The 57,671-nt window shown below is 46.9% G+C and carries 46 protein-coding genes (2 of these 46 only partly in view); 21 read left to right on the top strand and 25 right to left on the bottom strand.

The annotated features are described in order from the left end of the window. On the top strand, positions 1 to 1,725 hold the 3' portion of the coding sequence (locus C943_RS13920; RefSeq protein WP_008628929.1) for a DUF4230 domain-containing protein. The gene continues 435 nt to the left of window position 1, outside the view; only the last 1,725 of its 2,160 coding nucleotides appear in the window; the start codon falls outside the window, past its left edge; the stop codon is at positions 1,723 to 1,725. Positions 1,726 to 1,737: 12 nt separating this feature from the next. Here C943_RS13920 and C943_RS13915 read toward each other — a convergent pair whose 3' ends face one another. Genes C943_RS13915 through C943_RS13880 form a run of 8 tightly spaced genes read right to left on the bottom strand, consistent with a single transcriptional unit; the run spans position 1,738 to position 10,463 of the window. Further along, positions 1,738 to 4,083: a GMC family oxidoreductase N-terminal domain-containing protein gene (locus C943_RS13915; RefSeq protein WP_008628927.1), complete on the bottom strand. Its 2,346-nt coding sequence runs from the start codon at positions 4,081 to 4,083 to the stop codon at positions 1,738 to 1,740. Beyond that, complete coding sequence (locus C943_RS13910) at positions 4,080 to 5,801, bottom strand: metallophosphoesterase (protein ID WP_008628925.1); 1,722 nt, start codon at positions 5,799 to 5,801, stop codon at positions 4,080 to 4,082. The genes C943_RS13915 and C943_RS13910 overlap by 4 nt, the downstream gene beginning before the upstream one ends. Next, the gene (locus C943_RS13905) at positions 5,791 to 7,203 is read right to left on the bottom strand and encodes a patatin-like phospholipase family protein (RefSeq protein WP_008628923.1); all 1,413 of its coding nucleotides are present in this window, start codon (positions 7,201 to 7,203) and stop codon (positions 5,791 to 5,793) included. The genes C943_RS13910 and C943_RS13905 overlap by 11 nt, the downstream gene beginning before the upstream one ends. Continuing rightward, positions 7,193 to 7,618, bottom strand: a complete 426-nt coding sequence (locus C943_RS13900) for a DUF4345 family protein (protein ID WP_008628921.1) — start codon at positions 7,616 to 7,618, stop codon at positions 7,193 to 7,195. Before C943_RS13900 ends, C943_RS13905 begins: the two co-directional genes overlap by 11 nt. After that, positions 7,615 to 8,001, bottom strand: coding sequence for a hypothetical protein (locus C943_RS13895; RefSeq protein WP_008628918.1), 387 nt, complete (start codon positions 7,999 to 8,001; stop codon positions 7,615 to 7,617). The genes C943_RS13900 and C943_RS13895 overlap by 4 nt, the downstream gene beginning before the upstream one ends. A 40-nt stretch (positions 8,002 to 8,041) precedes the next feature. Beyond that, positions 8,042 to 8,521 carry a hypothetical protein gene (locus C943_RS13890; protein WP_008628916.1) on the bottom strand — a complete coding sequence of 160 codons (480 nt, stop codon included), beginning with the start codon at positions 8,519 to 8,521 and terminating at the stop codon, positions 8,042 to 8,044. 25 nt (positions 8,522 to 8,546) lie between these two features. Then, complete coding sequence (locus C943_RS13885; RefSeq protein ID WP_008628914.1) at positions 8,547 to 9,434, bottom strand: acetoacetate decarboxylase family protein; 888 nt, start codon at positions 9,432 to 9,434, stop codon at positions 8,547 to 8,549. Positions 9,435 to 9,446: 12 nt separating this feature from the next. Further along, positions 9,447 to 10,463 (bottom strand): hypothetical protein, encoded by a 1,017-nt coding sequence (locus C943_RS13880; RefSeq protein ID WP_008628912.1) that lies wholly within the window; start codon positions 10,461 to 10,463, stop codon positions 9,447 to 9,449. Between the two features lie 368 nt (positions 10,464 to 10,831). Here C943_RS13880 and C943_RS13875 point away from each other — a divergent pair, with 368 nt between their 5' ends. The 6 genes from C943_RS13875 (at position 10,832) to C943_RS13850 (ending at position 17,910) form a co-directional block, all read left to right on the top strand. Beyond that, complete coding sequence (locus C943_RS13875; RefSeq protein ID WP_008628907.1) at positions 10,832 to 11,311, top strand: hypothetical protein; 480 nt, start codon at positions 10,832 to 10,834, stop codon at positions 11,309 to 11,311. Between the two features lie 224 nt (positions 11,312 to 11,535). After that, entirely contained in the window at positions 11,536 to 12,681 is a 1,146-nt protein-coding gene (locus tag C943_RS13870) for a Gfo/Idh/MocA family protein (RefSeq protein ID WP_008628905.1), read from the top strand. Between the two features lie 52 nt (positions 12,682 to 12,733). Next, complete coding sequence (locus tag C943_RS13865) at positions 12,734 to 13,255, top strand: DUF2911 domain-containing protein (RefSeq protein ID WP_008628903.1); 522 nt, start codon at positions 12,734 to 12,736, stop codon at positions 13,253 to 13,255. Positions 13,256 to 13,350: 95 nt separating this feature from the next. Next, a complete protein-coding gene (gene hrpB / locus C943_RS13860) occupies positions 13,351 to 15,834 on the top strand; it encodes an ATP-dependent helicase HrpB (protein WP_008628901.1) in 2,484 nt (827 codons plus the stop codon). 275 nt (positions 15,835 to 16,109) lie between these two features. After that, positions 16,110 to 17,090: an NAD-dependent epimerase/dehydratase family protein gene (locus C943_RS13855; protein WP_008628900.1), complete on the top strand. Its 981-nt coding sequence runs from the start codon at positions 16,110 to 16,112 to the stop codon at positions 17,088 to 17,090. A 4-nt stretch (positions 17,091 to 17,094) separates the two neighbouring features. Beyond that, complete coding sequence (locus C943_RS13850; protein ID WP_008628898.1) at positions 17,095 to 17,910, top strand: SDR family NAD(P)-dependent oxidoreductase; 816 nt, start codon at positions 17,095 to 17,097, stop codon at positions 17,908 to 17,910. Here C943_RS13850 and C943_RS13845 read toward each other — a convergent pair whose 3' ends face one another. Next, positions 17,911 to 18,531, bottom strand: a complete 621-nt coding sequence (locus C943_RS13845; protein WP_008628896.1) for a hypothetical protein — start codon at positions 18,529 to 18,531, stop codon at positions 17,911 to 17,913. It abuts the gene before it with no gap. 254 nt (positions 18,532 to 18,785) lie between these two features. Here C943_RS13845 and C943_RS13840 point away from each other — a divergent pair, with 254 nt between their 5' ends. Then, positions 18,786 to 19,496 (top strand): hypothetical protein, encoded by a 711-nt coding sequence (locus tag C943_RS13840; RefSeq protein WP_008628892.1) that lies wholly within the window; start codon positions 18,786 to 18,788, stop codon positions 19,494 to 19,496. Between the two features lie 81 nt (positions 19,497 to 19,577). Further along, complete coding sequence (locus tag C943_RS13835) at positions 19,578 to 21,458, top strand: CocE/NonD family hydrolase (protein WP_008628888.1); 1,881 nt, start codon at positions 19,578 to 19,580, stop codon at positions 21,456 to 21,458. Between the two features lie 41 nt (positions 21,459 to 21,499). Here the strand turns inward: C943_RS13835 and C943_RS13830 are convergent, their stop codons facing one another. The 3 genes from C943_RS13830 to C943_RS13820 form a co-directional block, all read right to left on the bottom strand. After that, positions 21,500 to 24,115: a DNA gyrase/topoisomerase IV subunit A gene (locus tag C943_RS13830; RefSeq protein ID WP_008628886.1), complete on the bottom strand. Its 2,616-nt coding sequence runs from the start codon at positions 24,113 to 24,115 to the stop codon at positions 21,500 to 21,502. A gap of 131 nt (positions 24,116 to 24,246) precedes the next feature. Then, positions 24,247 to 26,142: a DNA topoisomerase IV subunit B gene (locus C943_RS13825; protein WP_008628883.1), complete on the bottom strand. Its 1,896-nt coding sequence runs from the start codon at positions 26,140 to 26,142 to the stop codon at positions 24,247 to 24,249. Positions 26,143 to 26,197: 55 nt separating this feature from the next. After that, positions 26,198 to 26,686, bottom strand: a complete 489-nt coding sequence (locus C943_RS13820; RefSeq protein ID WP_008628881.1) for a hypothetical protein — start codon at positions 26,684 to 26,686, stop codon at positions 26,198 to 26,200. Between the two features lie 126 nt (positions 26,687 to 26,812). Between C943_RS13820 and C943_RS13815 the strand changes: the two genes are divergently transcribed. Genes C943_RS13815 through C943_RS13805 form a run of 3 tightly spaced genes read left to right on the top strand, consistent with a single transcriptional unit; the run spans position 26,813 to position 28,749 of the window. After that, the gene (locus tag C943_RS13815; RefSeq protein ID WP_008628879.1) at positions 26,813 to 28,075 is read left to right on the top strand and encodes a sterol desaturase family protein; all 1,263 of its coding nucleotides are present in this window, start codon (positions 26,813 to 26,815) and stop codon (positions 28,073 to 28,075) included. Beyond that, entirely contained in the window at positions 28,056 to 28,466 is a 411-nt protein-coding gene (locus C943_RS13810; protein ID WP_008628878.1) for a hypothetical protein, read from the top strand. The genes C943_RS13815 and C943_RS13810 overlap by 20 nt, the downstream gene beginning before the upstream one ends. Next, positions 28,456 to 28,749 (top strand): hypothetical protein, encoded by a 294-nt coding sequence (locus C943_RS13805; protein WP_008628877.1) that lies wholly within the window; start codon positions 28,456 to 28,458, stop codon positions 28,747 to 28,749. The genes C943_RS13810 and C943_RS13805 overlap by 11 nt, the downstream gene beginning before the upstream one ends. Positions 28,750 to 28,757: 8 nt before the next feature. Here the strand turns inward: C943_RS13805 and C943_RS13800 are convergent, their stop codons facing one another. Further along, positions 28,758 to 29,714, bottom strand: a complete 957-nt coding sequence (locus C943_RS13800) for an aldo/keto reductase (protein WP_008628876.1) — start codon at positions 29,712 to 29,714, stop codon at positions 28,758 to 28,760. Between the two features lie 138 nt (positions 29,715 to 29,852). Between C943_RS13800 and C943_RS13795 the strand changes: the two genes are divergently transcribed. Next, positions 29,853 to 30,086: a DUF3820 family protein gene (locus tag C943_RS13795; protein WP_008628873.1), complete on the top strand. Its 234-nt coding sequence runs from the start codon at positions 29,853 to 29,855 to the stop codon at positions 30,084 to 30,086. Positions 30,087 to 30,124: 38 nt separating this feature from the next. On the opposite strand, the gene C943_RS13790 is transcribed toward C943_RS13795, so the two are convergent. The 3 genes from C943_RS13790 to C943_RS13780 all read right to left on the bottom strand — a co-directional run bounded on the left by C943_RS13790 (position 30,125) and on the right by C943_RS13780 (position 36,174). After that, positions 30,125 to 31,339 (bottom strand): S8 family serine peptidase, encoded by a 1,215-nt coding sequence (locus C943_RS13790; RefSeq protein ID WP_051069609.1) that lies wholly within the window; start codon positions 31,337 to 31,339, stop codon positions 30,125 to 30,127. A gap of 271 nt (positions 31,340 to 31,610) precedes the next feature. Next, positions 31,611 to 33,560, bottom strand: coding sequence for a threonine--tRNA ligase (gene thrS, locus C943_RS13785; protein ID WP_008628871.1), 1,950 nt, complete (start codon positions 33,558 to 33,560; stop codon positions 31,611 to 31,613). A gap of 133 nt (positions 33,561 to 33,693) precedes the next feature. Further along, a complete protein-coding gene (locus C943_RS13780; RefSeq protein WP_008628869.1) occupies positions 33,694 to 36,174 on the bottom strand; it encodes a DUF5686 and carboxypeptidase-like regulatory domain-containing protein in 2,481 nt (826 codons plus the stop codon). A 140-nt stretch (positions 36,175 to 36,314) separates the two neighbouring features. Between C943_RS13780 and lhgO the strand changes: the two genes are divergently transcribed. Continuing rightward, a complete protein-coding gene (lhgO, locus tag C943_RS13775; RefSeq protein ID WP_008628867.1) occupies positions 36,315 to 37,514 on the top strand; it encodes an L-2-hydroxyglutarate oxidase in 1,200 nt (399 codons plus the stop codon). Between the two features lie 361 nt (positions 37,515 to 37,875). On the opposite strand, the gene C943_RS13770 is transcribed toward lhgO, so the two are convergent. The 3 genes from C943_RS13770 to C943_RS13760 all read right to left on the bottom strand — a co-directional run bounded on the left by C943_RS13770 (position 37,876) and on the right by C943_RS13760 (position 41,699). After that, positions 37,876 to 39,750 carry a hydrolase gene (locus C943_RS13770; protein WP_008628866.1) on the bottom strand — a complete coding sequence of 625 codons (1,875 nt, stop codon included), beginning with the start codon at positions 39,748 to 39,750 and terminating at the stop codon, positions 37,876 to 37,878. Between the two features lie 267 nt (positions 39,751 to 40,017). Then, a complete protein-coding gene (locus C943_RS13765; protein ID WP_008628862.1) occupies positions 40,018 to 40,392 on the bottom strand; it encodes a GreA/GreB family elongation factor in 375 nt (124 codons plus the stop codon). 341 nt (positions 40,393 to 40,733) lie between these two features. Further along, positions 40,734 to 41,699: a YheT family hydrolase gene (locus C943_RS13760; RefSeq protein WP_040480693.1), complete on the bottom strand. Its 966-nt coding sequence runs from the start codon at positions 41,697 to 41,699 to the stop codon at positions 40,734 to 40,736. Positions 41,700 to 41,791: 92 nt separating this feature from the next. Between C943_RS13760 and C943_RS13755 the strand changes: the two genes are divergently transcribed. Next, the gene (locus C943_RS13755) at positions 41,792 to 43,135 is read left to right on the top strand and encodes an amidohydrolase (protein ID WP_008628853.1); all 1,344 of its coding nucleotides are present in this window, start codon (positions 41,792 to 41,794) and stop codon (positions 43,133 to 43,135) included. 132 nt (positions 43,136 to 43,267) lie between these two features. On the opposite strand, the gene C943_RS13750 is transcribed toward C943_RS13755, so the two are convergent. Continuing rightward, entirely contained in the window at positions 43,268 to 43,858 is a 591-nt protein-coding gene (locus C943_RS13750) for a DUF6134 family protein (RefSeq protein ID WP_008628852.1), read from the bottom strand. A 56-nt stretch (positions 43,859 to 43,914) separates the two neighbouring features. Beyond that, positions 43,915 to 44,529 (bottom strand): TIGR04282 family arsenosugar biosynthesis glycosyltransferase, encoded by a 615-nt coding sequence (locus C943_RS13745; RefSeq protein ID WP_040480691.1) that lies wholly within the window; start codon positions 44,527 to 44,529, stop codon positions 43,915 to 43,917. Between the two features lie 626 nt (positions 44,530 to 45,155). On the opposite strand from C943_RS13745, the gene C943_RS13735 reads away from it, so the two are divergent. Both C943_RS13735 and C943_RS13730 read left to right on the top strand, forming a co-directional pair. Then, entirely contained in the window at positions 45,156 to 45,791 is a 636-nt protein-coding gene (locus C943_RS13735) for a peroxiredoxin (RefSeq protein WP_008628849.1), read from the top strand. 109 nt (positions 45,792 to 45,900) lie between these two features. Then, positions 45,901 to 46,977 carry a 3-oxoacyl-ACP synthase III family protein gene (locus C943_RS13730; RefSeq protein ID WP_008628847.1) on the top strand — a complete coding sequence of 359 codons (1,077 nt, stop codon included), beginning with the start codon at positions 45,901 to 45,903 and terminating at the stop codon, positions 46,975 to 46,977. A 7-nt stretch (positions 46,978 to 46,984) separates the two neighbouring features. Here C943_RS13730 and C943_RS13725 read toward each other — a convergent pair whose 3' ends face one another. From C943_RS13725 to C943_RS13715, 3 genes are read right to left on the bottom strand one after another with little or no spacing between them, the layout of a single operon-like run. Beyond that, entirely contained in the window at positions 46,985 to 47,773 is a 789-nt protein-coding gene (locus C943_RS13725; protein WP_008628846.1) for a PhzF family phenazine biosynthesis protein, read from the bottom strand. Further along, positions 47,770 to 48,756, bottom strand: a complete 987-nt coding sequence (locus C943_RS13720) for a bile acid:sodium symporter family protein (RefSeq protein ID WP_008628845.1) — start codon at positions 48,754 to 48,756, stop codon at positions 47,770 to 47,772. The genes C943_RS13725 and C943_RS13720 overlap by 4 nt, the downstream gene beginning before the upstream one ends. Positions 48,757 to 48,759: 3 nt before the next feature. Then, a complete protein-coding gene (locus tag C943_RS13715) occupies positions 48,760 to 49,524 on the bottom strand; it encodes an RNA methyltransferase (protein WP_008628844.1) in 765 nt (254 codons plus the stop codon). Positions 49,525 to 49,542: 18 nt separating this feature from the next. Here C943_RS13715 and tamL point away from each other — a divergent pair, with 18 nt between their 5' ends. Then, positions 49,543 to 51,957: a translocation and assembly module lipoprotein TamL gene (tamL, locus tag C943_RS13710; protein ID WP_040480689.1), complete on the top strand. Its 2,415-nt coding sequence runs from the start codon at positions 49,543 to 49,545 to the stop codon at positions 51,955 to 51,957. Between the two features lie 64 nt (positions 51,958 to 52,021). Here the strand turns inward: tamL and C943_RS13705 are convergent, their stop codons facing one another. Next, positions 52,022 to 52,534, bottom strand: a complete 513-nt coding sequence (locus tag C943_RS13705) for a hypothetical protein (RefSeq protein ID WP_008628842.1) — start codon at positions 52,532 to 52,534, stop codon at positions 52,022 to 52,024. 124 nt (positions 52,535 to 52,658) lie between these two features. Here C943_RS13705 and C943_RS13700 point away from each other — a divergent pair, with 124 nt between their 5' ends. From C943_RS13700 to C943_RS13690, 3 genes are all read left to right on the top strand, one after another. Continuing rightward, positions 52,659 to 54,251, top strand: coding sequence for an ATP-dependent DNA ligase (locus C943_RS13700; protein WP_008628841.1), 1,593 nt, complete (start codon positions 52,659 to 52,661; stop codon positions 54,249 to 54,251). Then, positions 54,241 to 56,688, top strand: a complete 2,448-nt coding sequence (locus tag C943_RS13695; protein ID WP_008628838.1) for a ligase-associated DNA damage response DEXH box helicase — start codon at positions 54,241 to 54,243, stop codon at positions 56,686 to 56,688. Before C943_RS13700 ends, C943_RS13695 begins: the two co-directional genes overlap by 11 nt. A 159-nt stretch (positions 56,689 to 56,847) precedes the next feature. Next, positions 56,848 to 57,671, top strand: the start of a protein-coding gene (locus tag C943_RS13690) for a sensor histidine kinase (protein WP_008628835.1). 1,084 nt of this gene lie beyond the right edge of the window; 824 of the gene's 1,908 nt are visible here — the first part of the coding sequence; the start codon lies at positions 56,848 to 56,850; its stop codon lies beyond the right edge, outside the window.

The raw sequence follows: 57,671 nt of genomic DNA, 5'->3' as shown, positions 1-57,671 counted from the left end.
CTCGGTTATTTGGAAGATTTGGAAGCGGAACCGATGTTTTTGGAGGTTTTGGAATATTGGTACCGAAGCGCCACGGAAAAGCTGGACAAGAGAAACTTTGATTTCGATCCGAAAACCCAGGACCAAGCACTAATGGCGATATATGAGGCGAATCTGGCCAAAGGATCAGCGTTGCCGGGCAACTTCATGGCCTTTTACTATGACACCAAGAAGAAGGAATTTACAAAAAAAGAACTGCGGCGGAAGATCGCGATGGTAGGTCGCGGTTGGGTGAAAGCAGGGTTCGACTTCACCGATTTGGATCCTTCGGCTTTGGTCTATTACCCTGATCAACAGGAAATCCACATCATGGGCCTTGCCCCGACGGTTTTGAATGCAGATATCAATCCTTGGTTTATTCCAGAAAAGGGAGTACCTGGCTTTGAGATTCTGGATGTCAACGGCAGGATCGACTTTGAAGATGCCAAAAAGGTCAAAGAGTACTGCGTCAGAAAACTGAAGGACTTCGCCAACCGCGCAAACATCCTTCAAAACGCAGAAAAACAGGGAGAAGAAACCCTCAAAAACCTGTTCACGCTCTTGATTGGGCAGGAAATCAAAAAGGTCGTATTTCACCATGACCCATTTGTCCAACAGGTACACGAGATCGAAAAAGACAGCATTGTCAGCCTGGGAGAGCTTTCGCTATTTGATTCCATTTACCAACAGAAAATCAGGCAGCTCGATAGTCTCAGAAACTTGCCTATCCAAGATTCGCGGACAAAAAACTCAATTACGCTACTCGCCTCCCAACTGAAATTCGGCATCAACAGGCTCAAAAAGCTGACTGTATACGATTTGGGAGAACCGTTCAATTATTTTTCCTATCAGATCTTGAATATCGCCGGGGACGGCACCATTGATCCAAGTGAGCTTACCTTGTTGCAAGAAGTCTGGAGAAGGGAGGCGCCATTGACTGTTAACCATGACCAAAGCGGAAATTGGAAGGAAAAGGAATGGGAAATGCACCTGTGGTTTGAGGATTTTGCGTCCTACAGCCAGCAATTCAACAGCGCAATCAGAAGTCTATCCAAGCGAAACCTGGCGAGTGGCGATATCCATCAATCAAAATATAGCCTGAGCCAAGTAGGTAGTGATCCGCGGATTTTTGACACCCTTACTGTCATCAATATCCATCAATTCAGTGTGGATTCTGTGTTGGTGAATTACGTATTGGATTCAGGGGGTAATGCCGGAGAATTGCTTACGACGGTCTTTTATCCTTTCCAGTTTGATAGGAAGTTGCTTGATTCGGCGGTCGCCAGCAAAGACCTGCGCAGGGTTAAGAAGTCGGAATTCAAAAAAGACAGCCTTGATTATTTTTACATTGTTCCCGATACGGGAGCCTATGCATATGGTTTTCCGGCAAGGTATGAGCGATTGATCTATCCCACATTGGCCGCTTCCTACAAACAATCGGGTGGCTTGAAGATTCAACCACAACAAAGTAGGTCCAACGCTGGATACACGATCATCTTTGATGATGGCAAAAAGGATTCTCTTGAAACGGTTACAATTTCGGCCCAAAGCAGCGAACTCTACCGTTATCTGACCCAAATCGGGGAGCAAAACCAGCAATATCAAAACCGCAATCTCTTCAGAAAATTCACCGGCTATATCAATGGCAAACTCGAGGAGAGGACGAATCCGCCGGATTGGTATAGCCGGTTGAAGAAAAAACTCTAGGGAATTTTATCCTTAATCTTTTCCCCGGTTTTTGAAATAGGTTTCAAACACGTTACCGGCAAAGAACTTGCCGAAGGAGGTAAGCGCTTGTATTTCCTCGACTTTGCTATCGCAGTTGAGCGCCTTCATCGTGGTGATTTGCTTGGCAAAATCAGCCGGCTCGATGATCAGTTTTCCTTTTCCAATGACCGGACCTTTGGCGTTTTCTTTCTGGATAGTGATAAAAAGCGTGGTTGTATCTTTCCAGACATCGATGCCTTTGTTGTTGTCGACATCCTTAAAGCCTTGGAAATAGTAGGTCTTCCCTTCTTGGCTGACAAGCGTCGCATTGTAGTCCATTTTCTTTTTGTCGGGCGAATTCTGATCGGCAATGAAAAGATTGAAAGTGCCTTCCAATGCCGTCATCGGTGCGGCGGAAAGCGCCGGGGCAGTCATACTCCCAAACATACCTGCTTGGTGCGTTGGCACATTGACCAAGCTTGCCACATCTTCGGACCTGATGGTGAGCGTAAACTCAAAAGGTGAGTTTTCCTTTTTTCCCAAATCAAATCCCTTCCCGAAATCCTCCTGTTCGTTCATGGAAAAATATCCCTTCATCGTTTCCGTAAACTGCACGCCGGGTTTGGTCTCAGGAGCCTGATCTTTCTCCTTTCGGGCAGGGAATCCATAATCGAGTACCGCATGATGCTGCTCGGCGATCAGTTTGCAGGCACGTTCCGATAGTGCGGAAATCGTCAACAAAGGATTGGTTCCTACTGGTCTTGGTAGAATTGCGCCGTCCAGCACATAAAGTCCATCGTGCAAATTGGTGCCTGTTTTTCCTGAAAAAACCTGCCCCTTGTGGTCGACCACTCCAGTCTCTGCACTGTCCGCCATCCCACAGCCGCCCAGTGGATGCACGGTAACCAAGTCGTAATCCATCGCCTTGTTCCAAGTCGGATTTGGAATTTTTGTACCGCCGAGCGCCTCCGTCGCGCTGTAGAGTTTTCCAGAAACTTTGTTAAAAATCTCCTGTTTACCGACACCTTTCCACTTGACTTGGAGCGTATCATTGTCGAAGGTCATTTCGCCATTTCCATCATCGTGGGTCATCACGAGGTAGATTTGGGTATGATTCACCGCGCCATAAAATGGGCCCCTGAAAAAACTGGTGATTTCCCGGATTCGCTCACGAAAACGATCTCCCCAGCCCCGATCTGTGTCTTTGCCAACCAATCTGGATGCGGCCGCCAACATGCCTGGCAAAATCCCCCGGATCGGACCCGGCGCGGTGCCCTCTTCCAACGTCATTCCATCTTCCAGGTTGGCGCGCTTGCGCATGTCGATCACGGAGGTAATGCAGGGACCTACATCGGCTACTTCGCTGGTCGCCTTTTTCCCGAGTCCTATGCCATTGATCGGCTCGTTATTGTTGTATCCAAAACCAAGCACATCTCCGTTACCCGTAAACCGCTTCCCTAGCCTATCAGAGAGGGAAAGGCCATTTTTTGCTGAACGGAAAAGAATTTCGGTCGAACCCAAAGATCCCGCGCTCAGAATCACATTGTCGGCAAATACGAACATATCCGCCGCTTTGAATACTTCCCTGCCCGTATTGGCGGGCTGAAAATTGACTTTCCAACCGTGGGCAGTCTTCTCCACATACCTGACATCCACTTCGGTGAAGATCTCAGCACCATGATTGAAGGCGTCAGGAAGGTAGTTCATGGCCGTGGTGTTTTTGGCCCCGACGTTGCAGCCTGTGACGCAATCTCCGCAGTTGGTGCATTTGGGCTGGGCAATCCCGACCTCGTTGTCCAGCTTGTCTTCAAAAGAGACATTGATGTCCAACAGCCTGAACTCTTCGGCCATATGCTTTGCTGATTTGCGCATGGCATTGGTCTTTTTCAGAACAGGATACCCGTTTTTGTTTTCAGGGTAGGGATTTGGACGGAGCATTTTCCAGGCTCGATCTAGCCCTTCATCGAAAGAAGCCAAATCCTGTCGGATGGCGTTCGGCCATTCGGGCATTTCCATCACCCTTGGTTCTGGCTTGATGGACACATTGGCATTTATAAGCGAGGTTCCCCCCAGACCGCAGCCTTTGAACACGTTGATCCCGTCACCAAGCGTGAATTCATATAAACCATTGTTTTTGGATTCCTTTTTCCCTTTGTGAAAGCTCATTTCAGCCGCTGCATCTTTCAGCGTACTGGGAAATTGTCCTGGGAGAAATTCTTTTCCCCGCTCCAAAAGGCACACGGACTTGCCCAAGCGGGCCATTCTGGATGCAGCGATACTGCCCCCATAACCTGAACCCACCACCACAAAATCGTAGCGCTTTTTCAGGTCTGAAAGTGGTTTTGATAGTCTTTTCATGTGTTGGGTATAAATATGGGTTTTTCGATCAGTTCTACTTTTGGCTCGTCGCCCTCAAATCTTGGGTCCTCGTCAGTCCCGGCATTTTTCCAGTTTTTGACGACTTTCCGGATGCCGACCGGATAGATAGTGACTCCGTTGTCCGAAATATTAAAACGGATAAAATTCTTGAAATCTTCCCCTTTGAATGAAGAAGAGGCTTCTGTGATGTGGTTTCCTAGAATTCGGGAACAGAACCATAAATAAATCCCAAAAAGTATCCCGCTGAGCAAACCGCCCAAAATCAGCATTTCTGCGAAAAACAGATAACCGGAGAGCTCCTCTATGCCAAAAAGGCTTTTGTTCCAATCGGGCAGCTTGACCACGAGCAAATTGAATATCAGCACATGGCCTAATCCATGCAGCAGACCGACCAGACTGTTGAGCTTTTTATGGTTTCCCGATTTGACATCCGCAAACTGCCAAATTCCCACAGCAAACAGCAAGTGAAAAATCAGGACCATTGGCGTGGTGATCGACATCCCAATTACGTCCCATAGGTCTGCGAACACAAAACCCGGAGGACTTAATGATCGATTGGTACCCGCTGGGCTTACTTTAAGAAAGTAAAAGGTCAGCGCATGCACCAAGCCCAAAATCAGGACCATCCATGGTCCGTACCAAAAGAATAGCAGGTTCTTTGTGTTTTGGTTGAGTGAATCGGATTTACTTGGAAACGAGGCTTTGAACCTCGCATCAAAGCCTTCCGACTTTTTGATCTCAGGCTTTAGGCTATGGGTCGTATGCATGAATGCCCCTCCACCCCCAGCCGTGATCAGTTGACGTTCGTTGCCATCCGGCAATGTTTCCAAGTACCTCGAATAATGGTGCAAATCCCCCGTGATGATGGTGGTGATTTGGATGTCCTTATTTTTCCCATTGTAAAATCCTGTGGGATCATCTGGATCGTCCTTGGCACCGCGGATGATGCGGTCGACGAAGAATTTCAAGCGCTTGTTGGAGCTGTTTTTTTCATCAAATGACTCATATACCCAGGCTGGTTCAGCAGTAGCCAAGATCACTTTGTCTCCAGGCTGCATATCTGGGTGCGCTGCGACATTCTGGAAATACTTCAGCTGTGGCACATCGATGTCCGAATTGAGCTGAATATCGATACCCAGCAGCCAGTATCGGTGTGGCAACTTGATGGCGAAATAACTTCTCGTCTGCTCTGTTCTCCAATTGCCGAGAGACCTGCCTTGGCAGAAGATTTTCAGGAAATTTGTCAATCCGTCGTACCAATCATGGTTTCCAGGAATAACAAAAAGGCTTGGTGGATCCTTGTCATCGCTTTTCTTGGGAAAAGCTGCATGATATGGCCCCTGCAAGCGGTTCCTGTATTCATCCATTTCGGGAGTAGGGTAAACTTGATCCCCGCCCATGACCAAGATGTTTCCCCTTTTCGTCACATTACCATCCACCACGAGTTTTTCTTGGGCCAGCAAATGGGCCAAAGTGAATGTGGGATTGAATCCGTCACCCAAATCGGAGATGAAATCCAGCCAAAAATCACCCCTATCCGAAAAATCATAATAGGCCTTTCCCGGATCCAAGGCTGCCTGCATCTCCCTGCGATCGGCAAAATTTCCAAAAACGGTGGATACTACAGTCTTGACGCCGGTTGCCGCCAATTGCTTGGGGTCGTACCAGTCCACCATGGGTTTTCTTTCAAATTTCATGGGCTATAAATTTTTCGATCAATTTGATTTTCTTTTTGATACCGATTCTTTGGGGAAAAATGCTCTTTACTTGAGCATAAAACATGGCCCCTATCCTATCCTTCATGCTTTGGGTCAGGATTCCTTGCCCAATCAATTTATCATTTTCCCGCCTTAATTTGAAATTTAAACGCTTGAAATTCAATCCCAAAAGCAATTCTATGGGATTGGTCATGGTTGTTTCTGCATCGAAATCCAGCAGCTCTACTCCTCTAATTACTTTTCCACGAATCACCAACTTGGTTTGGAATGCAGATTTGGTTTTGGAAAAAGTATGTGAAAAACAGGGCTGCTCCTCCCCTTTTTTTCGGTCTTCCAGGCTTGAATAGATTTCCAAAACATGGCTTGCACCAAACTCGCAAAACCTGAAATAGAGGTGGAATCCTACGCCAACGGTTTCGTTTTCCATTTTGATGCTGCCTGAAAAACAACTTCTAAAGCTCAGGATGTAATTTGGCTCTCTGTTTTTTGTCAACGATTCATCCAAAACTTCACCACCCTCGGGTACCGCTTTCAGGTAGTCTTTGGCGTTGGAATAGCCGATATTGATAAGTTCACGTGCATTGATTTTATTGAAAAAGAAATCAGGATCCAGCAGAAGCGGAATCCTTGACTTGATCACAAACAGCCGTATTGGCGTGTCGTCCCCTTCCAGCTTCCGAAGTTTTTTTATCAGCTCGATTTGCTTGTATTCCTCCAAAAGACCGCCATTGGCGCTCATTTCGATCATGTGTACGTATTGGGAAAAGGAACCTCGGAGAAAAGTGGGCGTATTGCCGATTGCCCATACGAGCCAAATGTCAGTTGAGCCCTGTCGCACTGCCTCTAACAGATTGGCGTCCTTGATCCACACGGCATCCGTGTACCAGGTGTCGTCAATCTGCAAGGCAGGCATGAAGATCGGCAGGGAAACTCCAGCTAAAAGATGGTCCTGCTTTACAATCTCTCCCGGGATCGCCTCGACTGACTTTTCCAGGAAATTGCACACATTGAAACTTGCCTGAAAATCAGTGTTGGCGTTTATCTTGGAAATGTTGATACCGAGATGCGGAAACACTTTGTTCTTGATACCATCTGCATCGGCAAATCCATTGATTTTGAAAGGATTGAGATAATTTCGGAAGCGGGTGAAAGAAACAAAACCGGACAACTTGAGTGTCCTCCAGTTGCCAGCCATCTGCTTTGCACGGAGACCGCTTGCCAGCATTGCGGTATTGAAGATGCCACCCGAAGTGCCGTCAACATGGTCAAACCGCAATCCAGCTTCCTCCAAGGCCAAGACTACGCCAGCTTGGTAGGCGACACGCATGCCTCCACCCGCAAGGACGAGGGACTTTTTCGGGCTTGGGATTTCAGTTTCCATCGGATGCCGTTTTTTGAATTTTGTTCAAGCCCGCCTTCCAGATAATCAGCCAACCAATAGCCTCATAAAACAGGAAGAACTTTGTCAAGAGATTGGGATTGCCGTCGAAGCACCAGGAAAACACCCTTGCCAAAACGCCAAGGCCCATGACCATAAGAAAAAGCCTCCAATAGCTTTCCTCCGAAAAAATCCTGCCAACAAATAAGATGGAAACGATTCCAAAACCGAGTTCCAAAGCCCGCAAGAATCGGTATTGGCTCATCAGATTGATGGCAGAGTCCGGTGAAAGCTGTCCCAGATCGATAGAAAACATAACCTTCATGTCCCAAACGGGATTCACAAACGCACCCCAAAACCCAGCCAAAATCACCAGCCCGACATATGTATAGAAGAAAAAATGGGCGAGGCGAATCATGTATCCTTGATCGTCTTGATGAAGAAAAAGAAAATCCCAGCAGAAAACAGGTCAAAAATGGCCACTCCCATTGCCAATACGGAAAAGACCCCGTTGAAAACCCCAAGGCTCACGGCAACAAAGGCTCCCAACTTCTGTATTCCACACCAAAAAACCGTCACTGGACTCGTCTGGACCGCATAGATATTGTGTACCATTAACGCTCCAAACAGGGCCATGAACATCCCAACAATACCGAAGAAATGAGCGGAAGTCGCATTGACCTCCGCACCAATCACGCCGAGCACAAACCCCGGGGCGACTACCTGGGTCAATCCCGACAGAATTGTCACGACGGAAATCAGCAACACAATGAGAGAAAGGTATTTTTTGATGAATTGCATGGGAGTGCTTTTTTGGTCAGTTGAGTTCAAGATACAAGACTCACTTTTTCGCTTTTGCGATAAAGAAGTACATGGTGACTCCCCACATGATCGTCAGAATGATCCAGCGAAGGTCGTTGAGGTACATCCAATCATCCAATAGCACTTGAAGCCTGGCTTCGTCGCTGACACCTGCTGAAAACTCATCATTGATTTTTTCGATAAATGCCTGCTGGATAATTACCGGAGCAAACAAGCCCGGAATCCAAGCCAAAGGAACCCACATGAACTTGGTTTTCCATTCGGATATCAGCATGATTACCAAGCAGACAATCATGATCGGGATGGTAATGAAGAAAAACTTGGTCGCCAGCGTAGTCTGTGGGATAATCGCATCATAGTAGTTGCTGAGGTTCAGCGTGGACGGATAGTTGGGGAACCAGAAGAAATGCAGGGACCAAAACATACCCAAGTAAATCGAAGCGCAAAAGAAGATATACGCATTGCTTATATCGACAACTGTTTGTTTGAAGGAGCTCATATTCAGCGGGGTTTGGTTGAAGAAACTAAATTTTATATTTCTGAAAATCAGTTATTTGTGGATCTGGATACCAATCTTCACTTAAGCCCAAATCAACGACGCTTACGAGTCCTTCGGGCATGGCTGTCGGCGGTTTGTCATAGGTCATAAACCAACATTCAAAGTGATCATCCAAGATTCCGTTGGCCTTGGGCATAAATACCGTGAAAAACGGATCCGGATTGATGTCGATATTTCTCAGCGCCGACACGTTGGGATGGTCACCTATATATAGGTTGGCTTTTGCCTTTCCAAAAAGATTTACCTCGGCCTTGGTATCAAAATAGATGTAGGATGCCATGAGCATGTTCCTGAACCGGCAATAGTTGGTGGCGCCGATCTTCATCCGGAAGCTCGGACTGCCCTTGGGAAGCCGCATTTCCACCCTGAACGCGAATTGGCCGTCCTTTTCATATTGACTGGTGACCCAATCCTCTCCTACCTTGAAATCGAGGCTTGCCTTATGTTTCGGCATTCCCCATATTCCTTTTCCGCCCTTGACCGAAATCTCGCTGCTTACCGGTAGGTCGAGAATGTACTGACCCGTCCCATAGGTCTTAAGCATCATGGCGTTGAGGATCGGTGGCGCTGGTTTTGGTCCATGCGTGCACCCAATGGCAATGCTGTATTCGATGTACTTGCCAATGCTCGTATCTAGGTAATTGATGATGGTAATCAATAGCGCCGCTTTTCCATTTGGCAGCTTCAGCGCATGGACCTCATTGCCGGGGAGGAGTGCATTTGCCTTTTCCCAATCGCAGGTGAATCCAGCCATGAGTGCGGGGGAGTTTTTGGCATTGATTGGCATTTGATACGGAATACCGTCTACCAAGGCATACCGACCTTGGTAACGTTTGATTCTGCTGGGAGGCATAGATGTGGTTTTCTAGGATTTGTTCAGTTCGGCTAGCATCAATGGAAATACATCCCTGTGGGAATTTTTGCCAAAAAAGACATCGAGATGGCTGTAATTCTCCAGTATGTACAATTTGTGGACTCCAGGGTCCACCCGCTCCAAATACTCAAAAGTATTCTGCTGGCTATCTGGCAGAAAGCAAAGGTTTTGCCTTCCTCCAAATAATGCGATTCTCGCTTTGGGTTTGAAATTCCCGTCCAAGTAGGTTTTGCTGGTTTTCCGATAGTTGGGTCGCAAGACACCGATATTGACACAGTCGCGGATATGCTTAAAAAATGAGAGTGGCACCTCCGCAAATTCATGTTGGATCCACTGTTTGGTTTCCTCATTGAGGTTTTCGAGCAACCATAGCGCTGGAAAGCCGGAACCATAGGTGAAGCTCACAAATTTCCCGACCATGGTATCATCTTCTGGATGTGTCCATTTGACCACTTTGCGGAGAAACTTGGTTTTGAGATTCGGCGCCTCCAATCCCCACTGGGGGTTCAAATAGTCAAATAAGGCATTGACAACGGGGACAAGAAAGCGCAGCTTGAAAACCGACCATTTTGGCACGACAGGGTGGAACGATACTGCATTGCTGACGATCGTGGTTACCTGGGGAACAAGACCCTTGGCCACAGAAATCATAAAACTCGTGCTGCCTTGACAGTGAATGATAGCTTTCAGCTCCTTTTTCCCAGTTTCTGCAAGGATTTTCTCCACCGCGGCTGGGTGGTCGTTTTCAGCCACGATGTCTAAGTCCCATTCGTTAGGCTCTAGGTCGATACTTGCCCGCCAATTTTCCAACCAGACATCGTATCCGTCTTCGGCAAGCGCCTGGATGATGTTTTTGTCAGTCGGGGCGTTGAAGATGTTTGCCCTCACCCCTGCGCCGTGCACCAAGAGCACAGGCCCTTTTGTTCGGGAGGAATTTTCATATCTCCAGAGGTTCAGCGGAAAGCCATCTTTGGCTTTGAAGGGAATAATCTGAAAAGAATCGTTCATTTATTTTAAAAATAAGCTTGAATATAAAATTTTTTTTTGAAAAAATAGAATGTTTCCAATTCAAATTTTGATTGGGGAAAATTGGCGCTTTTAAAACAAATTATACCTGTTTTCCTTTTCAGAAGCAAGGACAAGCGGACGTTTTTTCCCAATGTAGGCAGTCAGCCTGAAAGTACGCAGAAGCGCGTTCACCTAATCTTTTAACCTACATTGTTTTTTCACATGCTGAAAAAAATATTTCATCCAATAAATTCTGTAATGTAGATTTTTTTATAAATAATATTTTGCGAATCGGATATTTTTACCTTACTTTCAACTACTTAAATCACCCAATACCCATTTAAGTACGCTTGCTTAATCCATTTGAAATGAAAAATTTGTCCAGAGTTTTCAAAGCAACATTTTGTTTGTTGCTTTTTGTCGGATGCAGTGCATTCGTGAAAGCCAATCCGATTGGTCCCCAAACGGCGAAATATTCTTTCGATGAAAACGGTCAGAAAGCCGAACTTGCTGCATATATGGCAGAAACAGGTTTGACCCAAAAGGCCGAGATTATGCCTCTTCCGTTTTCAAGCAGTTCGTCGTCTTTATTCTCGACCAGTTTCAATAGAAATCATTTCCTTTTAGCGACCGTTTTACTTTCGCTGACCTTGTTGGTATTGGCCCACAAGAATCATTTCGAAACCGACATCTATGAGTTCTACCACCGAAACCAAGATGGGGTTGTGACCTTCGAAAGCTCGGAAGCCCAGAAATCCCACTTTATGCGGGCTGCTTTTGCCAAAATTCTCCGCATCGGGGGGATTCTTTGTGCAGCAGCAGCGGTGATGTCCATCATCTTTGCCTAACTCAAAAAACAATATTCAAATCTTTCAGAGACAGTATTTTTAAACGTCTTTTTGGCTATATTTTTTCAACTTATCATAATTGGTGAAAGGGTCTACTGCACTTGTTGCAGTAGCCTTTTTCCATTTTAGGGGCTACCTGTTTTTCGCCGATAGTTTGATTCGGGAGTTTTTAAATTCCTAACTTGCCTCTATCTTTAAAAATCGAATCAAACCAAAATCAACCTATGAAAAAAATCAAAGTCGCGATCGTGGGTACCGGATTTATCGGCCCAGCGCACCTGGAAGCCTTGCGAAGACTTCCCAATATCGAAGTCACAGGTCTGTGTGAAGTCAACATCGATTTGGCCAGGGAAAAAGCCGCAATGTTAGGTATTCCGAACGCATACACATTTGACGAAATGCTGCAGCAAAAGGACATCGATGCAGTACATATTTGTACGCCAAACTTCCTGCACCATTCTCAATCCAAAGCAGCCCTTCTTGCGGGGAAACACGTGATCTGCGAAAAACCCTTGGCAACCAAAATCGAGGAAGCAGAGGAATTGGTTTCATTGGCAAAGGAAAAGGGTCTTGTGAATGCAGTACATTTCAATCTCCGCTATTACCCTATGGTACGCCAAATGAAAAACATGCGGGAAAACGGCGAGCTAGGGGATGTCTACAGCATCATGGGTTCCTATTTGCAGGACTGGCTTTTCCTCCAAACTGACTACAACTGGAGGCTGGAGCCTGATAAATCCGGCGATTCACGGGCGATTGCAGATATCGGTTCCCACCTTTTGGACTTGACAGAATATGTCACTGGGCTGAAGATCACTGAGGTAATGGCAGATTTCTCTACCGTTCACAAGACGAGGTTGAAGCCGCTGAAGGCCATCGAAACCTACTCTGGTAAAATGCTACAAGCAGAAGATTACCAAGAAGTTCCAATCAATACCGAGGACCATGCCACAGTCATGTTGCGATTTGACAATGGTAATAAAGGATCCGTGACCGTCAGTCAAGTTAATGCTGGCAGGAAAAATAGATTGAATATCGAGATCGCAGGCTCCAAGGCCAATTTCGAATGGTGTTCCGAAAGGCCCAATGAAATGTGGATCGGCAAGCGCGAGACAGCCAACCATCACTTGATGAAGGATCCTTCCCTGTTCTCAAGTGAAGCCGCTGCGCTGATCAGCTTCCCCGGAGGCCACAACGAAGGATTTCCCGACACTTCCAAGCAAATGTTCAAGGAAGTCTATGCCGCCATCAAAGAAGGTAAGCAACCCGAAAAACCAACGTTCCCGACCTTCGAAGATGGATTAAGAGAATTGATTATTTGCGAGCGCATTATCGAGAGCCATAGAAAGCAGGCTTGGGTGAAAATCTAAAGTTCGGTGTAAGTCGATTATTGTAAATACTTAACTATCAATTATTAAACCCATGAAAACAAAAATCAACACCATTTCGAAGGCTGCACTTCTTGTTGTAATATTTGCTTTTGCATCTTTCGTATCTTTTGCCCAGGATGAAAAGCCAAGCCCTCCCAGAACGGCCGAAGGCACCATCAATGGCACAAAGATCACGATCAACTATTCCAGCCCAGCTGTGAAGGGCCGCGTTATCTGGGGAGATTTGGTTCCGATCGGCCAAGTTTGGAGAGCAGGCGCAAATGATGCCACCACCTTTGAAATCTCAAAGGACATCAAAGTGCAAGGACAAACGCTACCAAAAGGAAAATACACTTTCTTCATCATCCCTGGGGAGTATGAGTCCACATTGATTTTCAATAAAGTCGAAAAGCAGTGGGGCGCCTATTCCTACGACGCTTCCAAGGACGCGCTTCGTGTAAATGTCCCTTCCCAACAAACAAGCACGATGGAAGAAAGGCTTGTTTACGAAGTGAAACCTGACGGATTTGAAGTGCGCTGGGAATACGGGAAAGTATTTGCCAAAATCGAGTAGGAAACCAGCGAGAAAAAACAACTAAGCTTAGCCGCTGTCTCCGTTTTTTAACTGGGACAGCGGTATTTTTTTACTTTTACAAAAAATCCTATCCATTGTCCTTTCCCTTCGAAAATATCGATTTGCCCATCCGGGAAGTCATTCCCGCGATTATGCAATCCCTTGAAGATTCCAACACCCTGATCGTCGGCGCTCCTCCGGGTGCTGGCAAAAGTACTCTATTGCCACTTGCGTTGTTGGATTGCAGATTTTTGGCAGGAAAGAAAATCTTGATGCTCGAGCCGCGGCGCTTGGCTGCCAAGTCGATTTCCTGGCGCATGGCTGAGCTCTTGGGAGAAAAAACCGGTGAAACGGTCGGTTACCGCATTCGGTTTGAATCGATGGTTTCGACTAAAACCCGAATCGAGGTCTTGACAGAGGGAATTCTCGCGAAAATGCTCCACGATGAATCCGTGCTCGACAATGTAGGCATGGTGATTTTCGACGAATTCCATGAAAGAAATATCCATGCGGATCTGGCGATGGCGCTTTGCAGGGAAATCCAACAGGTTCTGCGGCCAGACCTGCGCATTCTCGTAATGTCCGCCACGTTGGACATGCCAGAGCTTTCAAAATTACTGGATGCTCCGGTGATTCAAAGCCAAGGGAGGACCTTTCCGGTAGATGTCGAATATGCAGGTGATATCGACTTCGAAATCTTGCCTGAAATGATGGCCAAAACAGTCCGGACCTTGGCGCAAAATACCAACGGCGACATATTGGCATTCTTGCCCGGACAAGGGGAAATCAAAAAAACCGAAGCAATCCTTCGTAAAAACCTACCGGATTTCTCTATTCATCCACTCTTTGGGCAACTGAGCCCTATGGCGCAACAACAGGCGATTTTCCCAAACAAACAGGGGAAACGCAAAGTGGTACTAGCGACTTCGATAGCGGAGACGAGTTTGACGATAGATGGTATATCAATTGTTGTCGACTCAGGTTTTTCACGGACTTCAAAATTCAATCCTAAGACCGGTCTTTCTAAACTGGAGACGATCCGGGTCACTAAGGATGCCGCGGACCAACGGACCGGAAGGGCTGGAAGGCTTGGCCCGGGAAAATGTCTGAGATTGTGGTCAAGAGCCACCCAATTGAAATTAGCCGACTTTAGGGTCCCTGAGATACAGGAAGCGGATTTGGCATCATTGGTTTTGGAATTGGCTCGCTGGGGAATCAACGACATTAAATCGATGACTTGGCTTACTCCACCTCCTGCGGGGCATGTAGCTCAAGCCAAGGAATTGCTTGAGAACATTCAGGCGCTGGAGGGCGGAAAATTGACCGACCATGGCGTCTCCATCAGCCAAATTCCCGCACATCCGAGAATCGCCCACATGCTGTTGATTTCAAAAGATCATGGAGAAATGGCTCTCGCCACAGATATCGCAGCCATTTTGGAAGAAAAGGATCCGCTTGAAGAGCAGAGTGGTGTTGACATCAACCTTCGCATAGAAGCTGTACGAAGGGCAAGAAGGGAAAAGCTATCGATCAAAGCACTAGACAAGATTGAGAAAATAGCCAATCAATACAGAAGGATTTTGAACATTGACGAAGAAAATGGTACGTTCGATCCCTTTGTCACAGGGCTGTTGATAGCAAATGCCTTTCCTGAGAGAATTGCCAGCGCCCGTCCGGGAAACAACGCCCAATTTCAATTGGCGAATGGAAAATTGGCGCAAATAGGGCACAGGGACGACTTGGCCCACGAGCCTTGGATTGCAGTCTGCCATGTAGATGCCAGGGATAAGATGGGGAAAATTTTCCTTGCTTCCCCCCTCAATCCAAAAGACTTGCGCGGAATGGTCAAGGAAAAGAGAGTAATCCAATGGAACCATAAGGAGGGAATTTTGGTGGCCGAGAACCAATTGGGTATAGGCTCGATCATATTGCAATCCCAAACAATCAAAAACATTTCTGAAGCGGAAAAATCTGAAGCTTTACTCACAGCAATCAAGGAAAATGGACAACAGATGCTTCCCCTCGATGACGCTGTCCAGCAATTGCAAAACCGGCTTGCGTCGCTGAGGATATGGAATCCCGAAGAGAATTGGCCTGACATTTCGACTCCCACACTATTGCAACATGCCGAAAATTGGCTCCTACCCTACTTGAACGGCATTCGAAACCAAGAACAGCTCGATAAGCTAAACCTCAAATCAATTCTGTACAATTCGCTGGAATACAGCCAACAACAAGCCCTTCAAGACTTGGCGCCAGAAAAAATCCAAGTACCAAGCGGCTCTTGGATTGAAATCCAGTATTTTTCACACGGCGAGCCACCGGTCTTGGCTGTGAGACTACAAGAGGTTTTCGGTTGGTTGGACACACCGAGGATTAATCGGGGGAAAATCCCGCTATTGATACATTTGCTCTCTCCTGGATTCAAACCTGTCCAAGTTACTTCCGATTTGAGGAATTTCTGGAATCAAACTTACTTCGAAGTTCGAAAAGAATTAAAAAACAGGTACCCAAAGCACTCTTGGCCGGATAGTCCTTTGGAGGCGGAAGCAGTACGCGGAGTAAAGCGAAGATCCTAAATCAACGGGAAAGAGATTCCAATTCGCCGGATACGATATAAAACTTAAACCTATCTATTTATTTGTATCGCAGTTTCCGCAAAATGCATTTTAGAGTTTTGCGGAAAATCAGTCGAATTCACCACCTTTTCTCGAGCACTTTCATTTTCTACCATTAAACATCGAAAAGGCTTGCTTAAGTCCGGTTTTCGCTCATTTTGAGCCATCTATGGCATCTTTTTCAATTTCCAGCCAACACTTTTCCTCGATAAATTCAATACAAAAAAGAGGAAACCATGAGCATCTTTGTCACAGGGGCTACCGGCTATTTGGGAAACAGGCTTGCCAAAAAACTGATTTCAATCGGAGAAAAAGTGAATTTACTGGCGAGGAACCCCGATGCACTTGGCGACATGAAATCACCAAATGTCAGAATCTTTCGAGGGGATATGCTAGACTATGATTCAGTCCACGCTGCCATGGAGGGTTGCCAACAAGTCCTTCATGTAGCTGCATTGGCGCGTCTTTGGACCAAAGACCCAAATGATTTCTATAGAATCAATGTGGATGGCACAAAGATGGTATTGCAAGCAGCAAAGGCCAGAAACATTGAAAAGTTTGTACATACTAGTACAGGTGGGGTCAGCGGCCCCTCCCTCAGCATTCCAAACACAGAAGAGACACCTAGGTGGGCGAGCTTCAACAACGACTATGAAATCTCAAAATATCTTGCTGAAGAGGAAGTCCTGAAGGCTTTTCGGGAAGGATTACCATCTGTGATTGTCCGACCTACGCGGGTTTTCGGGCCGGGAATCGCCTCCCCAAGTGCGGGAATCAACCGCCTCATCTCGGGATATATGAAAAAGCGTATTGTATTCATGCCATATGATCCGAAAAAAGTCTGCAATTATGGCTTCATCGACGACATCGTGGACGGACATATTCAAGCCATGAGGGTTGGGAAACCTGGCGAAAAATACTTCTTAGGCGGAGAAAACGTGAGTTACGAGAGCCTGTTTGATTTGATGAGGAAAAATGTGAATCAAATTGGATTGGTTCTACGTGCTCCAAAAACAGCCATCAATACCCTCTCTTGGATTGAATTTTTACTTGCAAGATCTTTTGAACGAGAGCCTTCGATAACACCGGATTTCGTGGTTCGTTTGGGCCAAAATGCTGCCTGCGATTGTAGCAAGGCTGTGGGGCAAATCGGCTACAAAATTACACCCTTTGAAGATGCCCTCAAAACAACAATAGTTTCACTAATAAACAACTGAACCCATGAGACACTTCGCTTTGATTACAGGATCCTCAGACGGATTGGGCAAAGCCTTTGCCATCGAATGCTCCAAACGGCAAATGGACCTGCTTTTGGTTTCGCTGCCCAATACCGGTCTGCCAGAGCTATGCCAAACCATTCGAGTCAATTTCGGGGTCAATGTCGATTTTGTGGAAATGGACCTTACAGTGGAATCAAACTGCGAAAAACTGGTCAATTATGTCACCTCAAAAGATTATCCTGTCAGCTTTCTCATCAACAATGCGGGCATGGGCGGTTATGCGCAGTTTTCAAACGAGGATTATCAAACATTCGACCGGATGATCCAATTGAATATCAAGGCATTAACGATTATTACACATGGTATCTTACCTATTTTACTTAAGCAACAGTTGTCCTACATTCTTAATGTAAGTAGCATGATCGTGCATTTTGCCGGACCCTACAAACAAATCTACGGTGCTACCAAATCATATGTCCACTATTTTACCAAAAGCCTTGCATTAGAACTTGGCAATACAAACACAAAGGTTTCTGTCCTGTGCCCGGGTGGTGTCAATTCGAATATCAAATTTTTCAAAATGAACAGCGCTTGCAACTTCATCCAAACCATATCGCTCCTGTATCCGGAACAGGTTGCAGACTACGCAATAATTCAAACACTAAAGGGAAAAACAGAGATTATTCCCGGCAAAGTCGTAAGGATAATATTCGCTTTTTCCAGGCTGCTTCCCGCACAAATAAAAAAATGGATGACCAAGATGACCACCCAAAGAATGTTGCAATCGTATGAAGGATTAAAACTGAAAACAGGTTGATCAATCCATATTATCAAGAAAATCAATGAGATTGAGGAAACAGGCCACTGTAAATGGTGTAACCTGCATTTCCTCCATCCTGGCAAGATATAGATCCTTCACAGCCTTATAACGATGCGGATTGTAAAGTCTCGCTAACGTAATACCTCGAGAAGAGCGATACGTAAAATTCTGCGTCGCAATGTTACGATCGGGATCATCATTGAAGAATTTTTCCAACTGACGACCATAAGTATACTTATCCAGCCACCTAAATCCTTCCTTCACTAGAAATTCCTCAACTTTAGAAATGACAGGCCTGATTTCCAGGTCGTTTTTGAGAAAATACCTTCTCGGCATTTCAGGATTTATCCGGTCGAGTGTCTCGACCAAAGTAATGCTGCGATCTTTGTAGTCTCCCAAAGTCGGGAGGAATTTGTGAATGATCGCTTCAACCTGATCAAACCGAATCCCCAATTGATACTCGACATATAAGGCGTCTTGATGATGCGTATGGTGGAAAAAGATAATCTGCTTTCCTTCTCCAAAGCTCTTCGAATAACGCAGTTGTTTTTGTTCCAGAGAAAAACCAAAATCGGCAAGAAAGTCTTCGTGGAGCAATATGATTTTATTCAATTCCATGGATTATTCCAGTTTATTTTTAGACACAACGTATGAAAACACCAAAAATTATGACCATTCGGACGGAATGTGACATTTTAATTATCTATTCATCAACGATTTAAGACGGTAGTTTGTTTGTCGCTGAGAAAAATTCCTTCGAAATTGGCTATTTGAATATTAACTCTTCCCAAAACAGGCATATCATCAATGGTGTTTTTCCGTATGTAAATTACAAAAATTAAGCCATTTTTGATCTCTCCTTCAAAAAACTTATGCATTGGGAAAAAATAGACATGAATTTGGCCAAAAACTTCCTCAATCGGCAAAGAATTCTGGGTGTAAGGTTCAATTGGACAAAATCAACACAAACCCTTGAGGGATATGAAAAAAACGGGGATTTGAAGTTCCGGCTACGATTGCCCTACTTTATGGATTTTGACGAAGTGTCAGGATCAGTGGTCGAGGCATCCATTTTTAATATCCTGATCATCCTCATCAAGGCTGGAATAGGGAGTGTGGGCTTTTTTGAAAACGGCGAAATCAGCAGCCACAAAGTCTTCCGGGCATATATGATTCGCAAAAAGCAAGGAAAAAGCCAAATCAAGTATCTTAAAACCAAAGGGAAATCCCGAGCCGGCTCGAGGGTGAGATTGCATCAAACTTTGGAATTTTTTGAAAATATCAACATCAGAGTCAACGAATTGATGGAAAGACACCATATTGATAGGGTTGCTATCAGCTGTTCCAAGACACTTTGGCCCTACTTTTTTGGGGGCGCTGTCAAGCCATCATTCGGAAAGGATGACAGGCGTCTGATGCGGGTTCCGATCCACATCCCCAATGCAGCCCATCGATACCTCGTCAAGACACACAATCACCTCTTCACTTTTCGATTACTAGCAGAACACCGGGTTCTGGAGGAAATCCGCCAAATGGACAAAAAAAGGACGGAGGACATGGACGGATATTCCGAAAACTGGTAAGGGATTTAGACCGTTTCTTTACCAGATGCTGTACTTTTTCGGGAATTAACCATAAATTGATTCCAACATCAATCCAATACTATGAGAAAAACATTCCTGGTCCATCTTCTCATGCTCCTATTCGTATCGGGGCTTGCACTTGGACAAGAAAAAAACATCCTCCAAAAACTGGAAGAAATCGCAATCATTGATCAGAAGGTCATGATGCCGATGCGTGATGGCGTTCGGTTGGCCACAGATATCTACCGTCCAAAAACCGATCAAAAAGTCCCAATCATTTTTTCAAGAACTCCCTACAACTTCAACAGCTACAGGGACGGGCAACTAGTCACAAGAACTTTGGAAACAGCCTATGAAGCGGTTCAGCGCGGATACGCCTATGTGGTCCAAAATGAAAGGGGAAGGTTTTTTTCGGAAGGTGAATGGGATATTTTGGGCACTCCGCTTACAGATGGTTATGATGCATTCAGTTGGATGGCCGCACAGCCTTGGAGCAATGGAAAGATCGGAACGATTGGTTGTTCTTCCACAGCCGAATGGCAGATGGCGGTCGCCGCCATGAACCACCCCGCGCATGCAGCGATGATTCCCCAGGCTTTTGGAGCGGGTGTAGGAAAAGTGGGCCCCTATGTCGAGCAGGGAAACTGGTATCGAGGTGGCGCCGGTCAGATGTTGTTCACTGCATGGCTGTACAGCACCCAGCATGACCCAATGGCTCCGAAACTACCTGAGGGAATTCAGCAGGAGGATTTGTTGCGGTTGCAGCGTTTTTATGATATGGCCCCAAGGTATCCTGCGGTAGATTGGTCAAAAGCGTTAAGCCATTTGCCGATTCAGGATATCATCAAAAACGTCGGAGGCCCGATGGGGATTTATGAAGAAATGATTACCCGAAAACCAAATGACCCAAAGTGGTATGAAGGTGGGCTTTACCATGACCATATGGATATTGGCGTACCGAGCTACTGGTTTGTATCCTGGTACGATGTGTCTGCAAGTCCAAACATTGCTTTGTTCAACCATGTGAGGGAAAATGCCAAAGACCCAGAGGTCCGTGATAATCAGTATTTGGTGATTGCGCCGACGTTGCACTGTGCGTTTACCCGTGCGACGGAGAATACGATCGTAGGCGAAAGAAGCATGGGAGATGCACGGTTGCCCTACAACGATATGACCTATGGCTGGTTTGACTTTTGGCTCAAAGGAGACCAAAACCAATCGCCGGGAAAAATGCCCCGCGTGACCTATTTCACCATGGGTTCCAACAAATGGCAGACCTCAGACACTTGGCCCCCCAAGGAGGCCGTCATGACGACCTATTTCCTCAACAGTGCCGGCAAAGCCAATTCAAGACTGGGAGATGGTGTTTTGGGAGCCAAGAAAGCAGGCAGGGACAACCCAGACACATTCACCTACGACCCGATGAATCCGGTAACGTCCTACGGGGGGAATGTCTGCTGCACGGGAAATGCAGTACAGGGAGGTGCTTTTGACCAGCAGGAAATGGAGCTGCGGAACGATATCCTCGTATACACATCAGAGCCACTGACAGAAGGAATCGAAGTGAGCGGCTTCATCGAGGCCAAACTTTTCCTTTCCTCTGATGTCAAGGATACCGACCTTACCATCAAGCTAATTGACGTCTATCCCGACGGAAAAGCATATAATCTAGACGAAACCATCCAAAGGGTGCGATACCGGGAAGGTTACGAGAAAGAAGTGTGGATGGAAAAGGGAAAAGTCTATGAAGTGAATATGACACCCATGTCTACCTCCAATTACTTTGAAAAAGGACATCGAATCCGCATCGAGATTTCAAGTTCCAATTTCCCAAGGTTTGACAGGAACATGAACACCGGCGGCAACACCTACGATGAAACGACTGGGATCGTGGCTACGAATACGATCCACCATTCGAGCAAGTATCCAAGCAGTGTAAGTCTGCCGATCATTCGAAAATAGGCCAACAACAAAAAAGCATCCAATCGAGGATGCTTTTTTGTTTAGAACAAGCCTAACTGTTCGTCTTCGTCCTTTTTCTTGATCTTGAACTCGATCGTATCCCCTATTTCCAAGTCCTCGTCATCGGTCTCTTCTGTGGTTTCGGTGGGTTCCGATGTTTCGGGTTTTGTGGATTCTATCAGTTGCACCTCCAAGACCGTATGCGTGCTGAGTTTGTTACCTATCGCCTTCCAGCCCTTGACATCGATGAGCATATCGAGGTCAAATTCCTGCTCCTCGATATCTTTCCCTTTCTGAAGTTTCGCCTTGACCTGCGGTTGGCTTTCGGTAGATACTATTTTGAGATAGGACTGCTTGTGATCGGTGACAATACTGAATTTCTTGTTGATGGTGGTCGTTTCGATCAGGAAACGCTTCACGAAGTAGTTCTTGCTCGCCCCATCCCAATAAATGGCTGAAATCACAGCCTCAGGCTTAAATTTTTCGATAAACAATACATCTTTTGCTTCGTAGCGGTTGGTGAGCTCAAAGGTCGTCAGCTCATATTCACCGTTTTTGTAAAACACCAAAATGCGATCTTCTCCAAGAAAATTCCCGATTTTTCGGCCACGTGCATCGGTATTCAACCGGCCAATCGACGCGTCGTAGTAGATGTCCAAGCCCCCCAGAGTTGAGGTTCCTGCCATTTTCCATTGAATCTTCCGAATCGGATATTTGGTCAGGATGTTTCCGCCCGCTGACCTTCCTTTGATCTCAATTGTGCTAAAGTCAAAATCGAATACCTTGACCCTCGCTTTGGCCCCTTGGGTCAAGTGGACGGAGATCACCTCGGCTTCACCATTGGGATTGGCTGAAAGATAGAGTACCTTGGATCCCTTGGTTCCTTTGGTCAGGTCGTATTCCCGATCCCTTGTCACGCCCAGAACCTGGAAACGCTTCACCATGGCCTTTCCTGAACCTCCATCCAGGTACACGAGGTTGTAGACCATGCGTTCGTCTCCTTTTCTAAAGACGGCGACATGGATAATGTCTTTGCCCACAAAACCCTTTTCCTGAATTTTGGTGACCACACAATTTCCATCCCGCCTGAACACGATCACGTCATCCAAATCCGAGCAGTCGCAAACAAACTCATCCTTTTTCAAGCCATATCCCACAAACCCATCCGCTCGGTTGACATACAGTTTGGCATTGTTCGCAGCAACTACCGTGGCCTGAATGGTGTCAAAAGTCCGTATTTCAGTCTTTCGCTCCCTTCCTTTGCCATACTTGTCCAACAAGTTTTGATAGTACTTGATGGCGTACTCAGTTAGGTGCTTTAGGTTGTAATTGACTTCCTTGAGCTCTTCCTGTAGCCTGCGCATCAATTCATCAGCTTTGAAAGCATCAAACTTCGAAATTCGCTTGATCTTGATTTCCGTCAAACGGACGATATCCTCAGTCGTGATTTCCCTGTAAAACTCAGGCTTGAAGGGGTCGAGTCCTTTGTCAATTGTCTGGATGACCGCCTCCCAGGTTTCGCACTCTTCGATATCCCTATAGATTCTGTTTTCGATGAATATTTTTTCCAGGGAAGAAAAAAGCAGCTTTTCCATCAATTCCGCTTTCCTGATTTCGAGCTCTCGTCTGAGCAATTCCTTCGTTTGGAAGGTATTTCGCTCAAGGATGTCGTTGACCGTGAGGAAAACAGGCTTTTCATCGATAATCACACAGGCGTTTGGTGATATGCTCACCTCGCAGTCAGTGAACGCGTAGAGCGCGTCGATGGTCATATCGGGAGACTGGCCTGGTGCCAATTGGATTTGGATCTCGACGTCCTTGGCAGTATTGTCGACCACCTTTTTGATTTTGATCTTGCCCTTGTCGTTGGCCTTGATAATGGATTCGATCAGGGTATTGGTCGTCGTACCGAATGGTATGTCTTTGATCAACAGTGTCTTGTTGTCCTCTTCTTCTATCCTTGCCCTGACCTTGATCCGACCGCCTCGGAAGCCCTCATTGTATTCCGAAAAATCCGCCAAGCCACCTGTCGGGAAGTCTGGAAGTATATTCGTCTTCTCTCCTTTGAGGATTTGGATCGAACCCAAAATCAACTCGATGAAATTGTGGGGCAGGATTTTGGTCGAAAGGCCCACAGCAATCCCCTCTACGCCTTGGGCCAATAGCAGGGGAAACTTGACTGGCAAAGTCACCGGTTCCCGTTTTCTGCCATCGTAGGAAAGCTGCCATTCTGTAGTTTGTGGATTGAAAACCACCTCCAAGGCAAATTTCGAAAGCCTTGCCTCGATGTACCTCGGCGCCGCGGAGCCATCTCCTGTGCGGATATCGCCCCAATTGCCCTGGGTTTCGATCAGGAGATCCTTTTGGCCCATGTTGACAATGGCCTCCCCTATAGAAGCATCCCCGTGCGGATGGTATTGCATGGACTGGCCAATGATATTGGCGACTTTGTTGAAGCGGCCATCGTCCATTTCCTTCATGGCGTGCAGGATGCGGCGCTGTACCGGCTTCAGACCGTCTTCAATTGCCGGAACGGCCCGTTCCAAAATCACATAAGAAGCATAATCCAAAAACCAGTCCTTATACATTCCCGTGACGGGGATCGATTCGTGAAGGCTTTCGTCTTTTTCGGGTTTATCTAAAGGGTTATCAGTCATTTTTGAGCTTTCTGATCATTTTTAAATTGAAGGAATTTCATTTTCCCTTTTTCGCATTATCAATTCCGCAAGAAAATCTCACGCCTAAGATGCTCAGACATGTAGTGAATCGCGACCATGGAGTACCAATCTCAAGCCGCCTCACTCTCCTCTGCCTCCTTCTTTGCCGGATCGTCAAAGACAATGTCCTTTTCTATCTTGAGATTTTCGATGATAAAGTTCTGACGGTCGGGCGTATTCTTGCCCATGTAGAAATTGAGCAGGTCCGATATTTTGGTTTCCTTATTCAGGATGATCGGTTCCAAGCGGATGTCATCTCCGATAAATTTCCCGAATTCATCCGGAGATATTTCCCCCAAGCCCTTGAACCGGGTGATTTCCGCAGTTTTTCCAAGCTTGTGGATTGCACGCTGCCGCTCCTCGTCGGTGTAACAGTAGATCGTTTCCTTTTTGTTTCTGACCCGGAACAAAGGCGTATCAAGAATAAACAGGTGTCCATTTCTGACCAGGTCAGGGAAAAACTGCAAGAAGTATGTCATGATAAGCAGGCGGATGTGCATCCCGTCTACGTCAGCATCGGTGGCGATCACGATTTTCCGGTAGCGCAATCCCTCAATGCCGTCCTCGATATTGAGCGCATGCTGCAGCAGGTTGAATTCCTCGTTTTCATAGACCACTTTTTTGGTCATGCCATAGCAGTTGAGCGGCTTTCCACGAAGTGAGAATACCGCCTGCGTCTGCACATCCCGGGATTTGGTAATGGAACCGGAGGCGGAGTCACCTTCGGTGATGAAGAGCATCGAGCGGTTCTTGGATTCCTCTTCTGCTTTTGGGTCATCATAATGCACCCGGCAATCCCTCAATTTCTTGTTGTGTAAGTTAGCCTTCTTTGCACGTTCGTTGGCCAATTTCTTGATACCCGAAATTTCCTTCCTTTCCCTTTCGGATTGCAGGATTCGCTTCAGGAGCGCGTCGGCGACTGAGGGGTTCTTGTGGAGGTAGTTGTCCAGCTCCGTCTTCACGAAATCATTGACAAACGTCCTCAGCGTAGGGCCATCCGGGCCGATATTTTGGGAACCAAGCTTTGTTTTTGTCTGGGACTCAAACACCGGTTCCTGCACGCGTACGGCGATTGCTGCCACGATACTTTGCCTGATGTCCGAGGCATCGAATTCCTTTTTGTAAAACTCCCGGATCGTCTTTACCACGGCCTCCCTAAACGCCGCCAAGTGGGTTCCGCCTTGGGTCGTAAATTGTCCATTGACGAAGGAATAGTATTCCTCTCCGTATTGGTTGGAGTGGGTCAAGGCGATCTCAATGTCATTTCCCTTCAGGTGGATGACGGGATAGCGGATGCTTTCCTCGTCTACCTTGCGCATCAGCAGGTCATAGAGCCCCTTTTCCGAAAAGAATTTCTTCCCATTATAGTTGATCGTCAGGCCCGCATTCAGGAATGCGTAGTTCCAAATCTGGTTTTCGAGGTATTCGGGGATAAAATGGTAATGCTTGAAAATCGTGGCATCCGGAGTGAAGATCACCTTGGTACCGTTTCGTTCGCTGGATTTTTCGACAGCTTTATCTTCTTTGAGGATTCCTTTCTCAAACTCCGCCACTTTGGTTTCACCGTCACGAAAGGATTGGACCTTGAAGTAATCCGAGAGTGCGTTGACCGCTTTGGTACCAACGCCGTTCAGACCGACAGATTTTTGGAAGGCCCCGGAATCGTACTTGCCACCGGTATTGATTTTGGAGACACAATCTATGACTTTTCCCAAGGGTATGCCCCTCCCGTAGTCACGCACTTCGACGCGGTGTTCGGAGATTTTGATATCGATGGTTTTACCGTAGCCCATCATGTGTTCGTCGATACTGTTGTCGACGACCTCCTTGACAAGTACGTAAATGCCGTCATCCTGTGCACTTCCATCCCCTAGCTTACCGATGTACATCCCCGGCCTCAATCGGATATGTTCCCTCCAATCAAGCGACTTGATACTGTCTTCGGTGTATTTGATGTTTTCTGCCATGCTGGTTTTCCCTTTTTCTAGTCTTTTTTCATGAAAGAAACATTCCTTCCCTCAGCTATTGCTGAATGCTTTTGAACTTCTGCAACAATATCCAAAACAGTGCTATAATCCAAACCACGAAAAGTACAGGAACGAGGTAAAAGAAAAATGCGAAGCTACCTGTCCCGATTTCATTCTGGTTGTTGATCGCATGGACAAATAGGCTCATGATGGAGAGCGAGACATTGATCACACCCATAAAACTGTACATCCAAGTGACCATGTAGTCGGTAATCGAATCCCCCTTTGGAAAAAGCCGCTTTAGGTTTGGCGTACTTTGCTTTTCGATCATCTTGGCTGGCAAGGCCAAGATCAGGTTCAAAACGCCAAATGCGATGATCCCTATGTAGAAAAAAGTGCTCTTACTGCCGCTTTTTGTAAACTCACCCGACTCACTCTGCTCAAATCCCACCAAATCCGGCAGGGCGGAATAGGTGTACAAAAAGACGAATACAAACAAAAGAATACTGATGAAATGGAATACTTTGCCAAACCGATAATACATGATAACCTTGAATTTTGGACGCTAATATAGAGATTAAAGACTAGACAAAAACCGAAACTGTTTTTCCCTTTTTGGGTTTTTATTGGTAGATTTCCCACATTTGCAGCCCAATTAACTGATACTAAAATGAATCTGAGTCCAGTCGTCATCGCGATACCCATGTATTTTATCCTGATGGGAATCGAACTGCTCGTGCTGAGGTTCCAAAAGAATCCCTCCTATCGACTCAATGACGCTATCACCAATATCAACTGCGGCGTGGTCTCCCAGGTCACAGGGGTTTTCCTGAAGGTCCTCTCTATCGGCATCTACACCTTTTTGTTTGAAAAATTGGCGCTGTTTTCGATTCCCAACAATATCTGGACATTTCTGCTGCTGTTTTTCCTGTACGATTTCTGCTACTATTGGGCGCACAGGTTGAGCCATGAGATCAACCTCTTTTGGGGAGGACATGTGGTCCATCATTCCTCCGAAGAATACAATCTCTCCGTAGCGCTGCGGCAAAGCTCCACCCAAACGATTTGGACCTTTATGTTTTACCTGCCTTTGGCGGTCATCGGGTTTGATCCTATTTCGCTTGTTTTGGTATCCGGTATCAATCTCCTGTACCAATTCTGGATCCATACAGAGGCAATCGATAGGATGGGATTTTTGGAGAAATTCATGAATACGCCCTCCCACCACCGCGTCCATCATGGCCGCAACCCAAAGTACATAGACAAAAACCATGGCGGCACCTTTATCATTTTTGACAAATGGTTTGGCACGTTTCAAGAAGAGGAAGAGCGTCCGACCTACGGCATCACAACACCTGTCAATAGCTGGAATCCAGTCTGGGTCAACTTGGCGCACTACGCGACCATGAAGGAGGAACTGAAGATGATTCCGAAGTTTTCGGATAAGGTCAAATACCTCTTCAACAAACCCGGGTGGCTTCCCGAGTACCTTGGCGGCTACCGGACCGTAAAGGAAGTGCCAAAGGACTTCAAGAAATTTGATACGACCGTTCCCGCCCCGCTCAACTATTACGTGTTTTTTCAATACGTCTTGTTGCTCGGTTTGACAGCTTTTTTTCTCTTCAATGTCTCCAGTTTCGATGCTTGGGCAAAGCTGGGTGTGTCAGTGTTGATCATTTGGACCACGGTCAGTTTTTCCGGGATTTTTGAACAGAACAGGTGGTTCCAATTTCAGGAGATCTTCAGGATTGCCGTCTTTGGTGTAGGGATTTGGTGGATTTCAAATGGAATGCTTTCAGGTCCGTTTCCCATTTTGCTGTCGGTTCTGATATCTTCGGTAAGCTACATCTGGCTCGTATTCAACTTTGATACGATCAGACATTTTCAATCCAACATCAAAAAACCCGGGATCCATGCGACCAAGACTGTTTAGTATTGTTTTGTTGATTTTCATTGTTGGCATACAGGCTTGTTCCTCCAAAATTGAGCTCAAAAATGTGGATCTCGACAACTGGAAAAAAGACCGCAACGGGTGTCTGGGCCTGAGGGCGCAGGAGGTCGATGACTTTAAGGCCGTGAAAGACGATATTCTGGGAAAGGACAACCAAGCCTTGATCAAGACCTTCGGCAGACCGGACCGGGTGGAACTGGCCAACAGAAGCCAGTCGTTTTACATTTATTACTTTGAGCCAAGCACCGATTGTGAGGGCGTGGCGAAGAATGCCGAGCCCCTGATGGCCATCATCCGGCTCAATGCCCTGAGTAGGGTCAGCGAAGTGACAGTTTCAACCTTGGACCCCGGACGCCCCGAAAATGAGCCTTGAGGATTTTGTAGCATCAATCGCGAATCCATCGCCCCCGAGCCATATCGGCGCTCCTTTGCAGGCACTCTGGTATGATGCAAAGGGCAACTGGCAAAAGGCACACGATCTCGTCGATGGGCCGGATGGAAAAGTGTACGCGCGTATTCACGCCTACCTGCACCGAAAAGAAGGAGACATTTGGAATGCTGACTACTGGTACCGCAGGGCTGCGGAAAGCCGCCCGGACATTTCCTTGGATGAAGAATGGGAAATACTGGTAATCAGGTTGCTTAAAAACAGCTAGGAGCAGACCTACTCTTTTTCCCAAAGATCTGAAAGCTTGTACGGACTGATTGCTCCGGTGAAAAACGAGCCGTCGACAAACCGATACTTCGTGCCAATATTAGCCAACTTTTCCATATCTGTCCCGTCCAATTCAATCCCATAGGCTTGGAGGTTTTGGGCGATACGCTCTTGATTCACGGATTTGGGAATGACCACGATACCGCGCGCCAATGAATAGGCAATCAGTATTTGTCCTGCTGTGGCATTGTGTTTCTTTGCCAATTCCTGAATCAGCGGATGACCAAGCAGGTTTGGTTCATCGGCTTTTTTGATCGCCGCAGCGCGGTCCCCCGAACCCAAAGGTGAGTAAGCCGTCAGGTGGATGCCGTTTGACTTACAGAATTCAACCAATTTGTCTTGAGGCAAAAACGGATGCAATTCCACCTGGTTCATTTCAGGCGCATGCTTTCCAGACTTGGTGATTTCTTCCAGCTTGGAGATGTTAAAATTGGAAACCCCAATATGCCTTGCCAAGCCCTTTTCTTTGCATATCTCCATTCCAGCCCAAGTCTGCGAAAGCGGAATATCCTGGTAGGTAAAAAACTCTTCCCGGGTCTGCGCAAAACCCACACCGTGCTTGAAGCTGATCGGCCAATGGATGAGGTACAAATCCAAATAATCAAGTCGAAGATCCTTCAGCGTGGATTTGATGGCGGGAACAACGTCATCGAGGCGGTGGTTGCTGTTCCAGAGCTTGGAAGTGATGAACATTTCTTCCCTTTTCACCAAGTTGTCTGAAAATGCCTTCTGCAACGCCTGCCCAACCTCCTTTTCATTGTTGTATATCGCGGCACAATCGATATGTCGGTAGCCGGATTCGATTGCCCATAAGACTGCTTGATAGACCTCGCCTGGCTTGGATTTCCATGTTCCCAAACCAATCATCGGCATTTGGTCGCCGTTGCTAAAAGTGATAGATTTCATTTTGGCTGTTGAATTTTCCCCTAATTTACTTCGAATTGCGCTATATCGGAATGAAAACCCTGCATTTGTGTATATGTTTTGACCATTGGTTTTTATCCCTGAAATTGTCCCAGATTTCAATTCCCGAAAAGCTCAAAAATGGATAGACAAATTCTGATTGACCTCGTGACCAAGACGATGCCCTTTGGGAAGTACAAAGGAAGACTCTTGTGCGACATCCCGGAGCATTATTTGGTTTGGATGCATCGGCAAGGTTTTCCAGAAGGTAAGCTCGGGATGTGGCTGAGCACGATGTACGAAATCAGAATCAATGGGCTCGAAGGTATTTTGACCGAATTGAAAAAAAGTATCAACAAAAAACCGCTTCCCTGACGGAAAGCGGTCCTTTTTATTTTGATTCCGACAATGGGTTATCTAGAAATGATCGGATCCGGGCTGCTGTCTTTGTCATTTTTCACAAATCCATTCGTTCTCGCCGCTCCCAAGAGTAGAACTCCCGCTGCATGCGGCGCCGCCATCGAGGTACCGGAAATGGTGTTGTACGCGCCGCCTTTCCAAGTTGATTTGATGCTCACCCCAGGTGCGCAGTAGTCTATAGGTGGATTGGCAAAATTGGAGAAAGAAGCAAAGTTGTCATTGATATCCGAGGCAGAGATTGTCCAGATATTGGCGCCGTTGACCCTGGCTGGAGAATAGTTGTTGGCATTGGCTGCACTGTTTCCAGCCGCGATCACGAACTTGATTCCCTTATTGGAAGCGTTCAATACCGCTGCATCTAAGGCTGAAGAAACACCTCCTCCCAAGCTCATATTGGCAACATCGCCTGTCTTTCCTTTGGATCCAACCCAATCCACGCCTGCGATCACGCCGGAATTTGAGCCTGAACCTCTGCTATCCAACACTTTGACAGGGACGACCGGGGCGTTTGCGGCCACACCAATTACGCCAATCGTATTGTTTCTTGCGGCAATAGTACCTGCTACGTGTGAACCGTGACCGTTGCCATCATTGAGGTTGGCGTCCTTACCGGAAGTGAAGGCGGTAAAGCCGTTTGCTGTGCTGACATTGAGGTCGGGGTGGGTCAAATCAATTCCTGTGTCGATTACCCAGGCCACGTTGGTCCCAGTATAATTCACAGAACCCCCGACACGGGTGATGCCCCAAGGAGTTTCTTGGACCGTGGAGCCTCCGCCACCGCCAGGCTTGCCTTGTGCGATGGAAACCACTCGATCAGGCTCAATGTAAAGGACAGCAGGATCATTTTTCACCAACTCATATTGGTCTGCGTTCAAACTCGCAGCAAAGCCATCCAAGACGGTTCCATAAACCGCACCAACGTTTTGTTCAGAAATCCTGTATTTCGCAAATAGATTGGTGGCAGCCATCCGCATATTGCCCTGTACATCTTCGTATTTGTCTGTTCTTCTGAAATTGAGGCCCTCGGGCTTCATGACAACAATGAACTTGCCTGGAATAATGTCTCCGTTTTGGTATTTGAGGACTTGATCCTCAAGACCGAGCTGAGGTGTTTCCGCATTTTCCTGACAGGAGAATGTAAATGCCACAAGTGCAAGCGCGGCCATTCCAGTACGGCTACCGATGAAATGTGTGAATCGTTTAAGCATGATGATTAAGGTTAAGGTGTAAACTATTTTACCAAATAACATTTGGCGAAAGAAAAGTAAATAAAAAAAATTCATACCTGCAATAATTACTATAAAATAGATTGTTTGCCATTTCTACTAAAGGGCAGACACCTAAGCCAGCGGAATCAATACTTAAGAAATAAAAAATCCCTTGGAATTCGATGTGTTCGTTTCCAAGGGATTTAAAATAAATTCGGTTTTAACTTTTTCTGAATGAGCCTTTCCAACAAATCAGCTCATTTCTGCAAAATCAATGTGCAATCGCCTCACGGATGATGCCTTTGAAGTAGCTAACAAACTCCTCCGGACGCATCGCACCCAAGTCACCTTCCCCGTGTTTCCGCACGGAAATCATTCCTTCCTGCTGCTCCTTTTCTCCGACGATCAGCATAAATGGAATCTTCTTGACTTCTGCGTCACGGATCTTTCTGCCGATCTTTTCATCACGGTTGTCGATAGCGCCTGTGATGTCCGAATCCTCCAGGATGGATTTCACTTGCTCGGCATACTCAATGAATTTCTCCGAAATCGGCAGAATCGTGATCTGCTCCGGAGATAGCCAAAGCGGGAAATTTCCTGCACAGTGCTCGATCAAGACCGCCACAAAACGCTCTAAGGAGCCGAACGGCGCCCTGTGGATCATGACCGGACGATGCTTCTGATTATCCGAACCGATGTACTCCAACTGGAACCTTTCCGGAAGCTGATAGTCAACTTGGATGGTACCAAGCTGCCATTTTCTACCCAGCGCGTCCTTTACCATGAAGTCCAGCTTAGGCCCGTAGAATGCCGCTTCGCCGAGTTCGGTGACGGTCTCAAGCCCTCTTTCGGCGGCGGCTTCGATGATGGAAGCTTCCGCTTTGTTCCAAGCTTCGTCGGTTCCGATGTATTTTTCTTTGTTGTCAGGATCCCTCAGTGAAATCTGTGCGGTATAATCCTCAAAGCCCAAGGCTTTGAACACATACAACACCAGGTCAATGACCTTGATAAATTCCTCCTTCACCTGGTCGGGACGGCAGAAGATATGCGCATCATCCTGCGTAAATCCCCGCACCCGCGTCAAACCATGCAACTCGCCGCTTTGCTCGTAGCGATAGACCGTACCGAACTCCGCATAGCGGATGGGCAAGTCCTTGTAGGACCTTGGTTTGTGTTTGTAGATTTCGCAGTGATGCGGGCAGTTCATCGGCTTCAGCAAGAATTCCTCTCCGTCATTAGGAGTATGGATCGGCTGAAAGGAATCTTTGCCATATTTCTCATAGTGGCCCGAAGTTTCGTAGAGCACTTTATGGCCAATATGTGGCGTAGTCACTTGCTGATAACCTGACTTGTCTTGGGCACGCTTCATGAAAGCGACCAGACGCTCGCGAAGTAGGGTTCCCTTTGGCAACCAAAGTGGTAATCCCATTCCCACTTTTTCAGAGAATGTAAACAGTTCTAATTCCCGGCCGAGTTTTCTGTGGTCCCTGCGCTTGGCTTCTTCGAGCATGTGCAGGTACTCTTCCAGTTCCTTGGCTTTGGGGAAAGTGATCCCGTAGATACGGGTCAGCATCTTGTTTTTCTCATCGCCACGCCAATAAGCACCCGCGATATTGAGCAGTTTGGCGGCTTTGATAAATCCCGTGTTGGGGATATGCGGTCCACGGCAAAGGTCCACAAAGTTGCCTTGCTCGTAGAAAGTGATCGAACCATCGGCAAGGCCTTCCAAAAGGTCCAGCTTGTACTCATCCCCTTTTTCCTTGAAATAGGCGATGGCGTCTTTTTTGGCTACATCTTTGCGGATGTAGTCGTTTTTTTGGCGAGCGAGCTCGAGCATTTTGTTTTCGATTTGCTCCAATTCGGCACCTTCCAAGGGCTTGTCGCCAAAGTCCACATCGTAGTAAAAGCCGTTTTCAATCGGTGGGCCGATGCCAAATTTGATTCCTGGATAGAGGCTTTCCAAGGCTTCTGCCATCAGGTGGGCGGAAGAATGCCAAAAGGTGCTTTTGCCTTCCTTGTCGTTCCAGGTCAGCAACTGTACGCTGGAATCCTGCAAAATCGGACGACTGGCATCCCACACTTCGCCATTGACTTTGGCTGCTAGGACATTTCTGGCTAAACCCTCGCTGATACTAACGGCAATCTGTAGCCCCGAAACTCCCTTTTCGTATTCCCTCACCGAACCGTCGGGAAGGGTAATTTTCACTTGTTGGTTAGACATTTAAGTTTTTGGATAAATGGTACATGGCATCTATACAAACAGATGCTTTTTTCGACTTGCAAATATGCGAAATGCGACCGGCTTTTTCTCTTATTGCTCAAAAGAGTTGGAATTCTTCATATACCATGAAGAATCACAGAATCACCTGTGCGCTCACTTTCACGCCAAACGGCCGTGCTCCGGGGTTGTCCAAGTAAGTGATGCGGTGAAAAAAGTCGACCCTGAAAAACTTGAAGATATTCTCAATTCCATACCCGAGCTCCACATAAGGCTTGGATGGATCCAAAAATCCGAAGGCAGGGATTTGGGTGCCGTTTTCGTCAAATTCAGGCACCACGAATAGGTTTTTGTCGCTGACCGAGCCCCAAAGCAGGTTGGCGTTGCCCACTGCCCGCCATTTGAGCTTTTTGATCAGGGGAATTTGGTTGAAGCCAAAGCCCTCAAAAGAGTGCCCATACTTCAGACTCAGAAAGCGGTCGCTGGCAAACTCGGCAATGTTCATCTGGTTGAATGCCGCCGTGGTATAGAAAAAGGTCTCGTTGCCAATGTGATTTTCAAGCAAAGGAAACGGCACCACGCCTCTGACCATCCCTGTCCGCAACTCGTACCGCGATACGCCCAAAAGACCCAGGTTCAGTTTGTGGTACACGCTCATCTGATAGCGCTGGTATTGGATTTCGCCACCCAAGCGGTCGAGACCTTGGCTGAACCGAAAATCGAAAATGGGCCACTTCACCTGACCCATGGAAATGCGTTGGTTGTCGTTGATCACAAAAATCTCGTCCCGGCCGTAGCGGAAGCCGAGGTTGATGTTGGCCAAGTCAAAATCGGATTTCAGTTTCCCGGTATTTTGGTCTTCATAGGAAAAAGGAAAAGTGGGGTCAAAATGCTTCCAACTCATGCCGCCAGTCAAGTTGAATCCACGGAAGACCTCGCGCTGCGCGATAAACCGATAATGGGTGCTGTAATAGGCATTGTTGAGTGTACCAAACCGCGTCGCGGCCAAAAAGACGCTATTGAGCTGCAGGTTCTCGATCTCCAGGCCAACTTGGTCGATTTCCTTTTGGGTATTGACTTGGATCGTGGTCCAGCGATTTTTGTCCAAAATCTTGGTCGCCGAGGCGAAATACTTGAACTGCTGATCACCAAATCCATACGCCAAATAGCCCGTCAACACGACCGACTTGCTGAATTTGAGGTTGGTGCGAAGGCCTGCACCAAGTCTAAATCCCTCGATATCGTTGTAATTGGCTAGGCCGGTCCATGGTCCCAGGTCCAAATTTCCGACCGGCAAAAAACCCGTGGATAGGAATTTGATCCCTTCCGAATAAAAACGCACTACGGGTAGCCTCGCCAAGGTATCGACCATCTGCCGCGACACAAGTTCCTCACTCGTCAGCGGTTCGGGTCGCACTTCCTGCCAAAACACCTCCTCGCCTTGGTCAAAGTCTTGGCTGAGCTCCACGGCCTTCAGGTAAAAATTGGGCGGGTGGGGTTGATTGATCACGAAGTCCGAACTCGAATTGTAGAACTTCGCCAAGAGTCCGACCGAGTTATCCGTCAACTTGCCGATCTTGATCAGCACGCGGGTTTTTGCAGGCAACTGAAATCCATTTTCCGTAGGGACGAGTTCCTGCTGGATTTTGATGGTCTCCACAAAGTTGAGATTGGCCGACTCGGCTATCGCCAAATCGACCTGCTTGAGGGAATAATTCTCCTTTTTGATCCAAATCAATCCCGAAAAAGCCAAATCCTGTTCCCGAAGCGGATAGACTTTCAGCATGTAGCAGCTATCACCTCCGACGAGGACCGAATCCAGCAAGTCATAATCATAGAAAGTCCGCCAACCATCCGCGATTGGAGAGACAAATTCCTTTTCGAGTATCGTCAGCCAATTGCGGTAGAAATTGTATTCCTGGAAAACCGATCCCGTGATTTGGGCCACGGTAGTGCCATCGGTAATGCCGACGCCCGTCAATTTGGAATTGAGAATGACTTCCTTCTTCAAAATCGGATCGGTTCGATAGTAGAATTTGGAATAGGATTCCGAGAAAAAAATTGGGAGGATTTTCTTGCCTTCGTCGTTGGTGAGCTGCTTGATACTGTCCAGGACTCCGAGGATTTTTTTTACCTGATTGATTTCCTTGAAGTCACCTTCGACCTCGTTCAGGGCAAGTTCGATTTTGGTATAATTATCAGACTCGTAGGCATTTAGATTTCGCTTGTCGAAGTTGTTTTTCGCTTTGACTGTCTTTCTGAGGATTTCAAAAGCCGGATTTTCTCCCGCTGAAAAGACCACTTCGGAAAGATTGAAAGTCGAAGGCACCAACTGAAAATTGATCGTGACCGCGGGGGATTTTTCGATCGCCTTGGTCTGGGAAATGTACCCCAAGTAAGATACCTGCAGGCTGTCGGCAAAGGAACGAAGCGCGAGCGTGTAATTGCCCTCAAAATCCGTGGTGGTACCCAAGGTTGTGCCCCTGACGACGACATTGGCAAAAGGAATCGGGTCGCCATTGTCGACATTCGTAACCTTTCCCTTGATCGTGACTTGGCCAAAGGCGAAAAAAGAAAGCCAGCAAAAAACCAGGCTGAGAAAATAACTTTTAATCATATGTGGTGTGCCCGGTCATTCAGTCGAGACAAAATCAAACCAAAGGCGCTGAAATAGGTTGGTTGTAGATATTGCTATAAGGTTTTGGAAGTGTTGAACTGGAAATCAATTGAACCTTATATTTGTCCCAAAGATAGCATATGGTTTACGATATCATCATCGTCGGTGGCGGAATAGTCGGCCTCGCGACCGGACTCAAGATAAAATCCCAACACCCATCCCTCAAAATCGCGATCCTCGAAAAGGAAAAGGAACTGGCCAAACACCAAACGGGCAATAATTCAGGCGTTATCCATTCCGGCCTCTACTACAAGCCGGGCTCTTTGAAGGCCAAAAATTGCATCGAAGGTTACCACCAATTGGTCAAATTCTGCGCAGAGGAGAACATCCCATTTGAAATCACCGGCAAAGTGGTCGTGGCAACGCGGCCCGAACAGGTTTCGATATTGAATGGCCTGCATGAACGCGCCCTGCAAAATGGACTTATCGGCACACGGCATATTTCCTTGGATGAACTGAAGGAGTACGAACCCTATTGCGCGGGAGTGGCAGCAATACATGTTCCGCAGACTGGAATCGTCGATTACAAAGTAGTGGCAAAGGCTTATGGACGCAAGTTCGAGTCTTTGGGCGGAAGCATTTTCCTAGGCACTAAGGTGCAGGGTATCAAAAAATTGAACCACATCAACTATATCCAAACGGATGGGCAGGAATATGCCTGCAAGCTGCTCGTCAACTGTGCGGGACTCTACTCCGATAAAGTGGCCCAAATGCACCAAGACGAGCCTTTGGACGTGAAGATCATTCCCTTCCGCGGTGAATATTATAAGATCAAAAAAGAACGTGAATACTTGGTCCGGAACCTCATCTATCCCGTCCCTGATCCGAATTTTCCTTTCCTAGGCGTGCACTTTACCCGCATGATGAAAGGGGGCGTGGAAGCCGGACCGAATGCCGTGCTGGCTTTCCGTCGGGAAGGCTATAAGCGTTTGGATGTCAACATCGGCGAACTGCGGGAAACACTCGCATGGCCGGGATTCCAAAAAGTCGCCTCCAAATATTGGAAAACAGGCATGGGAGAAATGTACCGCTCCTTTTCAAAGGCAGCCTTCACCAAGGCGCTGCAGGAACTCATTCCCGATATCCAAGAAAGTGACTTGGTGGATGGCGGTGCGGGCGTGAGGGCGCAGGCCTGTGACCGTACGGGTGGACTTTTGGATGATTTCTGCATCCGCGAAAACGAGCTCGGCATCCATGTACTCAATGCCCCCTCCCCTGCCGCCACGAGTTCATTGGCAATCGGCGGCACCGTTGCGGCATTGGCACTGAAGCGGTTTTGATCCAACATGATTCCCAAATCGATTCCATGGCGGGCACAGATTTGTGCCCGTCTTTTTTTGGATCATTTGCGTCACGATCCTCACAAAAAGGACTGAATTCACCCAGTCGCTTCCTGCTTTTTGGGTCTTTCATTTCCAATCTTAAATCCAACTTAAAAACTTCCATTAACTTTTTTTAAGATTCGATGTTGAATCATTTCTGGACGTTGGGGGTTCCAAATTCGTCTATCAAAAAAGAAACGTTGTATTTCCATACATAAAGATTTCAATTCCGGGATGGCCCGGAGATTGATTGGGTAATAGTTACTCAAAAAGGCAGCCTTTTGGGCTGCCTTTTTTCGTTTTCTCCTGCAAATCCACCTTACTTCAGGGCCGGCAACAAATGCTTCCACATCAGGTTGATTTCACCCTGCATGTCTTGGATATTGGCCGTGGCCACGATGACGGCATTTTTTTCCGGCAGGATCAGGATAAACTGACCATTGGCGCCGTCAGCACGGTAGGAATTGTGGCGGCTTCGCCAAAGCTGATAGCCGTAGCCCTGCAACCAGTCGCTGTCCTTTGGTTTCACTTTCAGGTTTTCGCGCTTGGCGCCTGCGGGAAGAGAGGGAACCTGGGCGGCGGTTGCTTCGTCAAACCAAGACGTCGGCAACAATTGCTTTCCGTTCCATTGTCCTTTTTGGAGATAGAACTGGCCCAACTTGGCCATATCCTCCGTCTTGACGTGGAGTCCCCAACCGCCTACGCTGATGCCTTGTGGATTTTCGTCCCAAACCGCACCCACAATTCCCAAAGGCCTGAACAAACGCGGCTGCAGGTAATCAAGCACACGATCGCCCGTGACTTTTTGGAGGATCGCAGAAAGCATAAAAGTCGCGAGACTGTTGTAGACATATTCCGTTCCCGGCTGATGGTCTACCGGCAGTGCCAAAAATGCCTCCACCCAATCCAGGTCCTTTTCGGCGCGAATGGCACGCGTCGGATCCGTGTCGTGCCCGGCGGTCATGGTCAGCAAATGCCTGATTTCCATGGCTTTCAGATTGTCGCTGACGACCGCTGGCAATTTGTCTGGAAAAAAAGAAATGACCTTATCGGACACCTTCAGTAGGCCTTCACTCACTGCAAAACCGATGGCTGTTGCCGAAAAGGTTTTACTGACGGAATGCATGACATGTGGCTTATTGGCGGCGTTGTCCCCAAACCAATGCTCGGCCACCACTTTTCCGTTGCGCAGGATCATCAGACTATGCAGCTCTTGTCCGCTTGACTTCACTGCGGCCAGGTAATTTTCTATTCCTTTGGGATTCACCTTTTCAGCCTCGGGTATACTTCGAGGAAGTGCCTTGGCAAGGGTGATAAAATTGATCAGCTCGACATTGTTGTCCTTTACGGCCTGCTTGACCTTGGGACTTGTCCAGGCATCTGTGACACCTTGCCTGTCCACTGCCACATCCTCGTAGCCAATATGGCCCACGCCCTGCATTTCCAGATTGTCATAGGCCGGATGATCGACAAACATGTAGGATTTCCCAGGTTCGAGTTTGGAGAGCATGCGGATAAATGCTGCCTCTTTCTCTTCGGAAGTGGCTTTGGGGCCATCGTAGGTGGTTCCCGAGATGCCAATCTGCTGCATCATGGCCCGACTCATGACAGGCAGGTCATATTCGGCGGCCAGCTTTTCCACCATATTCGCGACATCGGGATGAAAGCCCGTTGCACCCATATGACCCGAAAGGTGGCTGATTTGCGGTACATGCTTCAGCGCAAACTCAATCTGCGCCCGAAACTCACGTTCGATTTCCTCCAGTTTCCAAGGGTTCTCTGTGATGGCGAGACCAGGATAGTTTTTGTTCGCCCCCATCATGGGCAGGAAGTAACCGTCCTTGTCGGTCAGGCTTGGCGCATGCGTGAAAGGCCTCCATTTGATCCCGTCCCATTCGCTCGTGATGACCAAATGTAGACCCACATCGATTCCGGTATTTTGCCTCAATAGCTTGGCCGCTTCGGGAAACCAGGGCGTCACGACCATCAACTCGATGGAGGTCTCCACTCCATCCACAAATGTCTCGATACTGGCAAGATTGGCGGACCGGCTCGAGCCCATGTCATCGCCCCGCACAATCAGTCGCGGGCCTTGTACAGTCTGTGCAATAGAAGAAAAAGTAAAAAACAGGAAAATTGCGACCGCCCCGGCGCTTCGCTCGATAAGATTTTTGGGAATAGGAATCCGGTTCATAATCTGAGGTTTGATTTGAAATTACCTTGAATGAGATGGGTTTGCAAAACCATTTTCCAGATGCCCATCATAGCATGTGCGTTGCGAAGTTCCCTCGCTCGGATTGCTAACTCGAAAATAGGCTAAATTTCCCGATCATGGATACTTGGCATACCTTATTGGGACGGGAGGCAAATGGGAGGGGATTTGCGGTTTCAAAAAATCAGGACAAATGCCCGCCCTATTCCCTTCGAATAGGACGGGCAAGAATCTGGAGGATTTCGGGGATTAGGGTTGTTGCACTTTCTCGATCACAAACTTTTTCCTGCCTCCGGGCATTTCCCATTCGAATGTCGCACCCTCTTGAAACCCAATCAGGGCAACACCGAGTGGAGATAGGACAGAGATTTTCTTGTTAGCCAGGTCTGCGTACTTCGGTAGCACCAAATAATAACTGAGTTTGGTTCCTGAGGACAGTTCACGGATCTCGAAATAAGTCCCCAACTGTATCACTTTGTCAGAAATCGTATGGTCTGCAACGGTCTTTGCACGACGGAGTTCGTTTTGAAGGACGCCAAGCTCTTTTGTTTTTTGGGTTGGCGCGAGGTTTTCTACCAAATTGATGATAGCGTGGAAATCTGTTTTTTTTATTATAGGTATCATGGAATTGATTTTAAATTGAATGGAAATGTCGTTTGGAAAAGGGCTGCTTGCCACAAAAAAAAAATCAACACCCTGACGGGGCCATTTTACGATCCCCTGCCATCGGGCAAGCGAGGCTAAAGCAGGGGCTTAGTTTACAAAAGCCTTTCCATGGATGCATCCCAAACAAAGCAGGGCAAGCGCCGATTGGCCTTGTAAAAAAACTGCTGAAAGGGAAATGATGGACATGTGGCGGAATTAAAATCTTGGCAAAGATAGAGAAATTGACGGATCTATCCTACCGACCCTGATAGCCAAGTGCCTCCACCTTGAATTGTTGACAAATCGAGAAGATCATGGAATCAGCCTTTTCTGATGAAATCCAAAAATCGGTATTCTGCCCAAGTAAACTCTTGGCCAGAAATCAAAAATCCCGTATGCCCTCCCCGCTTCGGCATTTCCAAAAATAGCTTGGGGTGGTTTTCGGCAAGGGCAACCGGGTAGCATTTTCCCATCAGCAATGGATCATTAAGCGCATTGATGATCAAGGTGGGAATTTGGATATCCTTCATCCAATTATCAGCACTGACACTTCTGTAAAAGTCGTCCGCATCATCGAACCCATGCACTTTTGCCGTGTATTCTGTATCAAAGGTGTCAAAATCCATGACTGTATCGAGTCGGTCCAGATCAACCAATCCAGGAAATTGCTGTCCCTTGAGCTTCATTTTGGCCTTCAACTTTGTGAGAAAGCGCTTTTTGTAAAATGCGTTCTTCCTTTCACGCAGCGTCGCTGCCGAATCGGGAAGATTACAGGGAGTAGAATAGACAGCTGCCTTTTTGATTTTTGGATTCAAGTCCAGTCCTTTTTCCCCTAGATACTTCAGCGTCTGCGCGCCGCCCATACTGATTCCACAGAGGAAATATGCTTCGTACCTTTGTGTGGATTCCACGTGCTGGATGACGGTATCAAGGTCATAAGTCGATCCATGGTGGTATAGAAAAGGCGCAAGATTCATTTCTCCACTGCAGGAGCGGTTGTTCCAAGCCAATACGTCAAATCCATGTTGGTTGAAAAGCTTGGCGAGCCCTTTGGCGTAGTGTCTTTCCGAACTACCCTCCAAACCGTGGGAAATAATCAGCAGCTTTTTGCTTCCAATTTTTGACCAATCCAAATCCAAAAAATCTTTGTCCGGAGTCCAAATCCTTTCTCTTTGGTAAGCCACTCCTTCGATTTTTCTGAAAATGCTCGGAACAATTGTCTCCAAGTGTCCATTCCAAAGGAAAAAGGGAGGTTTTCGATACGAGGATGAAGGTATAACTGGCATTTGCTGAAAGAAGAAATCCCTGCGAAAATAAAAACATCCGACCACAACCGGGAATTATTTGTTTTATTTGAAAGAAATACCTTCCTAATTCTATGTACAAATCATTCATAGCCTTGGCGTTTGCCGGGCTTGTATCCCTTGGCGGATTTGCAGAAGCGCAGAATTTGGACCAAGACATCGACAATCTCTACCCATCTCTCGACAAGCTTTACAAGCACCTCCACCAGAACCCCGAGATTTCGCTCCAGGAAAAGGAAACTTCCGCACGCATAGCGGATGAATTGAAAAAAGCAGGCTATGAAGTGAGTACGGGAATTGGCGGATACGGCGTGATCGGCGTGTTGAAAAATGGTCCGGGTCCGGTATTGTTGATCCGAACCGATATGGACGCATTGCCCATGGAAGAAAAAACCGGACTTCCCTACGCATCCACCAAAAAAACAATCGGAAATGACGGCAAGGAAACCTTTGTCGCACATTCCTGTGGGCACGATATCCATATGTCGGTATTTGTCGGAACCGCACAGCTGATGGCTGCAAACAAACAAGCTTGGCGAGGGACACTCCTGATGGTCGGTCAGCCATCCGAAGAAAATGGCATGGGCGCATGGAACATGCTGAATGATGGCCTCTACTCCCGGTTCCCCCACCCCGACTATGCTATTGCGCTTCATGACGATCCCTTTTTACCGGCTGGCACGCTCGGGTATAAATCAGGAGCGCTCATGGCAGGAGTGGATATGATGAATGTAACAGTTTATGGAGAAGGTGCCCACGGCGCAGCACCACACAAGGGCATCGATCCGATCGTCCTCTGTGCCCAAATGATCCAAGCCTATCAGACAATCGTCAGTAGACGAATTGCACCGACGGACCCTGCGGTGGTGACCGTGGGATCCATTCACGGCGGTACAGTCCATAATATCATTCCCGATCAAGTGGTCATGCAGCTTACTTTGAGATCCTATTCCCCTGCTGTGAGGGAAGAAATGATCAGCAGTGTCAAACGCATCAGTGAAAACCTCGCCAAAGCTGCCGGTCTTCCTGAATCAAAAATGCCGACCTATTGGATCCGCGAACCACACACGCCTGCATTGATCAATGATGACCTCCTGACCCAGCAAATGGTGAAAGTCTTCAAGGCCAATTTCGATGAATCGAAAGTGGTTCCAGTGGAAGCCCAAATGATCGGCGAGGATTTTAGCAGGTATGGGATGCAGGAAAGAAAAATCCCAATCACCATGTTTTATCTCGGCGCCAATGACCCGGTATTTCTGGAAAAAGCAAAAGCTAAGGGACTCGAAATTCCTGGATTACACTCGCCCTATTTTGCACCGGTTCCAGAACCTACCATCAAAACCGGCATGAAAGCAATGAGTCTTTTTGCGATGGATATCTTGAAAAACCAGGAAGTAATGATGGACTCCAAAAAATAAGGTAACGCCATGATGACTTAAACTTCATGCTTGCTTAACTTCCAACTACACCGAGATTCCTACCTTTACGCAAGAAAATTTTTCTTCATAGGTATTGATGATATATAAACAGGCCGATTGTTTCGGCCTTTTTTATTCCTTAAGCTTCAATACATAGTTTTTGATGGGAAATTCCATCACTGCCTTGACCAGTTTGCCATTCTCATAATAATATTTGTTGGTATTGCCGTTGACGGTCACGGAGTAATGGTCTTTGTGTTTGGTAACCTTTGAAACCAAACCATATGATTCGGAGAGCATTTCGGAAATCTGTTTGGGTTCCTCAAAACAAAACGTGGCAGCACTTGCGTAAACCGCCTTCTGCAATGTCGTATCCAACTCGTACTTGTAATTTCTCGCGCTGATATCGTATCGGCTGCCTGTCCAGTTCACTTTTGATACAAAATTGCCGCGATTGGTGATGGACTTTACTTCACTCTTTTCCAATTGTTTCCCTTTGTAATGCGCCACGGTATAATAGTCCAGGTTGATCTTCCCGAAGAACCAAAAACCCACTTTGCTGCTCATTTCATAGACAGCACCGCCTTGGTTGGGTGTTTTCTTGGCGACCATTTCCCCGATACTGATGCCGGCCACTGCCACATCATATCGACGGATATCCTGGGAAATTGCCGTTTGATTCATTCCAAAGAGGATCAGTGAAAGCAGTATCAATCTTCGCATTTGGGCGCTTTTTTGTTCGTTATCTACTCCAAATTGAAGCAATATTCGCCAATTGTTCAAATTCTTTTTTTGGCTAAAAATGCCAAATAATCGTCTTCTGTATCTACATCCCGCAATATTTCCAAAAGACTGAAACTCCGTTCCCGGCCATTTACCAACGCCAAGGTTTCCTCAAGCACATACGGACTACTCCAGCGGATATTCTCAAAAATCCATGGATGAAACTCCCGCATCGCCAAAAAATAATATCCCCCATCATAGGCCGGACCGATGCAGAAATCGAAATTTTCGAGCTGCTCGATACCGTCCCGGATGATATCATGCTTCAACTCGGGACAATCTGTCCCAATGATGCCCACCCGATCGTAGCCTTTTGAAAAAGCCCAGGCAAATGCATTTGACATCCTTTGGCCAAGGTCCTGACCGGACTGAATTTGGCGAGAAGGTGAATTGTGTAACGGGATCGGCAAGGGTTCGGGATAGTTAGAAAAAAATGGAATCACGTCAATCCCGTAAAGTTTACCCACCTCCGAATATGTGGTCATCAAAAGCTCACGATAGATGTCCAAGGCCTTTTCATCTCCTATCGATGCCGCAAGTCTTGTTTTCACTTTGCCACGCGATGTGTTTTTCTGAAACACAAGTAAGGCCCTTGATTGCTTAATTTCCATATGACCCTGGTCTCCCTAAATACCAGTCTGCAAAATAGAAAAACAGTACGATTATGTTTGTCGGATTTTATACAGATCGGCAAAGATGGAAGGTTGGGAGATTGGAAGATTGGGAGATTGGGAGTTGGAAGATTGTAAGATTGGAAAATTGAAATATTGGAAAATTGGGTTTGTGGGTACAGAGGTTGCAAGGTTAAAAAGTTTGAAGGTTGAAAGCTTGGGAGGTTATGAGGTTGGATGGTTGGGTTTATTCGCCGCAGCGTCATTCCGACGAAGGAGGAATCCCCCGGAACTCAGCCCAGGATGGACCGAAAACATCAGTCCCATCGGGGCGCTCTGATTGTCGCAAAGAATCGCAATTTAGATTCACGAGCCTCGGAAAGGCGATATGATCGAATAGGTTCGGATTTCGAGTGAATCCTGCGTTCGAAAACGCAGGACAGCAAAAGATAGATAGACAGCAGCCTATCCCCTCGCCACAGGCGATGGTACCAGACAGTCCGACGGTGCAACGGTCGAACGACTGAAAATCTTTTTTCAGGAGAAAATACAGGAACGGAAAAACAAAAGCGGATCAAAATCAGTATATTTCCTACAAATTCTATAGACTAATAAATTTAATTCTTATGGCATTACGACTTGGAGATGTAGCTCCCAATTTTGTGGCGGAGACCACTGAAGGCACGATTGATTTCTACGAATATCTGGGTACGGGATGGGGAGTTCTTTTCTCACATCCGGCGGATTATACACCCGTGTGCACCACGGAGTTGGGTACCGTGGCGAAACTGAAACAGGAATTTGAAAAAAGAAATACAAAGGTCATCGCCTTGAGTGTAGATGGATTACCAGACCACGAAAGCTGGATCAATGACATCAACGAAACCCAAAACACGACGGTCAATTTCCCTTTGATTGCTGACAAAGACAGGAAAATTTCATTCCTATATGACATGATCCATCCAAATGCAAACGAGAACTTCACTGTCCGCTCGGTTTTTGTCATTGGACCTGACAAGAAAATCAAGTTGATCATCACCTATCCAGCCAGCACAGGCAGAAATTTCGACGAGTTGCTCAGGGTGATCGATTCGCTTCAATTGACAGCAAACTATTCTGTCGCGACGCCCGCAAACTGGCGGCAAGGCGAGGACGTGGTCATCGCACCTGCCATCAAGGATGAGGACATACCCGCCAAATTCCCGAAAGGCCACAAGCGGATCAAACCTTATCTGCGCACAACCCCACAACCCAACTTGTAGGAACATCAACCCTGGCGAATCCCAGGGTTTTTTTTATGGATTTTTGCCGCTGATTTCTAAAATATAATTCCTTACTTGGGATTCATTTCCACCAACAATCAGCCAAAAAATGACGATTTACTCTGTGATCAAGGGTTCGGGTTCATACCTGCCCTCCGTGGTAGTCAAAAATGAGGACTTTTTGAACCATGAGTTTTTGGATAACCAAGGAAACAAACAGCCAAAACCGAATCCACAAATCATCAGCAAGTTTCAGGAAATCACAGAAATCGAAGAAAGGCGATATCTATCGCCGGAATTGAATACGTCGGATATGGCATTCTTTGCGGCTGAAGCCGCTTTGATCGACGCCAAAATTGACCCCGAAACCCTCGATTACATCATAGTAGCACAAAATTTTGGCGAGATTCTCGACGACAACCGCAAGTCCGATTTCCTGCCGACAATAGCTTCCCGCGTCAAGCACATGCTAAAGATCGAAAACCCGGACTGCGTGGCATATGATCTTCCTTTCGGTTGTCCCGGTTGGGTACAAGGAATGATCCATGCGGATTATTTTATCAAGTCAGGCGATGCCAAAAGGGCCTTGGTAATCGGTGCGGAAACACTTTCCAGGATTATCGATCCCCACGATATAGACAGTATGATCTATTCTGATGGTGCTGGTGCGGTTATTTTGGAAGGGGTCAAAAGCAAAGATCCAATTGGGATTTTGTGCCACAAAACACGAACAGATACCCTCACCCAAGCGCACTTGCTGCGGATGGACGTCTCTTACAATCCCCAATTCAAGGATGACACCTTGTTTTTGAAAATGAACGGGAGAAAGCTCTACGAATACGCCCTCAATACGGTGCCAGGCGTAGTAAAACAGGCGATTGACAAATCCGGCCTTGACATCAGCCAAATCCACAAAGTGCTCATCCACCAAGCAAATGCCAAAATGGACGAGGCAATCATGCAGCGTACCATGAAACTCTACGGAATCGACGAGATTCCGAATGGACTGATGCCGATGATCATTTCAAAAATGGGAAACAACTCTGTCGCTACAGTGCCTATCCTTTACGACAAAATCGTCAAGGGTGAATTGCAGGATCATTCATTCCATTCGGGCGACCATTTGGTCTTTGCATCCGTAGGCGCAGGCATGAACGTCAACGCTTTCGTATACAAAGTCCCCTGAAATTTGCCTAAATGAAGATTTCACCAATTAGGTAGGTCACTGCTTTTCCACCCAAAAGCACACGATCCCCTTTCCATACACAGGAAACATTGCCGCCACGGGCAGATATTTGCCTGGCCTGCAATTGATGCTTTCCGAGGCGTTCCGCCCAAAAAGGAGTCAACGTCGTATGCGCGGAACCTGTAACTGGATCTTCGGGAACGCCGGATTGTGGAGCAAAAAATCGGGAAACGAAATCGAATTCCTTTCCCCTTGCCGTTGCGATTACCCCACGGACGGGGAATTCGGAGATTTTTGCCAAGTCAAATTCCAAGTCCCTGATCTGCGATTCATTTTCAAATACAAACATCCAATCGGTTTTTCCGCGATGGGCTTCAATTGGTTTGGGATCAAACGCATCCAGCATTTTCTTATCCAATTCAATGCTCTCCAATTTATCGGCCGGAAAATCCAAGGTCAAAAGGTCCTGCTCCTTTTTCACTTTTAGCAATCCAGACCTAGGCGAAAAAAAGGTAATCTCTTCACCAACAAATCCTTCATGCTGAAACAACACATGGGCGGTCGCTAAAGTCGCATGTCCACACAGGTCCACCTCCACCGCAGGCGTAAACCATCGGAGGAATATTTGATCTTGCTCTACGATATAAAATGCCGTTTCGGAAAGGTTGTTCTCCATGGCAATTTGGAGCATTTCCGTGTCAGAAAGCCATTCCGTCAGGGGCACGACCGCCGCGGGATTGCCTTCAAACCTTCGCTCCGCAAAGGCGTCAACTTGATATATTTTGAGTGTTTTCATGTCTTTTTCTCTCCCATTTTTTGCGCTATTGCAGAACCAACGATCAATTGCAAGGTGTGATATACCATCAGCGGCAGCAGGAATATCCCAAACACCTTCGGATCGGGAAACATCACGCGACCCATCACGGCCCCTTGCACCAGGGATTTTTTACTACCACAGAAAATCACGGTAATCATGTCTTCCCTCGAAAAGCCCAATGCCTTTGATATCCCATACATCAATGACATCATCAACAGGAAAAAGGCCAACATCAAAACCCCGAGAGAAAGAAGGTCTGCGGTCGATTTTCCTTCAAACATATTTTCCGAAAATGATTCCGCAAATGCCGTGAAAACGATCAATAAGATGATACTTTGGTCAAAATTCTTGAGGGTTTTCTGATGCCGATTGGCAAATCCAATCAACCTTCCATGCAGCATCAACCCAATAATCACCGGAAACAAGACCTGTAGGCTTAGCCTCCAAAATGTATGGCTAAGATCAAAACTTACCGAGGTATCGGCAATCATCAATTCCATCCAAAGCGGCGTGATGAAGATACCCACCATACTGGAAATGCTGGCGTTGAAGATTGCAGCAGGCAAATTTCCACCCGCAATAGATACCATTACGACTGATGAAGATACGGTCGAAGGCAATGCCGCCAAGTAAAAAGTCCCTAGCCACAAGTAATCCCCCTCCACCCCCCAAATGCCGTAGAGCGCCAACACCACCAACGGAAAGACCAGAAAGGTCGTCGACTGTACCACCAGATGCAGCTTCCAATTGGCAAGTCCGGATCTAAGTTGCTGGGGACTTAGCTTGACCCCGTAAAAGAAGAAAATGAATGAAATCCCCGCGCCCGTGATTTCCTTGAGCGGAATTGGTGCCCTTTCGGTGCCCCATTCCGGGAATGCTTTTGCCAAAAAAATCGTCCCGATCAAGAGGAAAAAGAACGTATTCAAACCGACCTTTTGGAGTGTGCTGCGCAGCTTGGACATCGCTCAGACATTTTTGGAGTTTGTGGTGATTTGCCTGAGAATATTGTCACAAATGACTGCTGTAGCCACCGCGACGTTGAGGGATTCCGCATTTCCAAACCTTGGAATGGTAACCTTGTGTTGGATGAATTTTTCCAATCGGGCAGAAATGCCCTTGGATTCATTTCCCATGACCAATATTCCTCCGTTTGGGAATTTCGATGTGTAAACAGACTCTCCTTCCAAAAAAGCCCCAAACAATGGCAACTTAGATTGGGGAAGATACGCTTCCAAATCAGTGTAGAAAAAACGGATTCTGGTGAAGCTTCCCATACTGGCCTGCAGGACTTTCGGATTGTACAAGTCTGCCGTTTCGAGACTCATCACGACCTTTTTGATCCCGTACCAATCGGCTATCCGGATTATGGTCCCAAGATTTCCTGGATCCCGGACATCGTCCAAAGCCAAAACCCATTCGTTTTGTCTGACCGAAAATCGAGCATTTTCCTTCATTTTGGCCACTGCCAAAGCCGAATCGTTGGCCTGAAGCGATCCCGCCATTTCCAAAGTTTTTTCCGTCACCTGATATGCTTCTCCCTTGTAATCGGCGATCGCCTTCAGGTGATTCCCAAAAAACCGATCGGTGTACAACAAATGAGTGACTTCAAAATCCGACTCCAGCAGTTCGAGGACACTTTTGGCGCCCTCTACAAAAAATGATTGCTCCTCAATTCGGAACTTCTTTTGTTGTAAGGATTTAATAAACTTAAGCGTATTTTTGCTTAACATCCGGGGAAACACCAAATAGTGAATAAAGCCAAATATATAAACTTTCTCGTGCTGCTGGTCTTGATTTCATCCTGTTCTTTGACCAAAGGACTGAAAGAAGGTGAATATTTGGTATACAATGTCAAGATCAAGGGAGTCAAAAAGAGCGATAAAGGCGCCCTTTACAACATGATCCGACAGACCCCGAATACGCGGATTCCCCTGATCAATACTTCCATCGGCGTCTCCATCTACAACTTTGGCGAGTGGACTTTTGACAGCACCAAACAACAAATCAAACGTGCCGAATACGAACAGGAGCGCCGCGAACTGATCCAACTCAACGAGGAGGGCGGATTGAACAAAAAACAGACAAAGCGTCTCAACAAGGTCAACAGCTATCTCGAAACCCTGGAGAAGCGGCTGGAATATGGGAATTTCTTCATGCGGACAGGCAACCCAAGAGTTGTCATGGACAGCAGCAAAACCATAGAGTCAGCCCAACAGATGCAGTTCTTGCTGGCGAACAATGGTTTTTTTGATGCAAAAACAGACTACAGGGTTACAACTAAGCGGAGAAAAGCGAGCATTGACTATCTTATTACAGAAGGCGAGCCCTATTTGATCGATTCTTTCTTTACCAATTCGGACGATCCAAAGATCTATTCGCTTTTGGAGAAATCAATCGGGGGATCCGAAATCAAGATTGGGAAAATCTATGAGCAAAACGCCCTTTCCCGGGAAAGGCAGCGTGTGGAAGATTTATTGAAGGACAACGGATACTACACCTTTTCCAAGTCCTACATCGAATACAATGTGTATGAAGATACAGTAGCGTATAGCGTAGTCGTGGAGCAGATCATCAGAAAACCTTCCTACGCCGATTTTCACCGGGTATATACACTGGATTCTGTTTTCTTTTCGGTAGACCCTCCCTCCTTGAATTTCATTGACAACAGTGAGGTGACTTATTTCCGCGACATCGAGTTTGATCTTTATGATGACCGCTATTCGGAAAAGATCATTTCCTCGCGGATCTTCTTGGAAAAGGGAGCCTTGTACAGCCGCTCCAATGTGATCGATACGCAACGGCAGCTGGCCAACCTCGATTTGTTTCGCTTTGTCAATATTGCGTTCGATACGGTTGGAAATACCTTGAGACCAAAAATCTTCACCCAACCCAACCAGAAATTCCAAATAACGAATCAACTTGGCGCCAGCATCACCGAGCAGGTGCCGGGACCATTTTTTAGCCATTCACTGAGAAACAGAAACCTGTTTCGGGGAGCAGAGATTTTTGAATTCTTCTTTCGTGCGGGGCTGGAAGGCGTGGTTTCCGCCACAGGTGAAGGCGGTGTCTTCAGGAGCCGGGAACTGAACACCTCTGCTTCAGTGATCTTTCCGCAATTCCTTTTTCCATTTGCAGCTGGTTCATTGGAAACCCTTGGGCGTTACAATCCGCGGACCCGGACATTGATTGGCTACAGCTACGTCAACAGGCCGGAGTATATCCGAGAGGCAATCACGGGTGCAGTCTCCTACAATTGGAACACCAGGAATTTTCGCCAGCAATATTCCGTCAATCTCCTGGACGCCAACTTTATCAGATCCAATCTAGACGATGCTTTCAGGGCTTTGCTCGAGGACCTCCAAAATCAGGGCAACAACCTCATCAACTCATTCCTTCCCTCCTACGTCAGCAGCATTTCGGGACAGGTGATTTTCAACTTCAATCAATATGGAGCATTTCAGAAAAACAAGGCTTCCCTTTGGAGGCTGTTTTTTGAGAGCGGCGGCACGACCCTCAATTTTGTCAGTGATGATTTTGTGGAAAACAGAAGTTTGGCCTATTTCCAGTTTTTGAAGTTCCAATCCGACTTCAGGCGGTACATTCCGATTACCAAATACCAGACTTTCGCCTACCGGCTCAACTTGGGTTTAGCAAGGCCATACGGTGTCAGCAACGGCGTCTTGCCTTATGAAAAATATTTCTTTGCAGGCGGCAGCACGGGCATCCGAGCCTGGCAGCCACGGCGATTAGGACCGGGTTCCAACACTCCGAACACCTTAGAAGACGGCTCGTTCGACTACAGATTTGAGCAGCCCGGCGACATACTTTTTGAGGGAATGTTTGAGTTGCGGACCAAATTGTACGGCTACTTTGACGCGGCCTATTTCATCGACTTAGGCAATACCTGGACCTTCCTCTTTGACCCGACAAGACCTGGTGCAAATTTCGAGTTCAACAGATTCTACAAGGAGATCGCCGTTGGCACGGGCATTGGTCTGAGAATGGATTTTGACTTTCTAGTACTTCGACTAGACATGGGCGTTAAAGCATTTGACCCCGCAAGGCCTCTTGGACAACGTTATGTCCTCAATCAATTTTTCAGGTCATTTCCCGGATTTCGTGGACAAACGGTTTTCAATATTGGTATCGGCTATCCATTCTAATTCTACCTGGGCATAAAAAAAGAGGCTTATCGGCCTCTTCCTGTTCTTTATTCGATACAATTTCTTAATAATACGGCGAGCAAAGTGTAATCTTCGATGGGTCAAAAGCCTGTGGATCATTGTTGTTGCTGCCGATATTTCCAGCTGTCAAGATGATTTGATACTCGGGCCCAGAGTCGGCTAAATGTACCTTGATATGTCCATTCAGTTTCTTGAAACTTTCAAAATCCAAGACCCTCCCATCTGACAAAGCGCCAAGCTGGGTGACACTGGTCAAATCCTTGATATTGATTGGATTAAGAAGGAACGCTGTCGGACTGTCGGGACTATCATAGGCTCCAAAATGCAAATGTGCTGGAAAATAGTAATCGGAACCGCCTTTTTCCCCTACCATTTCGATCCTGAGTTCCAAGCCTCCGCTTGTCAATTCCCTTACGGTTACCTTTCCGGTGTAATCAAAGTCAGAACTTTTGTAGAGATTGTAGCTCAATTCTTTGTTGGTGTAGACCGACTCTTCCTCCTTTTGGCATGAAGCTGCAAAGATCGTCAGGAGAAAGAAAACCGCTAACTTTTTCATATAACTGGTGTTTGTAATCAAAAACGCCCGAATTTGTCGGGAAGTTTAGAAGATTGTTAAATATATATAAATATTTTCAAGCCGAATGTGCAGCAAATCACATTCGCGCCACAAACCAATCCCCATGAGACTCTTTTCTGAGTTGTTTCTGAGACTTGACCAAAGCAACAAAACCTCCGACAAGGTCAATGCTTTGAAGGATTTTTTCCTTCGGGCAAGCGATGAAGACCGGATTTGGGCTCTTGCGTTCTTTACCCACCGAAGGCCCAAACGACAGGTAAATACCCGACAACTCAGAACTTGGTGTTGTGAAAAATCAGGCATAGCGGATTGGCTTTTTGAGGAAAGCTATCAATCGGTAGGCGATCTGGCGGAAACGATCGCCCTGCTCCTGCCCGCACCGAGTTCCTCACAGGAAATGTCCTTGGCGTACTGGACTGAGTTCCTTATCGCCATGGAACAATATCCCGAAGAAACAAAAAGAGATAAGATATTTTGGGCTTGGGACCAAATGGACAAGGATGAGCGGTTCATTTTCAACAAGATCATTACAGGCGGCTTTCGGGTAGGAGTCAGTCAGATGCTCGTCACGCAGGCCGTGTCGGAGGTATTCAAAAAGGAAAAAACCGAAGTCGCGCACCGCTTGATGGGAGATTGGAATCCGGCCAAGACGGATTTTCGGCAATTGCTTCTGGATGATTTCGGTAACTCAGACGGATCAAAGCCCTATCCCTTTTGCCTCGCACACCCCCTTGAAACGGAAACCGAATCCTTGGGCAGTCCAAGCGAATGGCTGGTTGAATGGAAATGGGATGGCATTCGTGGGCAGATTATCCACCGTAAGGGCGAGGTACATATCTGGTCGCGTGGGGAAGAATTGGTAACGGAAAAGTTTCCCGAACTGGTTCAAATGGCAAAAACTCTTCCCCTCGGAACTGTCTTGGACGGTGAAATCATCGCCTTTCAGGATGGGAGCCCCCTACCCTTTGCCGTGCTGCAAAAGCGCATCGGAAGAAAAACACTCGGAAAAAAAATCCTTCAAGAAGCGCCTGTGGCTTTCATCGCTTACGATGTATTGGAATGGGAAACCAAGGATTTGAGACAATCCGAATTAGTAAATCGTAGGGAGAAATTGGAGTGGCTGAAAGACTTACATGTGGATTCGAAATTGGTCATTTCAGAAAGGATAATAGCGGATTCCTGGGAAGAGTTGACGGAAATCAGGAGCCAAGCACGAACATTTATGGCGGAAGGAATGATGCTGAAGAGCCTTTCGTCTGCCTATGAAGTCGGAAGAAAACGTGGTGCCTGGTGGAAATGGAAAATCGAGCCGCTATCTATTGACGGTGTGATGGTTTACGCCCAAAAAGGCCATGGTCGGCGTGCAGACTTGTATTCCGATTATACGCTGGCAGTTTGGGACGGTGACCGCCTAGTTCCGTTTGCAAAAGCTTACTCAGGTCTGACGGACGCCGAAATGCGTGAGGTCGACCGTTACGTCAAAAACAATACTTTGGAAAAGTTTGGTCCTGTTCGTACCATAAAGCCGGGATTGGTTTTTGAGATCGCATTCGAGGGAATCCAGGAGAGCAGTCGACACAAGTCAGGCATCGCGCTTCGCTTTCCCCGTATCCAAAGGTGGAGGAAGGACAAATCCATCCAAGAAGCAAATACACTACAAGATTTGAAGGATTTGTTGAAGGCATATGGAAAATGACGACCTGAACGTAGGCATTCAATACTTCCGCAACAAAGGCTGGACCCCATTTGCTTTTCAGCTCGAGGCCTGGAGGGATTTTTTGGAAGGAAAGTCCGGACTGCTCAATGCCCCCACGGGTAGCGGGAAGACTTTTGCGCTGTGGTTTCCGCTCATTTTGGAATATATCAAAGAACACCCCAGCGATTGGCAAAAACCGAGGAAAAACGGCACGCTGATGATTTGGGTAACGCCACTTCGGGCATTGGCCCAGGATATCCAAAAAGCAATGCAAGAAGTCTGCGACCAAATCGGTCTGCCTTGGAAAGTCTCTGTACGCAACGGCGACACCGACAACAAAGAACGAACCTATCAAAAAAAGAATCCGCCAGAATGCCTCGTGACGACGCCAGAAACGCTGCATGTTTTGTTGGCCCAAAAGGAAAACCAAATACTTTTTCGTGACCTGCGTGCCATCATTGTAGACGAATGGCACGAGCTTGTCGGTAACAAGAGAGGGGTCCAGGTGCAACTGGCTTTGAGCTATATGCGTAGCATTTGCCCACAACCCATCAAGCTGTGGGGGATATCTGCCACGATAGGTAACCTGGAAGATGCCTGTAGGATTCTCTTGGGAAGAGAAAACACCCACATCGTCAAGGCGGACATTGAGAAAAAAACAGAAATCCATACGGTGTTCCCCAATGAACTGGAAAAGTACCCTTGGTCTGGGCATTTGGGCATCAAATTGATCGACAAAGTCCTGCCGATCATTGATCGCTACCATTCGGTCTTGCTTTTTACCAACACCCGGGCCCAAACTGAAATCTGGTACCACAAGATCATGGAAACCCGGCCGGATTGGGCCGGATTGGCAGCATTGCACCATGGCTCGCTCGATCAAGCGGTACGTACATGGGTCGAGGAATCGCTCCATGCGGGCAAGTTGAAGCTCGTCGTTTGTACCTCAAGCCTTGATTTGGGAGTCGACTTCAGGCCCGTAGAAGCAGTGATACAAATCGGAAGTCCGAAGGGTGTGGCAAGATTTGTACAGCGTGCAGGGCGTTCACGACACCAACCAGGTTTACCCAGCGAAATCTATTTTGTGCCGACCAATTCGCTGGAAATGATCGAAGCTGCGGCATTGAGAAGCGCCGTCGAAACCGGCGAAATGGAAAGTATCCACTGTCCCGAGTTGACCTACGATGTCTTGGTGCAGTTTCTGGTCACGCTTGCGGTTGGTGATGGTTTTCGGAAGGATGAACTTTTCCAAATTCTCAAACACACCTACTCCTTTCAGCATCTGACAGGGACAGCATACGAGTGGGCATTGAATTTTGTAACCAAAGGCGGCGAGACGCTTGGAGGCTACGAGGAGTTTTCCAAGGTCGAAATGGGTGAAGATGGGGTTTTCAGGATCAAAGACAAGAGAACTGCCATGCGCCATCGGCTTTCCATGGGTACCATCGTAAGTGATCCTATGCTTAAGGTGCGGCTGAAGAACGGCACTTTCCTCGGTATGATTGAGGAGTATTTTTTCTCCAAACTCAGGCCGGGCGATCGGTTTTTCTTTTCCGGTCGTAACCTGGAATTTGTCCAAATAAAGGACATGAGCGCTATCGTGAAGCTCTCGACTAAAAAGAGCTCCAATACCCCTTCCTACATGGGCGGTAGGATATCCCTTACCTCAAAGCTATCCGGGAAAATCCGGGAAATCCTGCGCGATGCCTCTCAAGGGATTTTTGCCTCAGAGGAAGTGCGATATGTTGCCCCTCTACTCGATCTACAGCAACGGCTTTCCACTATTCCCGATGATAATACTTTGCTGATCGAAAAGAATATTTCCAAAGAAGGCCACCACCTCTTCTTTTTCCCTTTCGAAGGCCGGATGGTCCATGAGATTTTGGGTAGCCTATTGGCTTACAGGATTTCGGTGAATTATCCGATTACCTTCAGCATAGCGATGAATGATTATGGATTTGAGCTGCTGTCCGATTCACCGATTCCAATAGAGGACATTTTGGAAGAAGACTTGTTTTCGGAACACAACTTAGAGGAAGATATTTTGAGGTGCGTCAATGAGAGCGAAATGGCGAAGCGGAAATTCCGGGATGTCGCTACCATTTCAGGTCTCGTGTTTCAAGGGTTCCCTGGAAAGCCCTTACGCTTCAAGCACCTCCAATCGAATTCCGGGATTCTATTTGGTGTTTTTGAAGATTATGACCCTGAAAATTTGCTTTTGGAACAGGCGCATCGGGAAGTCTTGGAAATGCAAATGGAACGAGACAGCATATTTGGAGCGATCCGGAAAATCAATCGGCAGCAAATCGTTCTCAAGAAACCCGGTCAGTTTACACCTTTTTCCTTCCCCATCATGGTCGATCGCCTGCGCGCCACACTGTCTTCGGAGTCATTGGAAGAAAGAATTGCAAAAATGAGGGCGCAAATGTTGGACTGACCTGTGTTCATCGGTCTGAAATCATTTTCTGTCAAAGGGGCAAACCTTAAAAAAAGGTTCTGAGTCAAGTCAAAAAAGTCGAATTTTGACTGGTCAACTTTTGGCAGGACAAGTAAATCGCCTTACTTTGGATTTTCATTCGACAATCAAAAAACGGCGATGCCCCTAAATCACCCCAATAAAACTGCAAGTCTAGCGGCGTGGATTATTCTGTCCTGTTTTTTGGGCATTTATCATACAGCTTTTGGGCAGAGCAATAAAGCGCAAGAGCTATACCAGCAATACCTGCAAACGAAAGACCTTAGGCAGAAACTGACAATCGTTTCGGATTTGGCTTGGGAGGTGCACCTTTCGGACTCTTCGAGGAAATACTACGAGGAAGCAATTGAACTCGCCAAGTTGCTCGAAAATCCCGAGTTGCATGCACAAAACCTCAACCGATTGGGAATCGCCTACCGAAATATTGAGCTGCAAGAGGAGTCCCTCAAGATGTATGAAGAGGCGCTTAAAGTAGCCAAAAGTTCAGGCAATCATAAGGAGGAAGCCTTTGCTCTCAACAATATAGCACAGATACATTACTATCAGGAGTCTTATGAGGATGCTATGGCATACTACGAGGAAGCAAAAGATATTTTCCTGAAAATCAATAATTTAGATGGACTTGGCTATACCTACACTGGAATGAGCGTGGTACAGACAAAAATCAAGAATTATCAGGAAGCATTGGCGCTAATCAACCAAGCGATTGAAATCCGTGAAAAACTGGCCGATGTCAGGCAAATCTTCATTTCGAAGATGAACCGTGGCCGGATTTACCAGCAGATGGGTGACTTGGAATTGGCAGAGCGCGATTTGAGCCAGTTTATGGAATATAGTCTGGAAAACGACAAAAGGGGTGCAATCTATGTGTTGGGTGAACTAGGCAACGTTTATTTTAAAAAGAAGAATCTACGGAAAGCTGAGGAAGTAGCTGCAAAGGCAAT

It is taken from the genome of Mariniradius saccharolyticus AK6 (assembly GCF_000330725.2).
Classification (GTDB): Bacteria; Bacteroidota; Bacteroidia; order Cytophagales; family Cyclobacteriaceae; genus Mariniradius; species Mariniradius saccharolyticus.
Note: the sequence above shows the minus strand (reverse complement) of the source record. Positions and strands in the feature narration are given on the sequence as shown.

What these genes read in the sequence shown, in the direction of transcription:
- C943_RS13765 (WP_008628862.1), bottom strand. Translation starts at nt 40,392, where the DNA reads ATGATACCTATAATAAAAAAAACAGATTTCCACGCTATCATCAATTTG.
- C943_RS13875 (WP_008628907.1), top strand. Translation starts at nt 10,832, where the DNA reads ATGAAAAATTTGTCCAGAGTTTTCAAAGCAACATTTTGTTTGTTGCTT.
- C943_RS13885 (WP_008628914.1), bottom strand. Translation starts at nt 9,434, where the DNA reads ATGCCTCCCAGCAGAATCAAACGTTACCAAGGTCGGTATGCCTTGGTA.
- C943_RS13890 (WP_008628916.1), bottom strand. Translation starts at nt 8,521, where the DNA reads ATGAGCTCCTTCAAACAAACAGTTGTCGATATAAGCAATGCGTATATC.
- C943_RS13715 (WP_008628844.1), bottom strand. Translation starts at nt 49,524, where the DNA reads ATGTTAAGCAAAAATACGCTTAAGTTTATTAAATCCTTACAACAAAAG.
- C943_RS13735 (WP_008628849.1), top strand. Translation starts at nt 45,156, where the DNA reads ATGGCATTACGACTTGGAGATGTAGCTCCCAATTTTGTGGCGGAGACC.
- C943_RS13795 (WP_008628873.1), top strand. Translation starts at nt 29,853, where the DNA reads ATGGATAGACAAATTCTGATTGACCTCGTGACCAAGACGATGCCCTTT.
- C943_RS13830 (WP_008628886.1), bottom strand. Translation starts at nt 24,115, where the DNA reads ATGACTGATAACCCTTTAGATAAACCCGAAAAAGACGAAAGCCTTCAC.
- C943_RS13720 (WP_008628845.1), bottom strand. Translation starts at nt 48,756, where the DNA reads ATGTCCAAGCTGCGCAGCACACTCCAAAAGGTCGGTTTGAATACGTTC.
- C943_RS13855 (WP_008628900.1), top strand. Translation starts at nt 16,110, where the DNA reads ATGAGCATCTTTGTCACAGGGGCTACCGGCTATTTGGGAAACAGGCTT.
- C943_RS13780 (WP_008628869.1), bottom strand. Translation starts at nt 36,174, where the DNA reads ATGATTAAAAGTTATTTTCTCAGCCTGGTTTTTTGCTGGCTTTCTTTT.
- C943_RS13730 (WP_008628847.1), top strand. Translation starts at nt 45,901, where the DNA reads ATGACGATTTACTCTGTGATCAAGGGTTCGGGTTCATACCTGCCCTCC.
- C943_RS13760 (WP_040480693.1), bottom strand. Translation starts at nt 41,699, where the DNA reads ATGCCAGTTATACCTTCATCCTCGTATCGAAAACCTCCCTTTTTCCTT.
- C943_RS13870 (WP_008628905.1), top strand. Translation starts at nt 11,536, where the DNA reads ATGAAAAAAATCAAAGTCGCGATCGTGGGTACCGGATTTATCGGCCCA.
- C943_RS13790 (WP_051069609.1), bottom strand. Translation starts at nt 31,339, where the DNA reads ATGCTTAAACGATTCACACATTTCATCGGTAGCCGTACTGGAATGGCC.
- C943_RS13880 (WP_008628912.1), bottom strand. Translation starts at nt 10,463, where the DNA reads ATGAACGATTCTTTTCAGATTATTCCCTTCAAAGCCAAAGATGGCTTT.
- C943_RS13840 (WP_008628892.1), top strand. Translation starts at nt 18,786, where the DNA reads ATGCATTGGGAAAAAATAGACATGAATTTGGCCAAAAACTTCCTCAAT.
- C943_RS13725 (WP_008628846.1), bottom strand. Translation starts at nt 47,773, where the DNA reads ATGAAAACACTCAAAATATATCAAGTTGACGCCTTTGCGGAGCGAAGG.
- C943_RS13865 (WP_008628903.1), top strand. Translation starts at nt 12,734, where the DNA reads ATGAAAACAAAAATCAACACCATTTCGAAGGCTGCACTTCTTGTTGTA.
- thrS (WP_008628871.1), bottom strand. Translation starts at nt 33,560, where the DNA reads ATGTCTAACCAACAAGTGAAAATTACCCTTCCCGACGGTTCGGTGAGG.
- C943_RS13910 (WP_008628925.1), bottom strand. Translation starts at nt 5,801, where the DNA reads ATGAAATTTGAAAGAAAACCCATGGTGGACTGGTACGACCCCAAGCAA.
- C943_RS13805 (WP_008628877.1), top strand. Translation starts at nt 28,456, where the DNA reads ATGAGCCTTGAGGATTTTGTAGCATCAATCGCGAATCCATCGCCCCCG.
- C943_RS13815 (WP_008628879.1), top strand. Translation starts at nt 26,813, where the DNA reads ATGAATCTGAGTCCAGTCGTCATCGCGATACCCATGTATTTTATCCTG.
- C943_RS13695 (WP_008628838.1), top strand. Translation starts at nt 54,241, where the DNA reads ATGGAAAATGACGACCTGAACGTAGGCATTCAATACTTCCGCAACAAA.
- C943_RS13905 (WP_008628923.1), bottom strand. Translation starts at nt 7,203, where the DNA reads ATGGAAACTGAAATCCCAAGCCCGAAAAAGTCCCTCGTCCTTGCGGGT.
- C943_RS13895 (WP_008628918.1), bottom strand. Translation starts at nt 8,001, where the DNA reads ATGCAATTCATCAAAAAATACCTTTCTCTCATTGTGTTGCTGATTTCC.
- C943_RS13810 (WP_008628878.1), top strand. Translation starts at nt 28,056, where the DNA reads ATGCGACCAAGACTGTTTAGTATTGTTTTGTTGATTTTCATTGTTGGC.
- C943_RS13825 (WP_008628883.1), bottom strand. Translation starts at nt 26,142, where the DNA reads ATGGCAGAAAACATCAAATACACCGAAGACAGTATCAAGTCGCTTGAT.
- C943_RS13755 (WP_008628853.1), top strand. Translation starts at nt 41,792, where the DNA reads ATGTACAAATCATTCATAGCCTTGGCGTTTGCCGGGCTTGTATCCCTT.
- lhgO (WP_008628867.1), top strand. Translation starts at nt 36,315, where the DNA reads ATGGTTTACGATATCATCATCGTCGGTGGCGGAATAGTCGGCCTCGCG.
- C943_RS13845 (WP_008628896.1), bottom strand. Translation starts at nt 18,531, where the DNA reads ATGGAATTGAATAAAATCATATTGCTCCACGAAGACTTTCTTGCCGAT.
- C943_RS13750 (WP_008628852.1), bottom strand. Translation starts at nt 43,858, where the DNA reads ATGCGAAGATTGATACTGCTTTCACTGATCCTCTTTGGAATGAATCAA.
- C943_RS13850 (WP_008628898.1), top strand. Translation starts at nt 17,095, where the DNA reads ATGAGACACTTCGCTTTGATTACAGGATCCTCAGACGGATTGGGCAAA.
- C943_RS13705 (WP_008628842.1), bottom strand. Translation starts at nt 52,534, where the DNA reads ATGAAAAAGTTAGCGGTTTTCTTTCTCCTGACGATCTTTGCAGCTTCA.
- C943_RS13700 (WP_008628841.1), top strand. Translation starts at nt 52,659, where the DNA reads ATGAGACTCTTTTCTGAGTTGTTTCTGAGACTTGACCAAAGCAACAAA.
- C943_RS13770 (WP_008628866.1), bottom strand. Translation starts at nt 39,750, where the DNA reads ATGAACCGGATTCCTATTCCCAAAAATCTTATCGAGCGAAGCGCCGGG.
- C943_RS13835 (WP_008628888.1), top strand. Translation starts at nt 19,578, where the DNA reads ATGAGAAAAACATTCCTGGTCCATCTTCTCATGCTCCTATTCGTATCG.
- C943_RS13915 (WP_008628927.1), bottom strand. Translation starts at nt 4,083, where the DNA reads ATGAAAAGACTATCAAAACCACTTTCAGACCTGAAAAAGCGCTACGAT.
- C943_RS13745 (WP_040480691.1), bottom strand. Translation starts at nt 44,529, where the DNA reads ATGGAAATTAAGCAATCAAGGGCCTTACTTGTGTTTCAGAAAAACACA.
- C943_RS13900 (WP_008628921.1), bottom strand. Translation starts at nt 7,618, where the DNA reads ATGATTCGCCTCGCCCATTTTTTCTTCTATACATATGTCGGGCTGGTG.
- C943_RS13820 (WP_008628881.1), bottom strand. Translation starts at nt 26,686, where the DNA reads ATGTATTATCGGTTTGGCAAAGTATTCCATTTCATCAGTATTCTTTTG.
- C943_RS13800 (WP_008628876.1), bottom strand. Translation starts at nt 29,714, where the DNA reads ATGAAATCTATCACTTTTAGCAACGGCGACCAAATGCCGATGATTGGT.